Origin of the sequence: Pseudoalteromonas sp. 5Ae-yellow (assembly GCF_014077565.1) — a bacterium.
Lineage (GTDB): Bacteria > Pseudomonadota > Gammaproteobacteria > Enterobacterales > Alteromonadaceae > Pseudoalteromonas.
Window position 1 is genome coordinate 1 of sequence record NZ_JACGWD010000002.1, and the last position, 57,671, is coordinate 57,671.

Sequence of the window (57,671 nt, forward strand, 5' to 3'; positions counted from 1 at the left end):
TATATCTGTATCAAGTAACCAATGACTAAGCATAAAAATACCCTCATAATCAAAAGATGATAAGGGTATTGTGAAGCAACCAAAAGATCGGTCAACCGATCAAAAATACCTTAACTGATCGGTGTTATCACAAAGTGAGGCTTTTCGATAAACAGCTTAAAAAAGAGGTTTAAGCGTTTTCTAACATAGACAGTGCGACCGCTTCAGCCGCTTTAATGCCATCAATACCCGCTGATAAAATACCGCCAGCGTAGCCTGCGCCTTCGCCTGCTGGGTAAAGCCCTTTAGTGTTAATACTTTGGAATGTTTTATCACGCTTAATACTGATAGGCGACGAAGTACGTGTTTCAACGCCGGTTAATAAACCGTCGTTAGTAGAAAAACCACGAATTTGTTTATTAAACGCAGGTATCGCTTCGCGAAGAGCATCAATAGCAAATTGTGGTAGTACTTTACTCAAGTCAGTTAACTTAATACCGGGTGTGTAAGAAGGTTGTACTTCACCTAAGTTTTCTGATGATTTACCTTTTAAAAAGTCTCCAATTAACTGTGCTGGTGCATCGTAGTTGCTACCACCAAGCTCATACGCTTGTTCTTCAAGTTTGCGCTGTAAGTCTATACCTGCAAGAGGATTACCCGGGAAATCTTGCTCGGGAGAAATACCTACCACAATAGCGCTGTTAGCGTTGCGCTCACTTCGTGAATATTGGCTCATACCGTTGGTAACAACGCGGCCCTCTTCAGATGTTGCCGCTACAACAGTACCGCCTGGGCACATACAAAAGCTGTAAACGGTACGACCATTGTCACAGTGGTGAACAAGTTTATAATCGGCAGAGCCTAAAATAGGGTTACCGGCATTTGTACCAAAACGGCATTCATCGATCATTGATTGTTTATGTTCGATTCTAAAACCGACTGAGAAAGGTTTTGCTTCAACATAAATGCCTTTTTTGTGGATCATGTCAAACGTGTCACGAGCACTATGACCTACAGCTAATACAACATGGCGAGTATTTAACTGCTCGCCATTTGAAAGCGTTAAGCCAGTTACTTGCCCATCATCTAAATGAATATCGTCAACACGTGTGCTAAAGCGAATTTCGCCGCCAAGTTCAATTATACGAGCACGCATTTTTTCAATCATGGTAACAAGTTTAAACGTACCAATGTGTGGCTTACTTACGTATAAAATTTCATCGGGGGCGCCTGCTTCTACAAATTCAGTAATGACTTTACGGCCGTAATGTTTTGGATCTTTTACTTGGCTGTATAACTTACCGTCTGAAAACGTACCTGCGCCGCCTTCACCAAATTGTACGTTTGATTCTGTGTTAAGTGTGCGTTTACGCCAAAAACCAAACGTGTCTTTTGTACGTTCACGTACTTCTTTACCGCGCTCTAATATAATGGGATTAAAACCCATTTGAGCAAGTAATAAGCCTGCAAATAAACCACAAGGGCCAAAACCAATAACGACAGGGCGCTCTGTTATATTTTCGCTGGCTTGAGCTACAAATTTATAGTTTGTGTCTGGCGCAACTTTTACATGTTGGTCTTTTTCAAATGCTGCGAGTAGCTTGGCTTCGTTATCAACTTCTATATCGAGTGTATAAATAAGTAAAATAGCTGATTTTTTACGTGCGTCATAACCACGTTTGAACACATTAAAACTGTGCAATTGTTCTGGTTGGATTTTTAGTTTATTTACAATTGCTTGACCAATTGCATCTTCGTCATGATCAAGTGGCAGCTTTATTTCGGTTAAACGTATCATTTATATCTCTTTTAGGTGTCATAGCGGGGTATTATTACCGCTCACAATAAGGGAATGCAGGGCACAATGGGTGTGCAAACATAAGGCGCGTATTTTACGTTAAAATAGGGTGATATGGCACTTATTTATTGTATTTTTGGGGTGGATGGGTATGATCCACAACTGTTGTTTAAAATCTTAGGTATTAAAATAGTATGGCGTTTGTAGTCACCGAAAATTGTATAAAATGCAAGTACACCGATTGCGTGTCAGTGTGCCCAGCAGATGCATTTTTTGAAGGCCCTAATTTTTTAGCTATTAGCCCGATTGATTGTATCGATTGCGGTTTATGTGTCCCTGAATGTTCAGCTGATGCAATATACCAAGAAGATGAGCTACCAGAATCTCAAAAAGAGTTCACAGAATTAAATGCTGAACTCGCATTGGTCTGGCCGCGCATTACAGAGGTTAAACCTGCACCAGAGGACGCTGATGTATGGAATGGCATAGACAATAAGCTTAAACTACTCGAAACTTGATGGGTAACATTAGTTACTCCTTTATCATTAAATAGTTAATTTTTCATTTCAAAGTATTAACAAATGTACCTGGATAAATTACAATCCCCAGCTTAAGTTACTCCCTATGAGTAATTACAGTCTAAATGGATGTTTATGCAGTACTTTATAACTATAATAAAAAAGTTTACCTTCCTATTTTTAAGTTTCGTTTTATTACTCTCAAGCCTTGATGTAGCGGCTAGTAAACAGCAAGTACCCTTATCTCGTATTGATTCAAATATCACTATTGATGGTGTTATGGATGAAGCGCACTGGAAAAACGCTACACGTATACCTCTACTCTACCAAGATGAGCCTAACGAAAAAGGCACACCTCCTATAAAAACTGATGCTTTTATTTACGAAGATGGCACAAACTTATATGTTGCCTTTATTGCAGAGGATCCAAACCCTGAGCAAATTCGTGCATCACTTCGTGACCGCGATACGCTGTGGGAAGACGACGTAGTTATTCTTGTTATTGATACATTTAATGATGAACGCAGTGGTTATGAATTTCATGTGAATCCCCTTGGTGCACAAGGCGATATAAGAATGACCGACACCGATGGGTGGAGTTCAGATATCTCATGGAATGCTATTTGGGATAGCGCAGGGCAAATTAACGAGAAAGGTTACGTTGTTGAAATGCGTATTCCTTTTAAGGCACTGCGCTTTCCTGAAAATGAAAAAGAGCTAACGTGGGGTTTTTCAGTCATGAGAAACTATCAACGTGATGTTTTATATCAGCTATCAAATATGGGGTTTGATAGAAATATAAAATGTAGCCTTTGTCAGTTTGATAAGTTAGTGGGTTTTAGCGATATTGAATCGAGTAAAAATATTCAATTAACACCTACATTGACCGCACTTCGTAACGATAATAAATCTGAATTACCGGGCAACTGGGATAACGGCGATATTGATACCGAAGTGGGCTTAGATTTGCGTTGGGGTTTAACCAAGGACGCTGTTTTAAATGCGACGATCAATCCAGATTTTTCGCAAGTAGAAACAGACTCTTTAGAGCTCGATGTAAATACAACATTTTCTATTTATTACGCCGAAAAACGACCTTTCTTTTTAGATGGTGCTTCTTACTTTAAAAGCAGCTTATTTGAGCTTTTATACACGCGTACAATTGCAGAGCCTACCTTAGGTGCAAAGCTGACGGGTAAAACGGGTGATCATAGTTATGCTTTGATGCTCGCTGATGACGACAATAGTAATATTTTACTGCCTACGAATCAGGGCTCTGGCTTTGCAAGCTTAAATGAAAAAACGAATGCGGCCGCTGGGCGTTATCAATATGACTTAGGTCAGCAAGGTACTATTGGTATTTCAAGCACGCACAGAGAAAGTGATGACTATCACAACACTGTATTATCAGTGGACGGTAGCTACTGGTTTAATCAATCGGACACTCTTTTGTATCAAGTATCATCTGCTGATACACGTAACTCTGAATTTTTAATTCAAAATTATAATCTATCTGAAACTCAGTCAGATGAAGCATATGCCCTGGAACTTACGCGCGATAAACGTGATTACAAATTGTTTGCATCGTATGAAAATATTGGGCAGGACTATCGCACTGATTTAGGTTATCAAGCTAAAGTAGATTATGAAAAAGTAGGCTTTGGTGGTGGACAAACATGGTACAGAGATGAGTCTGATTTACTTACCTCATGGTCATACGAAGCTGACTGGGATAAAACGTGGGCGCAAAACGGCGACTTACTTGAAGAAGAATACGAAGGCTTTTTAAGCTTCAAAGGCCAAAAGCAATCTATTTTTGAAATTGGTTTAGTGCACCGTTATGAAAACTATAACGATAATTTTTATAATCAAAATATTGGTTTTATTTACACCGGTTTTAAACCCACTAAAGATTTAAAGCTTTCGTTATATATTGAATACGCTAGCCGCATTGATTATGCAAATGAGCAACTAGGCGATGCGTTTGACACTCAAACCCAAGTGGTGTGGGACATTAACGACCATTGGCAACTCGATGTAAAACATAACTACAGCCAATTAGATAATCCGCAAGGGGATCGTGTATTTACTGCTAACCTAGTCGATTTTAGACTTCATTATAAATTTAGTATGCGTTCAATTCTTAAATTAATTTTACAATTTGAAGACATTGATAGAGACGAAAACGCCTACTTTTATCAAGTTAGCCAAATCAATAAAGACTACGGTAGTCAGCTTGTTTACTCATATAAAATTAATGCACAAACGTTGTTTTATTTGGGTTACTCAGATAGAGGTTACCAAGACGATTCTCTTAAAAATATTGAGCGAGATCAACGTACATTTTTTACAAAAGTTAGCTATGCATGGCAGCTTTAAATATTAAAAATAAAAAAGGAATAGATATGAAAACCTTGAAAATAACGGTTACAGCAATAATGGTTGCTACCTTGGCAGGTTGTGCGGCCAAGCAAGATATTACTCGCTTTGAAACAAATAAGCCCAAAACAGTGTGTATCGCTGAGCATAAGGCTGTTAAAGAAGGTGTTTTAGATGCAATGAAAAAAGGTTTTGCAAAGCATGATGTTCAAACCCGAGTTATTCCTGCTAATTATGTATTGCAGCATCAAGACTACCAGACTGAGTTACCAGATGCAGATATTACTGGTTGTAATGCCGTGGCTTACTATGTAGCAAATTGGCGTTGGGATTTGGCGCTCTATATGGCATACGCAAATATATGGGTGAAAGATGTTGAAACGAATGAGAAAATAGCACAAGCATCTTATCGTACGGGTGGTGGATTGGATAAATTTATAAATGCGGAAGAAAAAATTATAGAGCTTATTGACGGTATGTATTAAATTTTAAACAATTAGAACCTTTTTGTTTATTTTTGTTTATTTTTGTTTATCCCACCTATACTATATGCAAGATATAGTTAGGTAATCCATTGTTGTTACGATTTTTTGTTATGCTAATGGCTTAGGACTATATCAATACTTGCGTAGTACTAAATGCAAGCGATATATTCCGCTTTTGGAAATGGGTTGAAGGGAGAGATAAGATAGATGGATTTTTTTATGAATAAATTTAAACCACTTGGTTTTATTTTCTTAATAATAATTCTATTTTGTTTTTGCATAAATATAGGGTTAACGAATCAGATTAACCGTATAAATCTATTTCACACCAGTATTGATATACGAAGCTTCGAAATAACGAATACCTCTCTTGATATGGCTCCTTGGTATAATCCGATATTAAATGGCCACTATATAATCCAACAGCCCACAGCTGATTTATTGCTTATTAAAACCACTGACACTCAGTTTGTAGCCGCTGATTCAAGTAAGTTAATTATAATGACACTTACATCACCTATTAATTTTTTACTTTTATGTATCTTAATATTTGGTTCTGGCCTGTACTTACGCAGAGAGCGTAGAAAACGTCATTATAAGAATCAAATAGCTGAGCTTAACGGTCAAGCTAATAGATTACTAACAGCATTTAATTTGCAAGTAAAACCAGCAGAGAACCCCTTAGGTGTAAGCAGCTTAAGCCAATCAATAAATAGTTTAAATACACATGTTGATAATTATGTAAAGCAAACACAAACAAGTATATGCCAAGACAAACTGACGTTATTAATTGACCGCCATGCTTATATTGAGCATATCGACAGGCAAATTAATCACGCAAACCAAGAAGAGCTGAAGTGCGCACTCCTGTTTATAGATCTTGATGGTTTTAAACAAGTAAATGACTCGTTTGGCCACAGCTTTGGTGATGAAATATTAGTTCAGGTTGCGAGTCGACTCACAAACGTTTTGCGCCACCATAAGTTAAGTAATATAAATAGTGCTAACCAATTAGAGCAAAACTTATCGAGATTGGGAGGAGATGAGTTTTCTATTTTTATAGAGTTACTTGATGATAGCGATAGAGTTATTGAAATTGCAAAGCACGTGCTAAGTGAACTTGAAAAAGACTTTGTGCTAGGCAATAAAATAGTAAAAATTAGTGCCAGCATTGGTATTGCGGCTTATCCAGAAAGTGCATCAACGCCCCAAGCGCTTTTACAATTAGCCGATGTAGCTATGTACAGAGCTAAAAGCGATGGTAAGGGAATATTTAAAGTTTACTCGCCAGAAATGGGTAACAAAATGCGCCGTTACCATTATTTACTCGAAGAGCTACGCATAGCAGTCGCTTGTAAAGATTTGTACTTATCTTTTCAGCCAATTGTGCATGTTGAAGATTGTATGATTGATTACTTCGAAGCGCTTACACGCTGGGACCACCCAGTTGAGGGTATGATCCCCCCTTCAGAGTTTATACCAATAGCAGAGGAGTCTAATTTAATATTAGAGCTTGGCGATTGGATTATGCTTGAATCGTGTCGGCAAATGGCTGCTTGGTACAATGCAGGTATGCGCAAAGTAAAAATATCTGTTAATGTTTCGGGCATTCAACTAAAGCATCGTGATGTTTATGATTGGGTAATGAAAAAACTTAAAAAAACCGGCTTACCCGCTACGTCCTTAATGCTGGAAATTACCGAATCAACTTTCATTAAAGCCAGTCCAAGAATTATTAAAGAGCTAAGTAGGCTAAGAGAAGAGGGTATCACTATTGCTATTGATGACTTTGGTACAGGTTTTAGTTCTTTAAGTACATTAGCGGATTTACCAATAGATGTTATTAAAATTGATCGCTCGTTTATAGCACAAGCCAATAAAAGCCAAAAATATAACGATATATTAAATACAATTAGTGATCTTGGGAAAAAGCTAGGTCTTAAAATTGTTGCAGAAGGCGTTGAAGAAATAGGGCAGTTTGAACTCGTTAAACAAATGGGTGTGAGCTCTGTTCAGGGATATTTAGTTAGCCGCCCTGAGTCATCGGTTAATGTAGGTAATAAAGTATTACGCAATAACACCAGTAACCTTTCAGCATCGGGTACAAGTACTTGGGATATTGTTAGTTAGTTACACATAAAAATGCCACTCTAAATAGAGTGGCATTCTTTGTGCAATCAGTAATTATTGTATTAAAAATCAAATGTGCGTGAAATAGCAAGTACAATACGCTCATCAGACGCATCATTATCTAAGCTTGTGTTTTCAGCGGCCACTTCAATACCAAAACCTTCGTAGCTTGTTTGGTATGCTAAGCGGTAGTGGTGGTATGATTTATCACCCTTGTTCTCATCCCACTCAAACTTATCACCATCAAGTGAGTTTGAAATATCAAAGCTGGCACGTAGTGCATGGTTTGGAGCCAGCTCATACGTGTGAGCAATCATCGAAATAACATGCCCTGTATCGTAACCAAAGTAGTCCCAGCTGTACCAAAAGTTAAGTTCAGTTTGGCCGTACTCACTTGCATAACCAAACTTAGTGTAAGCCTCAGCGTAGTTACCATCGCTGTTATTACCTTGATAAGTGTAATAAGCAATACCGTAATCAACACTAAATTGCTCATCAAGTTGTACATATTTACCTACATAAGCATCAAGCTCAAAGTCAGTGTCGTCACCAAAATCTACATTTGAAGCCCATACACCGGCGTAAACACCGCTATCAAAGGCATAGTCTAAGCTGCCTTGAATTGCAGGATCGCTATCTGTTTGTGTTACACCATTAAAAGTGTAGTCAGACGCTGCAGTGATTGTTGTTGACCAATCAGCTGCTGCAGTGGTTGATAAAAGTGCTAATGGTAGTGCTACTACAAGTTGTTTTAGTTTGTTATTCATTATTAATCCCTAGTGTACTGTGTCTATTTTTGTGTAATCAATTTCGTTTGCTTTTGGTGAGCTGTCTATGTTTGTAACTGTTTTAAACTTGCTGTATCCGATAAAACCAGCACAGATAAAGAACAATCCAATAACTAATGCGCCTACCCACTGAATTTGTAAAAATTCTAATTTAAACAATAGTGTAAGTAGTGATAGAGCAACAACATTTCCGATCATGTATTTCATTTTACCAAAACGCTTTACAGTAAAGTTTAGGTTATCTGTATATAAACGCACTAACGAATCGAGTGAGTTAATTACAAATACAATACCTACAAATACCATTGCAAAGTTTTTAATGCCTTGTGTTGGAATGCCCGCTTCATGGTAGTGATAAAGTACACTAAACCAAATCGCAATCGGAATTGATGGAAATATTAACATTGCACCTAATACTTGGTATGTTTTAAGTCCACCAACAAAGCGTGATGTAAATTGACCAATCATTATGCTCCACGCAAACCACCAGAATAAGTAGAACTCATGGTAATCATTAAGCGGTAAAACAAATTCATTAATGTTTGCAAAGTAAGTACCAATAGAGCCTAAGTTATCTGTAAATGCTGACATTTGACTATCACCAATCACAAATGCGCCAGCCCACATAAAGGCGATTAAAGCTAAAAATAACCACGTAGTAGAAATACTTAAAATACGTACATATTTAATATCAGTACTTGAGTACACAGCAAAACAGATAGCCGCAAACACAATTAAGTAAAATTCAGAAACTATACTTGTTCCATCACCTAGTCCGGGTAAATACCACGGTAGGTTTGTAAGCAGCAAATAAGCGGTAAATGCACATGTACCAATAATTACAACGTTATTGATAAATTTAACCCAAGGAATTTCGAAAAATTTCACTTTAGGTTCTATTACACAGAAATAAAAGCACGTAAGAAAGTAAAATCCCCAGATCAAAAATCCCCAGTAGCCAAACTCAATAGCCAGTGGATTTGCAAACGCGTATTCTGGGCTTGCTTTTATGTCTGCATAACCTGCAAACTCAGTTAAAGGAAACATGATAAGGCCAACATCTAGGCCAGAAGTAAATAGTATTGCTATAAACGTAAAGGTTCGAACTGGTGTTACACCTACTACGCGAACATTACCCCATTTAATTAAAATAGTGATAATGGCAAGTAAGGTAAAAATGATCCCTGCATTAAGCCAAATAGTCATTGTTATCCTCCAGTAATGAATAAAAATAATTCATAAGCACTCCGTATTTTATTGTTTTATTCTCGCATTAACACAACGTAACCTATTTACATCGTGTGCCACTGCAAGGCACGCATTGGCTTAGCCCGACGAGACTAAACCTAAGCATGTGGCTAAAGTTAGATCTCCGTACTACGTTGTGTTTCTTGCCAGTTTGTTGTTATGGCAACATTCACATCCGATTTCTGTAATGGGTCTTTACCTAAAATTATGTCAGCTGCTTTTTCGGCAACCATAATAGTAGGTGCATTTAAGTTTCCATTAGGAACTGTTGGGAATATAGATGAGTCAACAACACGTAGTCCTTCAATACCATGTACTTGCGTATTTGAATTAACAACGGCCATATCATCTTCACCCATTTTGCATGAGCAAGAAGGGTGGTAGGCACTTTCTACGGCTTGGCGTACAAAGGCATCTATTTCTTCATCTGTTTGAATATGTTTACCAGGTTGAATTTCTTCATCGCGATATTCATCAAAGGCACTTTGTTCGATTATGTCGCGTGTTAAGCGAACGCACGCTCTAAAGCCTTCAATATCGTCTTGGTGTTCAAGGTAATTAAATAAAATGGTTGGTGGTTGCTCAGGGTTCGCAGAAGCAATAGTGACACTACCGCGACTTTTTGGTTTGTTATGCCCCACATGTACCTGAAAACCATGACCTGCAAATGCACTTCTACCATCGTAACGCATAGCCGCTGGTAAAAAGTGATATTGAATATCTGGCCATTCAACACCTGGTTTTGAGCGAATAAACGCACACGATTCAAAATGATTCGTTGCACCTAAACCCGAACGCGTTAATAACCAGCGCGCACCAATCAACCCTTTTGAAACAATGCCTAGTTTGCCGTTAAGCGTGATAGGTTGCTTACACTTGTATTGAAAGTAAAACTCAAGATGATCTTGTAAGTTTTGACCTACACCTGGTAGATGATGCTGTACTTCAACGCCTGCTTTTTCAAGCGATTGAGTATCACCAATACCAGAGAGTTGTAAAATATGTGGAGAGCCGATTGGGCCTGCACTTAATATTACGTCTTTTGCAGCATGTGCTGTTTTAACGTCGCCATTTACTTTGTATTCAATGCCTGTGGCTTTTTTACCATCTAAAATCACGCGCTGTGCTAGTGCACCTGTAATAATTGTTAAATTACTACGCGATTTAACAGGGTCTAAATACTCACGCGAAGCAGAGCTGCGCACGCCGTCTTTTACAGTCATGTGCATTGGGCCAAAACCCTCTTGCTGCGATGCATTATAATCATCTGTAGACGCGTAACCAGCTTCAACACCTGCTTTGATAAAGGTGCGGTAAAGCGGGTTTTTCATTTCGTTGCCGTTATTAACGCCAAGCGGGCCTTTGCCACCACGGTAAGTATTTTCACCAAGATAAAAGCTTTCTGCTTTTTGAAAATACGGTAAACACGATTGGTAATCCCAGCCGTTTGCACCGTGTTGCTGCCATTCGTCAAAATCTTTTGCATGGCCACGTACGTATACCATGCCGTTGATAGATGACGAGCCGCCTAATACTTTGCCTCGAGGACAATGCATCTCACGGTTATCTATATGAGGCTCAGGCTGCGTATGAAACTGCCATGCATATTTGTCACTATTCATAGGAATAGATAACGCGGTTGGCATTTTTATAAAAATACTTTTATCACTACCGCCAGTTTCAAGTAGTAACACGCGGTTACTTGAATCTTCAGATAAACGGTTTGCTAAAACACAACCCGCCGAACCCGCGCCAACAATAATATAGTCGTAATGATTACTCATAGTAGAGCGCCTTAAAATGGGCTTTCTATGTCGGCCATACCAACATAAATAGACTTAGTTTGCGTGTATTGATCAAGAGTTTGTATACCATTTTCACGGCCAATACCCGATTGCTTATAACCGCCAACAGGCATTTCAGCAGGTGAGTTACCGTATGCATTAATCCAACAAATACCAGCTTGTAACTTATGAATCACGCGGTGCGCACGTTTAATATCGCTAGTAAATACGCCTGCGGCTAAGCCTAGGTGAGTTGCGTTAGCGCGTGCAATAACATCGTCTTCGTCGTCAAAAACAAGCACGCTCATTACAGGGCCAAATATTTCTTCTTTAACGATAGTCATGTCGTCATTGCAATCGATAAACACAGTCGGTGCTACAAAATAGCCATTAGGTGCAGATTTAGGTGAAAGCGTTGTACCACCGGTCAACAGCGTTGCGCCTTCTTCGATGCCTTTATTCACGTAGCTCATTACTAGTTCTTGGTGCTTTTTAGAAATAAGTGCGCCAAAGTTTGTATTTAAATCTTGTGGGTCGCCAGCAATAATGTTTTTCTCAGTGCGCGCTTTAAGTTCATCAATAAACTGCTGATATACATTTTTATGAACGTAAATACGTGTACAGTTAGTACAAATTTCGCCTTGCGTATAAAAGTTACCTAACATAGCAGCGCTAACCGCTTGCTCTATGTTGGCATCATCAAATACTAATAGTGGAGATTTACCACCAAGTTCCATCGTGACATCTTTTAACGTACCGGCAGCACTCGCTACTACTTTTTTACCTGTGCCTACTTCACCCGTAAACGATACTTTATCAATATCGCTATGCTGCGTTAGCCACTGGCCTACATCGCCTGCGCCTTGAACAACATTAAACACACCTGCAGGTACGCCAGCTTCAACAAATACTTCTGCAAGTTTAATTGCGCCAAGTGGTGTTTCTTCAGATGGTTTGAATATAAATGCATTACCAGCAGCAAGGGCAGGGCCCGACTTCCAACATGCAATTTGTAGTGGGTAGTTCCATGCACCTATACCCGCACAGATACCTAATGGCTCTTTACGTGTGTAGTAAAAGTCATCACCAACCATTTGTTGTTGGCCTACTTGTGCTGGCGCAAGGCCTGCAAAGTATTCAATTACATCAGCGCCGGTTTCAATATCAACACAATTTGCTTCTTGCATTGGTTTGCCGGTGTCGAGTACTTCTACAAGTGCCAGCTCATCATTGCGCTCGCGTAAAATAGCCACTGCTTTTAATAAAATACGACTACGTTCAATAGGTGTCATTGCTGACCACTGCGCAAAACCTTGCTTTGCACTGGCAATGGCTGCGTTTTGAATAAATTCGTCGGCAATTTCTACTGCGTAAATAACCTCACCCGTTGCTGGGTTTGTTACATCAAATGTTTTGCCGCTCTGGTTTGCTAGAAAATGGCCGTTAATAAAATTTTGATAGACAGGTGTAGTCACGCTAGGCTCCATATTGCTTGATAAGTGAAAGTACATAGCTTTTTGCTAACTTTTCACTGTGTTTAAACTGATTATTGTCTGATTTACTCAGTACTGCTCTTAACCATAGGCCATCGATCATTGCGGCGCTAAGTTCTGCAGCTTGCTTTGCTTGCTCAATAGGCATTAATTGCTTAAAAGAAAATGCTAAATTACTTTGCAAGCGTTTACTGTTTACGTTTTGTAGTCTGTGTAATTCTTCATCATGCATCGATTGCGCCCAAAAACTTAACCACGTTCGGGTTGTATCATTACGCTGTTGTACAAGCGCAAAGTTGGCTTCGATAATAAACATTAAACGTTCAATGGCATTCGTTTGGTTATTTACTTTACTTATCAAGCCTTGTTTTAAGCTTGTTAGTAAGTATCTAACAGTGGCTTCAATTAACCCCTGCTTACCACCAAAATAATGACTAATAATGCCTGACGATAAACCGGCATTTTTACTAATGCTGTTTATAGTTGTGCCTTGTAGTCCATTAGTTGCAACTGACTCTATAGTCGCGTCAATTAGCTGCTGACGTCTGACAGGTTCCATTCCGACTTTAGGCATAATTTTTATTAATTGAACGTTCAATAAAGATAAGCTTAAGGTAATAGCTCTAACAATTCAAGGCTGAAGTAAATATCTAGATGCCAAAATGTAGATTAATCATTAATAAAAGCGAAACTAATGCGATAAAGAAGATAAGGTTTTACTTTGTTTTATTTTATTTAAAACAAAGGCTTGTGAATTTAATTTTGAAATTAAATAATAGTAATGATTTGTTTACAGCAATAAATGAATAAAATGTGTAAAAATCGTTAGTGCAATAATAGTTAGAGTACTAATAGTATTATTTTGATACAAAAGCGCACTAAACCTGCAATTGCTTAGTGCTCTAATAAATTTATATAGAGAGTAAAATTTGTGGTTTTATCGTTTTAAAGCGGTTGGTATTGAAGGTCAGGCATTATTAATAACGCCTTTAAAAAGTAGGGGGTAACGTCTTAGTCTATTGCCAATGTAGTCATCAGCTAAAATTTGCTGGCAAATGAAATCAATATCTTTGCTTGCTTCAAATACCCAATCAAAGCGCTCTATAGCCAGTAAAAAACCACGCTTTAAATGAGTTTGAGAACGGTACTGTTCTAGGTTGTCTTGAATAATAGAGACTTTACTTGGATTAGCTTTAAGCTCTTCTACTACTTGATTAATAAAAGTAGTATTGAGCTTACTGGTCGGGCGGTGTCTTAGTTTTCGTGGGTGCATTAGCTCTCGTTTGCAATGTTATATAATTTTTTCAAAAAGTCGTCTTTATGCTTTTCATGTTCGTAGTCAAGGTGGTAAGTATTATGAAAACCAAAACGCAGTTCTACGCCGCTACCTTGTAGATATACGGTGTAACCGTCTACGTCTGAATATGCAGTAACTCCCTGATAATGTTTGCCTTCATCAGTCATTTCACCTTTTTGAATTATGCGTTCATATACGGCTAAAATCTGTTTATTGTCGAGTTCGTTTTTCATGTTTTATACCTTTTATTAAAAAGCTAATACGATATAGATATGAGGGTCGATCATCTTAAAAACAATAGCTAAAAAAGTGTGATATTACTTTGTAATTTCGCTTTTTTAAATTATGCTCAAAACTCATTTATTGTTGAGCTTAGAGCATGATAGACAAGGCGTTACTACTAAAAACTCGTGAGTTATCGGATCAATTAATTGCATTGCAAACGCCAATTAGGATACTCGATGCTATTAATTGGGATAAACAAACTAAAGAGGAGTTTTTTAGACAAAAATGTCAAAAAAATCCACTGATCGATCGTGCATACTATCAACAGCGCGATCTTGGTTTTGTACCTAGCGAGTTACGCCAAGCGTTTTCTACTTTGCACCGTAACATTATTAACCAATTGGGGCAGTTAAATCCCATAGCTCAATACATGGGAAAAATGTGCACAGAGTATAAAACAGTATTAAGTATGCTTGAGTATCGTGGAACGCCAGAGTTTCATGACTTATCGGTGGAGTTATTTGGTCACCCTAAAGATTTATTTCATGCCGGTGAGCCCTCACTTTCTGAGCTAGCTAATATGCTAGATAAACCGCTGCAAAATTTACTTATAGCCGACATACTGCCTGACGACCCTAAAAATATTGATGCTGTTGATGCAGTGCGTATTTTGTCTGAGCAAGTAAATGCCAGTATGGCAGGCATAAATGTAGAGGTAATGCTTAGCGATGGTATTGTCAGTGATGCAGCCGCAGGTGCTAATAATATAAAGCTTAATCAAGATGTTAAGTTTTCGCAGCGTGAACTTGATATCTTAGAAGTTCACGAAGGGTGGATACACGTAGGTACCACTCAAAATGGTTTAGCACAGCCGTATTTAACATGTTTAAGTAAAGGCACACCTAGCTCCACTATTACCCAAGAAGGCTTAGCGGTCCTTACCGAAATTATTACATTAAAATCGACCCCAAGGCGTTTATCTAAATTAGTAAATCGTATTCAAGCTGTTACAAAGGTAATTGATGGTGCTGAGTTTGTAGATATTTACCGTGACTATGTAGCGCAAGGTTTATCAAAAGATGACAGCTACACACTCGCGCAGCGTGTATTTAGAGGCAGTACGCCAACAGGTTTGCCTTTTACAAAAGATATTGCCTACATTAAAGGCTTTGTATTGGTTTATAACTTAATACGCGTTGCAATACAGCTTGGTCGAATAGATAGACTCCCTTTATTACTGGTAGGTAAAATATCAATAGATGATTTTAGATTAATATCGCAGCTTCATGATTTAGGTGTAATAGAGAGTCCACAATTTGTGCCACCACACTTTAAAGATTTACGCGGTTTGGCAACTTGGTTGAGCTTTGGTCGTTTTATTGGCGACTTGTCGTTTGAAAAGTTAGAAAACGATTATAAACCGTTATTTTTATAATTAATCAACATAACTTACCGACATAAAAAAAGCCCATAACGGGCTTTTTAAATAAAGTACTTTAGGTTTTGCTATCGAGCGTTGGTGCTTTCAAATATTTTGTCAGCTGAGGCTGCAACAAAACCAGTATAAAGCTCACCGTCGGCTTTAGGGTAACGAATAGCAAACTCATAAAAACAGCTAGGGATGCTCATATCACCGTCACTAAAGGTAACAGAGTATTCATCAGCAAGTGTTGACGATTGCTCTAGTAACACCTCTGGTGAGCCTTTAACTTCGCCGCCTGACGTATTAAGCGAAAAGCCAGCATCTTTTAGGGCTTGGTTAACATCATGAATGTTATCAAACTTAGCAAGCGTATTAATATTTACGGTAAAGTGATTGGCGCGGTAGCCCCACGCCGACATCCACGCTGCATATTCGCTTTCAGCTAGCAGTTGTTTGTAAGTATCGGTGCTTACTTGCCAATGCGTGCCTGAATATAAAAAGTTGTCTGCTGTAACTGCACTTTCGTCAATTTGACTTACCATATCTGTCACGATGGCTTGTAACTCTGGCGAGCATTTTTCTACTAATAGTTCAGAGATAAATACTTTTGGCTGATTAGGATCGCTATGCTCATAGTGTTTTGCGTAAAGTTTTTTAGCTTCAAAGTGGTACTCACTACATTCTTTGTAACCAATTGCTAAAAAGTGAGCGGCGAGCTTTTCAAGACTCACTTTTTCTATATTAAATGTACGCAGCGCAATATGATCGTTAATGATGTCATCTTTTTGCGTTGAACCTAAAAGGTCATGAATTTTATCTGCCGATGGAGTTACGTTTAAATAGTTTTCCCAAAGGTTCTCAAATAATGTATTTACATCAGTATGCATGTTAAGTCCTTAAATCTAAAATTTGGTTTTATTGCTTATTCAATTACTAAGCCCGGCGCTAGGGTTTGCGGTAAGCTCACTTTGTCTGACTCCACAGATGCTACAGGATATGCGCAATAATCGGCGGCATAGTATGCACTTGCTCTGTGATTACCACTGGCGCCAATACCGCCAAATGGAGCTGCACTAGAGGCACCCGTAATAGGGCGGTTCCAGTTAACAATACCGGCACGAATGCGCTTTAAAAAGTGAGTGTAGTCATCTTCACTGTCGCTAAGTAAACCTGCAGATAAACCAAAGCTTGTGTTGTTAGCTTCAATAATTGCGCTGTCAAAGTCGGTATAACGATACACTTTAATTAGCGGTCCAAAATGCTCTTCATCTGGCATGTCAGTAATGCTTGTTACATCAATAATACCCGGGCTTACAAAACCTGTGCCTGGTTTTAATTGCTTAAGTTCAACAAGGATTTGTGCACCTTTTGAGACTAATTCACTTTGCGCGGCAACCATACCCAGTGCTGCTTTTTCGCTTATCATTGCACCCATAAAAGGCTGCTCTGTAGCAAAACTGTCGTCTACAACTATGTTTTTAGTTGCGCTTATTAGCTTTTCTAAAATAGCATCGCCGTTAGCTGATTTTTCAATAAATAAGCGACGTGCACACGTACAACGTTGGCCTGAGGTAATAAAGCCTGATTGAATAATATCGTGCACAGAAGCGCTTACATCACTCACATCTTTTACAATAAGAGGATTATTGCCGCCCATTTCAAGTGCTAAAATTTTGCCAGGGTGTCCTGCAAACTGTTTATGTAATAAGTGGCCTGTGTTTGAGCTACCGGTAAAAAACAAGCCATCTATATCTTTATGAGAAGCAAGCGCTTTACCTGTTTCAATCTCACCTTGGACAAGGTTAATAACACCCGCTGGCAAACCTGCTTTTAACCAAAGTGAGAGGGTAAATTCTGCAACGTGCGGAGTCAATTCTGATGGCTTAAATACCACGGTGTTGCCTGCTAAAATTGCAGGAACAATATGCCCGTTTGGTAAATGCCCCGGAAAGTTATACGGGCCAAAAATAGCCACAACGCCATGCGGTTTGTGTCTAATAAACGCTTTAGCACCGGGCATTGGGTTTTCGGTTGTACCTGTACGCTCATGGTACGCTTTTACAGATATAGCTACTTTGCCTGTCATTGCGCCCACTTCGGTGCGGGTTTCCCATAATGGCTTACCCGTTTCGCGTGCAATAATAGTAGCAAATTCTTCGCTGTGTTCTTTTAATTGTGCTGCGAACTTTTCTAAAATGGCGATACGCTCTTCAAGCGGTTTGTCTGCCCATTGTAATTGCGCAGCTCTGGCTGCTTTTATAGCAGAATCTACTTGCTGGGCGTTTGCGCCATTACCTTGCCATACAACATCGCCATTACTTGGATTGATTGACTCAAATGCTGGACCAAGTCCCACATGCCACTGATTATTAATTAGGTGTGTATTCATAAATTATTTACAGGCGGAAAAATCGCGCTGCATCTCCTTGGCTTAAATTAAGCGCCTTAGCCACATCTTGGCTAATGACGAGGGTATGTTTTGCATGATTGTAATGTGCTTCTTTGGTAAATGTTGCTCTAAAGCCACTTACGCCTTGATTACATACAGCCAGCGTATCAGAGCTATTTTGTGATATGTGATCAAGCTCGCCAATCGTAACAGGGCAAACTTGAGAGTCGCGAATGCTGCGAATATTACCAAGCTTTGCTTCAACTGTTGGGCCTGCATCAAATAAGTCAACGTAGCCTCTGTGCTCAAAACCTTCTTTTTCTAATAGTTTTAGCGCAGGTTTTGTTTTTTCATGCACATGCCCAATCACTGCTTGGGCTTTTTTACTAAGCAAGTTCACATAAATAGGGTATTTAGGCATTAACTCGCTAATAAATACCTTATCGCCTAAGCCAACTAAGTGGTCCGCTTGTGGAAATTCGATACAAAAAAAGTGCTCTTGTAGCCATTGCCAAAAAGGAGAATGACCGTCTTCGTCGCTAACACCGCGCATTTCTGCGATAACAGTATCGGCAAAACGCTCGCTATGTTGAGCCATAAACAAAAAGCGTGAACGTGATAAAAATCGACCCGTTAGGCCTTTACGGCTATTTTCGCGCAAAAATAATGTGCATATTTCTGAGCAACCAGTGTAGTCGTTACACATGCTTAAAATATCAACGGTGTTATATACATTTAAAGTAGGCGAGTGGTGTACTGTTTTACCCAAATGATAATGATATAAAGGCACCGATAAACCTACCGCAGCTTCTATAGCGGTTGTGCCAATAACGTCACCTGTTTCACTGTCTTCTAAAACAAATAAATAGCTTTCATCAAGTGGCTGGTTAATGTTTTTGGCAAAGCTTTTTTCAGCACGTTCAATTTTTTCTTTAAGCTGTGTATCGTCCACAGGTAAAGAGGTAAACCCATGACCGGATTCAATCGCTATTTGTTTAAGAGCGTCAAAATCATTGGCAGTAATAGGACGTAATACTTGCATTTATTGCTTGCTCCAATAGCACGCCTGTAGGCGTGCTAATTTAAACTATATTAACCGTTTACTACGTCGCTAACTGCTTTTTCAAAGCGCGCTAAGCCTTCTTTAATATCTTCAAACGGAATAATTAAAGACGGTGTAAAACGAATTACATTCATGCCAGCTACAAGGTTCATTAAACCATTATTAGCACTGGCTACTAAAAAGTCGCGTGCACGTCCTTCAAATTTGTCATTTAGTACTGCGCCAATTAATAAGCCTTTACCACGTACTTCGCTAAATACGTTGTATTTTTCGTTGATTGCGTTTAATCCGTCACGGAATAATTGCTCCCGCTCTTTAACACCGTTTAGTACGTCAGGTGTATTTACTGTATCAAATGCCGCTTCGGCCACAGCACAAGCAAGTGCGTTTCCGCCATAAGTAGAACCGTGAGTACCAATTTTTAAATGCTCAGCAATAGGTGTACGAGTGATCATAGCGCCAATAGGAAAACCACCACCCAATGCTTTTGCCGTTGTTAAAATGTCAGGAACAACCCCTAAACCTTCATAAGCGTATAAATCGCCTGTGCGACCAACACCCGTTTGTACTTCATCAAAAATAAGTAACGCATTATGTTTAGTACAAAGTTCACGTACTTTTTTAGCAAATTCATCTGTTGGTGAAATAATACCGCCTTCACCTTGTAATGGTTCCATCATAACAGCACATGTTTTATCGCTGATCAGCGCTTCAAATGCCGCTATATCGTTAAAATCACAATGTACTATGTCAGCTGGTTTTGGACCAAAGCCATCTGAATAAGCCGCTTGCCCGCCCACAGTTACTGTAAAGAATGTGCGACCATGAAAACCTTTATTAAATGCAATAATTTGCGTTTTTTCAGCGCCATATACGTCCAATGCATAACGACGAGCTAATTTAAGCGCGGCTTCGTTTGCTTCTGCGCCTGAATTTGCAAAGTAAACTTTATCAGCAAATGTTGCTTCAACTATTTTTTGAGCTAAACGAAGTGCTGGCTCATTGGTCATAACATTTGATAAATGCCAAATTTTTTCGCCTTGCTCTTTTAATGCTTTAACTAATGCAGGATGACAGTGACCCAAACAGTTAACGGCAATACCACCTGCAAAATCAATGAACTCATTATTATTTTGATCCCAAACGCGTGAACCTTCACCACGAACTGGGATAATTGCTGATGGGTTATAGTTTGGTACCATTACGTCGTTAAATAAGTCTCTTGTTACTTGCATTTTTACACCTAAATTTAATGGGCTTAGATAAAAGATTAGTTGCTAACTCAAAGAAGAATATAGCCTTTATTCTTCAGCAAACACGTTATTATTTCTGTTATGTGCCATTATCGAAGGTTGACAGTGAAAATTGCAGTGCTATTTTGTGGAAAATGATTAAAATAAAAGTCAAAATAACGAAGAAAATTACCATTATGATAACTCCACAAGATGAAAAGCTACTTTCTGTACTAAAAACAAATGCAAGAGCGAGTATTTCTGATCTTGCACGAATGCTTGACTTGTCTCGTTCAACAGTACAGAGCCGAATGCTCAAATTAGAAGAAACCGGTGTAATTAAAGGCTATAGCGTTGATTACGGTGACGACTACCTCAGTAAAATGGTATCAGCTCATGTGTCTATAAAAGTAAGACAAAAATTAACGACTAAAACAAACATTGAGCTTAAGCAAATTGATGCTATTTCACAGCTATATGCCATAAGTGGTGAGTTTGATTTAATTGCGGTGGTCCAAGCTCAAAATTTAGAACAGCTTAGTCATTTGTTGGACGATATAGGAAATCTTGATGGGGTGGAGCGAACAACATCTTCTGTAATTTTAGAAACTAAATTTAAGCGCTAGGGTTGGTTAGTTCCTTTGTTTTTAGTCGTTAAGTGAAGACTCGGTATACTTTAGGTCAATAATAAAAAGGCTAGGGTCTGTTGAACCTTCAAGGTTAAATTAACAGCCCCCAAAAGATTCTTCCTAGGCGCTATTTTCTCTTGGTTGCCTACATAGATGCAGGGTAGGGGGCGTGAGCAGGGCGCGGAAGCTTTGCTCGGTTTTTACTTATTCTTACATGGATGTAAGCAATTAGAATAACGCAGGAGCAGTTATCGAGCACACTAGCTTATAAATCTTGCGCCGCAATTAAATAGCACCTAGTTTAAACAAATTTTTATCCACAAAGATAAACAGACCCTAGATATAAATGCATTAATTTAAATATTTAAGCGTGCTTTTTATAAGTTAATAGCAATAAATCATAGATTTAAATATTGAAGCCATTGATAATGTACAAAATTTTGTAAAAAAATTTATGCTTTTTTAATATGCGTGACTATACTTGTTTTAATTTGTACATTATTTAGCAATGGATTATGCCCGCATATCTTTTCACTCTTTTGTTAGGTTTAACTGAGCCTCTCCAGTTTGGGACAAACTTACCCACCACAGCTCCTAATAATGCAGTCAACCAAGTCGAGTGTATTTTATTTGAAATGGGAGCGCCTTTTCAGCTACAAACCTTGCCATGGTTACGTGCACGTCGAGAAGTAAAGTTAGAGCGCTTAGATGGATATTTCACAACCCATTTAATGCCTGAAATGAAAGCTTATGGACGTATATCATCCCCTATTTTTTTAGAAAGCTGGTACTGGTTTACTCATCCAGAGAGCATTAATAAACCAAAAAATAAAATGCGTTATGGTGCAGTAAGAGGGAGTTATCAAGCAAATTGGTTTAAAACTCAGAATATTATTGCTGAGGTAGAAGTAAATTCATTAGAAGAAATAGTAAATGTAATGCACCATAAACGGATTGATAGAATCCTACTTGATTTAGACGATTTTGAATTAGCAGCCTCTAAGCTAGGCATTAATAAAGACGGGTACCAAAAAGAATTTTTTAGATATGTACCTTTGGGATTATTTGCTTCGCATTCACTTATCAAACGCCTTCCTGAATTTATGCAGCAGTTCGATGAAAATATAAATACTTGTGCGCAAGCTCCATTTTCACTATCAAAAAGTGAAGAAAAGCAAATACTTGATAGGCTCTACAGTAGCGCTAAAACCTTATTAAACTTACCTAGTTTAGTCGAAGAAGTTCAAATAAGTAATGAGTCTCCTTTGAGTGAGCCTGAAATTATGAAACGAGACCAGCTATGGATAAAAGAAAGTAAACACGTTGGGCATGCTGATGCGTTAACTATGCTTGATTTACCGTTATCTAAGGTATTTAAAAAATGGCAATCGCAGTTTAAAGGTGTTGTTACTGAGCTTATATTGACTGATAGCCAAGGAAAAAATATAGCAATAAGTAAGTTAACCAGTGATTACTGGCAAGGGGATGAGAATAAGTTTACTAAAATATTTAAACAGTCAAAGGACTATAACTTTGATAGCGTTACATATGATGCATCAACCCATCATTTTCAAGTACAGCTAAGTTTTCCTGTTTTAGATAATAATAATAGTCATATTGGAGTGTTGATTTTAGGTGTTGATGTAGAAAAAGCACTCCATTCGTCAAACGAAAAGAGTAACTAACTCGATACCTTTCATAAGTTAGCTAAGCTTTGGAACTTTTGCTTAGCTAACATTATATTATGGATGTACTTTTTCTGAGGTCGGCTTTTTTCTTATAATTTCTTTTTTGGCTTCATCAAGCTTTATAAAATAAGCATTACCGCCAATACCTTTAAACTCTTCATCTGTAAATACAATAGTATTGTCATCAAAAAAAGTGACAGCCTCTTTTTGAGTTACTATTCCTAAGTCAATTTTTGATACATCGCCAGAAAAAAACTTATCACCCTCAAAATTTTCGAATAACCAAATACTGGTTGAATCAAGTAATATCAGCTTTTTACGATCAGGGCTTAAAGCAGCCGATGTTATCCAGCATAGCTTTTCTAAAGTGGTACATGTTTTAAATGAATCTATTAACTCGGCTTTAAAATTAGCGGCATGATCGCCCACTTTATAAACCTTAGTAATACCATCAAATGGTTCTGTGCGGTTTTTAGTAAATAAATATAAGTGACGTCCTAGAGCTACAAATGCCTCTAAATCAAAATTACGGTTATTAGGCTTTATAGGAGTGCCATCCATTTCGGGGTAGGTAAACTTAATTATTTCTGCTTGAGTCGTATCTGTTTTTATATCTATCGGGTTTTCTATTTTATAAATAGTGAGCCATCTACGATCGTTTTTGTTATTACCAAAATCGCCTAAAAAGAAATGCCCAAATTTGTTTTGGGTCATGTCTTCCCAATCAATGTTTTTAGCGTTTTCAACTAAAATTTCTTTAGCAATAGAACCGTCTTTATTGAGTCTATATAGCTTTGGTTCGTTGCCTCCGTCGTTAATAGCCCATAAACGTTGCTGTTTATCAAATTCTATTCCTGATATTTCTTTTAATTTAGGATCAACTGAGATTTCTTTTTTACTGTATAGGGTATAAATTGAGGTACCAATAAATGCAGCTACAACTAAAAAAATGATGGTGGTAGTTATTAAAATGGTTTTTTTCAACATGAAATTAATGATATTTCAGAGTATTAGAATGATGTGTATTATCCATGATGAAGTAATATAAAAAAAGTAATTTAGGATTTTAAATTTTCTTCGGATATTTGCAGCTATAAATATTTATATATTGAACTAATGAGGTTTTTAATAGTTTGTTGGTTTGAATATTGCTCTGTATGTTAAGTATCATTTAAAGCGTATTGTATATAAGGTTAATGCACCTTTTTGGTGTAATTGAAATATTATTTGCACTGTAATAAAGCGTAAATAAAGTTTTGTTTAACTAATAACACGTTTAATGATTTTTAGATGGTTACCACATCGCCTTTTTGTTTAGTTGTATGGCCTGTGGCAAAGATTAAGTACCCTTTTTGGTTTAGTTGGAGCCTGCTATGTTGAATAAACGTTTTTTTAAAACAAAAGATGAAGCTGAAGTTACTTTTGAATTTTCTCATCCAGAGGCAGAAGAAGTTTGCTTATTAGGTGAATTTAATGATTGGCAACCAGTGCCAATGAAGCTTTATAAAAAACAAGGTGTGTTTAAATTTAAGCAACGCTTACCTATCGATCAACAATTTCACTTTCGTTATCTGATTAATGGAGACATTTGGGATAACGACCATCAAGCTGACGGTTATATCGGCAATACATTTGGCACAGAAAACAGCATAGTAAATACTCAACGCACTAATTAAGGCGATTCAATGGATGCTCTTTCGCAGTTGTTTTACCTGCATGGTATTGGCTTTGAATTCACTAAGTATACAGGTGAACAGGTATTTTTTAGCGAAGAAACGCGTAAACGTGCTTTGCAATGTTGTGGTGTTGATACAAATAATGAAGCAGGAATAGCTCAACTAACTTATGATTTAGATGCATCGCTTTGGCTTGATTTAGTACCTAGTGTGAGTTTAGTTGAGCAAACTGCATGTTTGTTAAAGCTTCGTATAGATGAACGTCAGCAATATTTAGCCGCTAACATTGATGTCCCTTCACTTGGAATGCATTTAGCATTTGATAACCTTTATAACTTGGCTGTCACTGGTGAATATTACATGCATGGCGTTCGCTATATTGAGCTGGCACTACCCATTGATAATATGCCAATTGGCTATCATGACGCTAATGTTCAGGTAGGTGAGCAACACGCTATTACACAAATTTGGTGCGTGCCTGAGCAAGTCTATCAAGTGGAAGACACAAAGCGCACGGGATTATCTATTCAGCTTTACACATTAAAAAATAGAGCGAATTTGGGTATTGGCGACTTTGACGATTTATTAGCGCTTACAAAACTATGCAGCTCCCAAAACATGGATTACATATTACTTAATCCACTGCATTTGCTATTCGCTGATATGCCAGAGCGAGCCAGTCCTTATAGCCCTAATAGTCGCGCTTTATTAAATCCTCTTTATATTTCTATCGTACTAAGCGAAGACGCAATAAATAACGAAAACCTTGACGCCATTATGCAGCAAGATGATGTCGCTGCACTTATTAAAAGTAATGATCAGTTTATAGATTATGAAAATGTAAGTCGTATAAAGTATACGTTATTTGAAGCGCTTTATAATCAGTTTGAATTAACGGCAAGTGATGAGCGTCGCCAAGCGTTTACTGATTTTTGTAATACTCATTCTACTACGTTAAATACCCTCGAATCAGATAACCTAACATTTGCTTATTACCTGCAATGGCAAGCGCATATGCAACTGGCACTGTGTCAAAAAAGTTGCGCAGAGAGAGGCATGGCTATTGGCTTAATAAACGACTTAGCTGTTGGTTGTGCTGGCGATGGGGCTGAATTTAAAAATCAGCAATCGTTGTTTAGCCAAGGTGCAAGTGTAGGCGCTCCACCCGATCCATGGGCTGAAGCAGGTCAAAATTGGGGCCTCCCAGCCCTCAATCCCCAAAGCCTTAGCAATAATCACTACCAATTTTACCGCTCGCTCATTCGCGCAAACATGCAAAACGTAGGTGGACTTCGAATTGACCACGTAATGGCTATTAGGCGCCTATGGTGGTGCTTTGAAAGCAATGGCGAACAAGGCGGCTGTTATGTTTATTATCCGTTTGAGCATTTACTTGCCATTTTAAAAATTGAATCGCATATTAATCAGAGTATTGTTATTGGTGAAGATTTAGGCATCGTACCGCCAGAGGTTAGGGAAGCTTTGGCATATAGCGGTATTTTTTCCAACAGCTTATTTTATTTTGAGAAACAACACAGTGGAGAGTTTTTATCGGTAGATGAGCTAGCAACACATTGTTTGTTAATGATAGCCAATCACGATGTCCCTCCATTTACAGGCTGGTGGCAACATGATGATTTAGATATTAAGCAACAATATAAGCTTATAACTTGCAATGAATACGAGCAACAAAAGCAACAGCGAATAGAAGAGCAACAAAGGTTACTACGTTTTATTAATCACCATGGCAATACAACTGAGCTTTTATTACATAGTGAAGCAGTGACTGTTTATAGCGCACTTGCATTGTGTTTAGCAGGCTCTCAATCGCGTTTATTTGCAATACAAATAGATGACTTAGATGAGCAGAAGTATCCGGTCAATATCCCCGGAACAGATAAAGAATATCCTAATTGGCGACGTGTATTAACGCATACCAGTGAAGAAATTTTTACCAAAAATGCCTCACTTTTAGCTGCTATCGATTCAATAAGGAAAGGTTAAATGAGCAGTACAACTAATGAAAATAGTTACGATGCACAAGTACACGCATTAAATACAGGGCGATTTAAAGACCCATTTAGCTTCTTAGGGGCACATAAAACGGATGCTGAGGTTGAAGTTCGTTTTTATCTACCTTGTGCAATAAGCGTAAGTGTTACATTAAATAATAAAACTATTAAGGCGAAACGCTACCAACAAAGTGACTTATTTATAGCCAAAGTTGATGCTTTGCCCACTGCGCCATATGAATGCATTGCTCAGTACACAGATAGCAGCGTTACCTTTTATGATGAATACAGCTTTGAAAGCACACTTGATGCAGAGGCAATGTATTTATTTAACGAAGGCAGCCTTGAACATGCTTACTCGCATTTTGGTGCACATTTTAGTACTCAACAAAACGTAGACGGTGTGCGTTTTTGTGTATGGGCGCCTAATGCGGCAAGTGTCTCTATTATTGGTGAGTTTAACTTTTGGCAAGCGAATCGCCACTTTATGCGCTTTCATCCTGCAAGTGGTGTATGGGAGTTATTTGTACCAGGCCTTAAAGCTGACATGTGCTACAAATTTGCAATTACCGCGCAAAGTGGAGAGGTGCTCGAAAAAGCCGACCCCTATGCATTTAAAATGCAACAAGCACCTGGCACTGCAAGTGTACTGCAGTATAAACCAGAACCTATAAAGCTTGGCGAGCAGGCACTTCAAAACAGACAAAAGCGTAACCATATTGATGCACCAATTAGTATTTACGAAGTGCACTTAGGCTCATGGCAACGCGCTGAAAACAACCGTTATTTAAGTTACACAGAGCTTGCCGACAAACTCGTTAGCTACGCTCTTGAAATGAATTTTACTCACCTGCAACTTATGCCAATAAGTGAATACCCGTTTGATGGTTCGTGGGGGTATCAGCCTGTTGGATTATTTGCACCTACCAGCCGCTTTGGCGACTACAACAGCTTTAAATACTTTGTAGAGCAGTGCCACAAAGCTAATTTAGGTATTTTACTTGATTGGGTACCAGGGCATTTTCCCAGCGATCCGCATGGCTTACATCGATTTGATGGCACCCATTTATATGAGCATGCTGATAAGCGCCAAGGGTTTCATCCTGATTGGAATACCTACATTTATAACTACGACCGTCCTGAAGTTAAAAGCTTTTTAATATCAAATGCTATGTATTGGCTACATCAATTTGGTTTAGATGGCCTGCGTGTAGATGCCGTAGCCTCTATGTTGTATTTAGATTACAGCCGAAAAGAAGGCGAGTGGGTTGCTAATTGTTACGGTGGGCGTGAAAACTTAGGTGCAATTGAGTGCCTAAAGCAAGTCAATATGCGCAGCTATAAAAACAACCCAGGCATTATGATGGTGGCTGAGGAGTCAACAGCATGGCCGGGTGTCACCCAAAGTGTTGAGCACAACGGTTTAGGCTTTGGTTATAAGTGGAATATGGGTTGGATGAACGATAGTTTGCATTACATGCAGCACGACCCGCTTTATCGTCAGCATCATCATCACGAAATGACTTTTTCGATGGTATACGCGTTTAGCGAAAACTATATATTGCCATTAAGCCACGATGAGGTAGTACATGGTAAAGGCTCGTTAATTGAAAAAATGCCAGGCGATGATTGGCAGAAATTTGCAAATTTACGCGCTTATTACGCATTTATGTGGGCACACCCGGGTAAAAAACTCTTATTTATGGGCGGTGAAATTGCACAGCGAAAAGAGTGGGGGCACGATCATTCTATCGATTGGCATTTACTTGAGCACCAAAGCCACAGCGGTATAAAGCACACCGTAAAAGCGCTCAATACCGTTTATAAAAACCAACCCGCGTTGTATGAGCTTGATTCGAGCGCGGCTGGTTTTACCTGGATAGATAACAATAATAATCAGCAGAGCATTTTAAGCTTTGTTCGCTATGCTAAAAACGCAAAAAACTTTGTGGTTGTTATTGCTAATTTTACCCCCGCGTCATATGAAAACTACGTTATTGGCGTACCGAGTAAAGGGCGTTATAAAGTTGTTTTAAATACAGACGATACTCAGTTTTTTGGCTCTGGCGTTGAAGTAACTAAAGATTCATCGCAGATAGTTCAAGCAATAAACGAATCAAATCATGGTTTTAAACACAGTATTTCAATTGCCATTGGTGGCTTAACTACTATTTATTTACAAAAGGTTGATGATGAGTAACCGATTTGATGTAGCACCCGGTAATGTAGAACCACTTGGCTCTAGTGTTATTGATAATGGGGTCAACTTCGCGCTTTATGCGCCTGGGGCGAGCCAAGCTTATGTATGCCTGTTTGATAAAAGTGGCCATTCAGAAATACTAAAAATGGCGATGAATATCAACGAAGGGGGTATTTGGAGTATTCATATTTCGCCATTAAACGCCGGTGCGCTTTATGGTTTTAGAGTTGAGGGTGAATATAACCCTAAAAATGGTCAACTGTTTAACGAAAATAAGCTGCTGATAGACCCATATGCAAAAGACTTGTTTGGCGAGTTTACTTGGAGTGAACGCCACTACGGGCAAATGCCAATCGGTACTAAAAGCACTGTAAATAATGCGATTGATATACCTAAATCAAAAGTAGCGGCTCCTACGTTGTATACGCATAAAAAGCCTAACCACCGTTGGTCAAACACGGTTATTTATGAGTGCCATGTGAAAGGTACAACGTGTCGTCATCCTAAAATACCTAAACCTCTACAAGGAAAGTTTTTAGGGTTAAGCCACCCAAGCTTTATTGAACACTTACAAAGCTTTGGTGTTACAGCCGTTGAGCTTTTGCCTGTTCATTCTTTTATTAGTGAGCAATTTTTAACAGGGAAAGGTTTGCAAAACTACTGGGGTTACAACACGCTTAACTTTTTTACGCCCCATAAAGACTATTTGGTAAACGACGATATAAACGAGTTTAAGCAAATGGTGCAAGAGTTCCATGCTGCAGACATAGAAGTCATATTAGATGTTGTTTACAACCATACAGCTGAAGCAGGGGCGGATGGCCCTATACTATCGCTTAGAGGCTTTGATAACTTAGCCTATTACCGCACAGTAGATGGCCAGCCTGACGTATATATAAACGATACCGGCTGTGGTAATACCATAAATATTGACCACCCTAAAACACTGCAACTTGTACTTGATAGCCTTCGTTATTGGGTTGAAGTAATGGGAGTTGATGGTTTTAGGTTTGATTTAGCGACCATTTTAGGCCGCTCAAAAGCAGGCTTTAGCTCCGCACATACTTTTTTACAAGTAGTTGCCCAAGACCCTGTGCTTAACAAAGTTAAGTTAATAAGTGAGCCTTGGGATATAGGCCCAGGTGGTTATCAGCTTGGTGCATTTCCGCCGCCATGGCGAGAATGGAACGATCAATATCGCGATGTAATTAGACGTTTTTGGCAAAGTGAAACAGGCATTATTGCAAGCGTTGCAAAACGTTTGCATGGATCGTTTGATATTTTTGAGCACAGCCAACGTGGGCCGCTCAATAGTATTAATTTTATAACGAGTCATGATGGTTTTACCCTTGCTGATTTAGTGAGTTATGAGCATAAACATAACGAAGCTAATGGCGAGCAAAATCGAGATGGGCACAGTGCAAATCATTCGTTTAACTGTGGGGTAGAAGGTTTTACCAGCGACTCTAAAATAAACGCACTGCGCTTACAGCAACAAAAGAACTTTTTACTTACTTTAATTCTCTCAAAAGGTGTTCCCATGATTGCTGCTGGCAGCGAGATGGCGCACTCGCAAGGGGGGAATAACAATGCTTATTGCCAAAATAATCGCACTAGTTGGCTTGCCTGGAAAGATTCTCAACTTAATCATTCGTTAACACGATTTATTGATGATGCATTAAAAATTAGACGTGCGCACAGTGCGTTTAAACACAGTGTATTTTTAGATGATATAGACGAGCGTTTTACCGTTAAGTGGTTTACCGAACAAGGTAAAACCATGACTGATGCTCACTGGCATGAAGATACCAGGCAGTTTTTAATGTATAGCTTACTTGATAAGCAAAACAATCATGCATTGCTGATTGTATTTAATGCCAGTGAAAAAACAATTTTTTGTCAAATGCCCCCATCGCCAATTAATGCGCCGTGGCAAATGATTCTATCAAGTGTACATAATGCATCTGTGAGCAGTAATGAAGATGCGATGGTTGAAATTTCAGCACAAAGTAGTTGGGTTTTTAGTGCCAATTTAGAGGATGTTAGTCATGGTTAAACAAAGTGATCAAGTGTGTGTAGTAAAGGGCTGGCAAGAAGGGCCCGTTATTGATGAAAGTACGCTTAAAGATGACTTAACACGGCATTTTTATTATACCCTCGGCCGAGATAAGGTGGGTGAATCGCAGCATTATTTGTATCACGCATTAGCGCTTACTATTCGCGACAGACTTGTGGCTCGCTGCAGAGAAACGAATCAACAAATTAAGCAAGAGAAACGCCGCAAAACGGCTTACCTTTCTCTTGAGTTTTTGATGGGGCGTGCGCTAGGTAATGCTGTTTTAAATCTAGATTTAGATGAACAAGTAAGCTCAGCACTACAAGAGTACTGCACAACAATAGAAACAATTGAAGACGCCGAGCATGACGCTGGCTTAGGAAATGGCGGGCTAGGACGCCTTGCAGCCTGCTTTTTAGATAGCTGTGCTAGTTTAGCGTTGCCTGTTATTGGCTATGGCCTACGATACGAATACGGCATGTTTAATCAATCGATTAAAGATGGTAACCAAATTGAGCAACCAGATAACTGGCTACGTGAAGGACATCCATGGGAGCTAAGCGCACCAGAGCATGCAAAACGTGTGAAGTTTGGTGGCTATGTGCAAAGTTACACAGATAAATTTGGTAGAGAGCACCGTCAATGGATGGGCTCACAAGATGTATTAGCTGTACCGTACGATGTACCTGTCCCTGGTTATAAAAACAATATCGTAAATACACTACGTCTGTGGAAATCAGAGGCAACAGATGAATTTAATTTAACCGAATTTAATGCGGGCAGTTATTCAGAAGCCGTCGCACAAAAAAATCTAGCCGAACAGATCACCATGGTGCTGTATCCAAATGACAGCAGCGAAAATGGTAAGGAGCTTAGGTTACGCCAACAATACTTTTTATCATCGGCGAGTATTCAAGACGTAGTAGACCAATGGGTTTCCCAACATGGCGAGAACTTTAGTGACTTTGCTGATTTTCATGTTTTTCAGTTAAACGACACGCATCCAAGCATTGCTGTTGCAGAGCTAATGCGTATTTTAATTGATGATTACGAATTAGATTGGAACGATGCGTGGCAAATCACAACTAAAACCATGGCCTATACAAATCATACGCTACTTCCTGAAGCGCTTGAAAAATGGTCTGTTTCGTTGTTTTCAAAATTATTACCACGCATTTTAGAAATAGTTTACGAGATAAATGCACGCTTTTTAGCACAAGTTGCACAGCAATGGCCGGGAGATGTTGAAAAGCAACGTGCATTGTCACTGATTGAAGAGGGTGATGAGCCGCAAATTCGTATGGCTTATTTAGCTATTGTAGGTAGTTACTCTGTAAATGGCGTAGCAGCACTTCATACCGAACTGTTAAAAGCGGGATTATTTAAAGAATTTTATGCACTGTGGCCAGATAAGTTTAATAACAAAACAAATGGTGTAACGCCTCGTCGATGGCTTGCGCATTGTAATCCAGTATTAAGTGAATTAATTGGTGAAAAAATTGGTCATGACTGGGTTAAAAACTTCTCAAAAATTAGTGACCTACGTCGTTTTTATGACGACAAGGCATTTCATGAGCAGTGGCAAAATGCTAAACGTGAAAACAAACAACGTTTAGTTGATTTAGTTAAGGCGCGCTGCGATATCGATTTTGATGTATCAATGATGTTTGACGTACAAGTAAAACGTATCCACGAATACAAACGTCAGCTATTAAACATACTTCATGTGATTCATTTATATGACCGTATTCGCCGTGGGGATACCCAAGGACTTGTTCCTCGTTGTGTTCTATTAGGTGGTAAAGCAGCGCCAGGTTATTACATGGCTAAAAAAATTATTAAGCTTATTAATAACGTGGCAGAGGTTATAAATAAAGATCCTCAAGCTGCGCCATATTTACGCGTCGCATTTTTACCTAATTACAACGTAACCGCAATGGAAGTTATTTGTCCTGCAACCGACCTCTCAGAGCAAGTATCTACCGCAGGCAAAGAAGCGTCTGGTACTGGCAACATGAAATTTATGATGAATGGTGCATTGACAATAGGCACGCTGGATGGCGCAAACATTGAAATTAGAGATGCTGTTGGTGCTGATAACTTCTTTTTGTTTGGCGCACAAGCGCACGAAATTGACGATATTAAATCACGTTATAATCCACAGCATTTAATATCGCAAAATAGCGATTTAAAGAATGTGATGCAATTACTCGAGAGCGGGCATTTTAATTTATTTGAGCCATGCTTATTTGACGACATAACAAATGCAATTAAGAGCCCGCACGATCCATGGCTTGTTGCTCACGATTTTGAAAGTTATGTAGCAGCTCAAAAAGAAGTTGATAAAGCTTACGCAGATCAGACCTACTGGACACAAATGAGTATTTTAAATACAGCAGCCAGTGGTATGTTTTCAAGTGACAGAACCATAAGCCAATACAGTGAAGATATTTGGCATTTAGAACCCCTCAATATTAGTGAAACAGACTTAACGACAACTAAAAGCCATGCCACTAACAGCCTAGACTAAATGGAGAGAGTATTATGCCTAATTATGCAAATCGCTACATAAGTAGCCTAACCAGAGAAACTTACGCGTTAATACTGGCAGGCGGTCGCGGTTCTCGCCTGCATGAGTTAACCGATTGGCGAGCAAAGCCAGCAGTTTACTTTGGTGGTAAACATCGAATTATCGATTTTCCACTATCAAACTGCATTAACTCGGGTGTGAGACGTGTTGGTATTGCTACACAATATAAATCACATTCATTAATACGCCATGTAAACCGCGCATGGGGGCACTTTAAAAAAGAGCTAGGAGAGTCGGTTGAAATACTACCTGCATCTCAGCGCCAAGGTGATGATTGGTATTGTGGAACCGCTGATGCTGTTTTTCAAAACATAGATATTATTCGTCACGAGCTTCCTAAATATGTGATGATTTTGTCTGGAGATCATGTGTACCGTATGGACTATGGTGCTTTATTGGCTGAACATGTGCAAAAAGGCGCAGATATGACTGTGTGTTGTATTGAAGTCCCAGTAGAGGAAGCCGCAGACACGTTTGGTGTAATGACCGTTGATGAGCAAAATAGAGTGTGTCGTTTTGATGAAAAACCAGCAATGCCGAGCTCCGTACCCGGCAAGCCAGGTACATGTTTAGCATCAATGGGGAACTACATATTTAATACTGAATTTTTGTTTGAGCAACTTAAAAAAGATTCTGAGAATGAAGGCTCTGGACGCGATTTTGGTCATGATATTATTCCAGCGATTATAGAAGAGCATAATGTGTTTGCTTTCCCATTTAGAGATCCAAACCAAGAAGGGCAACCTTATTGGCGCGATGTAGGTACGCTTGATTCGTTCTGGGAAGCTAATATGGAATTGGTAATGCCAGAGCCGCAACTTGATTTATACGATCCAACGTGGCCAATATGGACTTATCAAGAGCAACTACCACCTGCTAAGTTTATTTTTGATGATGAAGATAGACGTGGTATGGCTTTAGACTCAACAGTCTCGGGTGGGTGTATTATTTCGGGCTCTGCGGTTAGAAAATCCCTGTTGTTTTCTAACGTTCACGTTCGCTCATTTTGTACCATTGAGCAGTCGGTTATTTTACCCGGTGCGGTTATAAACCGAGGTTGTAAAATTAAACGCGCAATAATAGATAGAAGCTGTGAAATACCGGCGGGTCTTGAAATCGGTTTTGACAAAAAAACAGATGAAGAAAACGGCTTTAGGGTATCTAAAAAAGGTATCGTTCTTGTTACACGTGATATGCTCACTGAGCTTGCAAAAAAGTTAGAACGCCAAGCGCGAGAAAATAAAAAGCTAGCGTAACAACAAGTTAGATAAGCACGACAACATAGCTTGCTCATTTGTGAGCAAGCTCACACAGGTTTAAAGGAAATAATAAATTAATGCATGTATTAATGGTTGCAGCAGAAAATGACGCGTTACCAGGCGCAAAAGTAGGCGGTGTGGCAGATGTAGTACGCGATGCACCTAAGGCTCTCGCAAAGCAAGGTATAACGGTTGATGTTGTTATTCCTGATTACGGGTTTGAGCCGCTTGAGCGTATTTATGTAGGTGAAGTAACTGTTGCATTTAATGCTCAACCCCATGTATTAACCATTTTTAAAGTACAACAAGCCGAAAATAATGTAAGCCAAATTGTTATTAGCCACCCGTTATTTAGTGAATCAGGCAGTGTATATTGTAATGATGCACCCGGGAGGCCTTTTGCAACTGATGCGACTAAATTTGCTCTATTTAACGCAGCCGTCTGCGAAGCGTTATTACAAGGTGTATTAAAGCGCCCTACAGCGCTGCATTTACATGATTGGCACAGTGCCTGCGTTGCAGTTTTACTTAAGTTTGAGCCACGTTATAGCTCACTTAATACCTTACCTATTGCCTTCACAGTGCATAATATTGCACTGCAAGGGATAAGGCCTTTCAAACATGATGATTCAAGCTTAGAGGCTTGGTTTCCATCACTTAGTTATAATGGCCAGCAATTATGCGACCCGCGTTACCCTCATTGTTTTAATCCTATGCGCAGTGCAATAAATCTATGCGATAAAATACATGTTGTATCGCCAACTTACAGCCAAGAGGTTCTTGAACCTAGCAATTACGCACATGGTTTTTTTGGTGGCGAAGGGCTTGAGCAAGATCTGCAAAATGCATCAAGCCAAGGCAAGCTTGTTGGTATTTTAAATGGCTGCGAATATCCAATCAATGCACTTGAAGGAGCAACTCTCGCTGATTTTTATAGCCAAGCAGAGAGCACTTTATTTACTTGGATGGCAAATAGCGAGCAGTTACAAAGTGGCTATTATATTGCCCACCAACGACTACAGCAATTTAAAGCAACGGTTAATAACGGTCCATTAGTTACAAGCGTTGGCCGACTTACCGAACAAAAAGTGTTGTTATTGTGCCAGCAGGTTAATGGGGTTTTAGCTATTGATAAAGTGTGCCAATTAATTAATGAACATAACGGTAGACTTATTATTCTCGGCTCGGGTGACAAAGAGCTCGAAAGCATATTTACCAAAGCAATGGCGCGTAATTCCAATCTTTTATTTTTGAAGGGATATGGGCAAGGTGTTGGCGATTTAATGTATCAATTAGGTGACTTATTTTTAATGCCAAGCTCGTTTGAACCGTGTGGTATTAGCCAAATGCTAGCAATGCGAGCGGGGCAACCGTGTTTAGTACACAGTGTTGGCGGATTAAAAGATACTGTTAAACACCACGAAAATGGTTTTAGCTTTAATGGAGACACGTTGGCAACGCAAACGCGTAATTTAATTAGCTGTTTAGACGAAACTCTCTTAATTAAAAAGCAAAATCCTAAAAGATGGCATAAAATTAAGCACAGCGCAGAGCAAATGCGTTTTTCGTGGCCACAAGTGGCAACTGATTATATAACAACCTTATACCGGTAAAACGTTTGTGTACTTTAAAGTTTAGTGACAAATCTACCTGCTTAGGGTTTAATTACTTAGTATTATATAAAAGCTAAGAAGTAGGTAATGTGTCTGTATTTGTTGCAAGGCAAGCAATATTCAATCGAAGTAAAAAAGTAGTAGCCTATGAGCTACTTTTTCGTGATAGTCCAAAAAATTATTTTCCAGATATTGCAGAAGGCCAAGCAACAGCAAGGCTTATTATGGAAAATCAATTAAATTTAGGTACACGCCATATTACATCAGGCAAAAAAGCGCTTATTAATATAGGACCAGAATCACTAAAACTCGATTTATGTGCTTTCTTACCATGCCAAGACGTTGTGATTGAGTTGCTCGAAACCATAGAACCTACCGACGATAACTATGAGCTATGCCGAGGTTTATTTCATAGTAACTACAAACTCGCGCTCGATGATTTTGTATATAAACCACAATGGGATCGTTTTTTAAAGCTTGTGAAGCTCATTAAATTTGATATTGCAATTACACCTCTTAGCGAAATACAGCCCATAGTTACTAAGTTACAAGCGCATAAACAAATAAAAATACTAGCCGAAAAAATAGAAACACAAGAAGACTATGAGCTTGCCTTTGATATGGGTTTTGATTATTTTCAAGGCTATTTTTTTGCAAAGCCTACCATGATCAAGCAAAACGACATTGATTATAATTATGGTTTAGTCGTCGCTATTTACGCAGAAATAATGAAGCAAAGCCCTGACATTAAAACCATCGCAAGCCTGTTTGAGCTAGATGCTGCACTCGCATATAAGTTACTAAGATTAATAAACAGCGGTGTGTTTCCTATACAAAGCCAAATATCGTCATTAAAGCAAGCGCTTGTGTATTTAGGACACGAACGCCTGAAAAAGTTTGTGAGCCTTATTGTTACTGCTCATACAGCGGGTAAAAAACCTGCAGAGCTAATGCAAGTGTGTGTTGTACGCGCTCGCTTTTGTGAGCTGGTGGCAAAAAAGGTTAATAAGAGTCAGTCAGGCGAAGCATTTTTAACAGGATTATTCTCGTTACTGGATGCAATCCTTGATCAACCAATGAGCTTGCTTGTTGAAAAGCTACCTTTCCCTGATGAAATAAAAACGGCATTATTAGGGGACAAAAACACACTTTATTATATTTTAAACGTTGTTAAAGCATATGAAACAGGAAGCTGGTGGGCACTTGAACAAGCTGTACTTTTGTTGAATATTGACAGTGCTATACTACCTCCACTTTACCAGCAGTCAGTCGATTGGGCTGACAGTTATAAGAATAATATTTAACGGATAATAGCTTTAATGCGCAATTATAATATGGACTTTATTCGCGGCGTTGCCGTGCTTGGCCTCGTTTACATGAATGGTTACGCCTTCGGCATTTTTGAATATGGGTATTCCTACTTAACTAATCCTCCTGTTAGCGACTCAATTATTCACACCCTTAGCAGTGTGTTTGTAGACGGGCGTTTTAGAACGCTGTTTAGTTTGCTTTTCGGTGCTGGGCTTTATATTCAGTGGCAACGTTACAAGTCTGAAGTGCAGATAAAAAGCAGGCTCTATTGGTTAATCCTCTTTGGTTTAGCGCATGGTTTTTTACTTTGGGCCGGTGATATTTTATTTGTTTACGGTGTATCTGGCTGGTTTGTTATTAAATATTTAGAAAGTGATAGCAACGTACTTTTAAAAAGAGGGTTTGCATTTACCTTGTTGTCGGGTGTAGTTACCTTACTTGTTATATCTAGTGTACCCGATGAAGTGATTTACCGCGATACAGCACAGTTTATTGAATTATATAACCCACACTATATTGATTACTTTATTAGTAACCTTGCTATGAACACGTTAATGCTTGTTATGGTGCCAATAATGACAATGTGGATGTGCGTGGGCCTTATGCTTATTGGCATTTATTTATATAAACAAGACGTTTTTAGTAAAGGCTTAACGACTCAGCAATTAATAGTTTGCGGTGCAATGACCTTTGTTTTTTGTGGGATCAGGCTTTATGCATCACAGCTTAATGGCAGCTTAGGATATGGGGTGCAAGAATTTGTAAATATTTTTGCGGCGCTAGGTATGGCTACGCTGTATATTCATTTAATTGTTAAATTTTGCAATAACAGCGCACACGTTGGCACGCTTATTCAACAAGCGGGGCGCTTAGCATTTACTTTATATATTAGCCAAACACTCATACAACTGTTGTTATATAAAGTGCTATTTACGCACTGGGTGCTCAATTTTGATCGTATTGACTACTGGTTAGTTGCAACGGCATTAGTTGCGCTGCAGCTTATATTTACCTTTATATACAGCCGCTATTTTAACCAAGGCCCGCTTGAATTTGTATGGCGTAAATTAACGAAAGCAAAAATTAATGCTTAAACACCTATAAATTCTAAATTAGGGGCGAAAAAATAGTGTGGGTGGTTTACACTACTCGCCTTAAAAATTACTACGCTATAAGTGCCATGACCGAATTAAAACGTTTAAATAAATTTATTAGTGAAACAGGATTTTGTTCACGCCGCGAAGCCGATAAATATATTGAGCAAGGTCGTGTCAGCGTTAATGGCTACTCGCCTGAAATGGGCGTAAAAGTTGCTGCTACCGATGTTGTATTGGTTGATGGCAAGCCACTTAAAGCCACACCAAAGCGCGTTTATATTGCTTACAATAAACCCGTTGGTATTACGTGTACTACCGAAAGTAAAATTCAAAGTAATATTATTCGCGCGGTAAATTATCCTACGCGTATATTTCCAATAGGGCGTTTAGATAGACCGTCTGAAGGGCTTATATTTTTAACTAACGAAGGCGACATCGTTAATAAAATTTTGCGTGCGGGTAATAACCACGAAAAAGAATATGTTGTTACGGTTGATAAACCGCTTAATCGTCAGTTTGTTACAAAAATGGCCAATGGCGTGCCTATTTTAGATACCGTGACTAAAAAGTGTAAAGTGACACAAACTGCCCCTAAAGAATTTAAAATAGTACTTACCCAAGGTTTAAACCGCCAAATACGCCGTATGTGTGAATATTTAGGTTACGAAGTGGTGACGTTAAAGCGCACTCGTATAATGAACGTAACACTAAAAGGTTTAAAGGTAGGGCAGTGGCGTCATTTGTCTGATACTGAAATGGCGCAAATAAACGACTCGATTTCTGACTCAGGTAAAACTCAAGAACATTCGCTTGATGCTAATAAACAATCAGAAAATAATACGCCGTCGGCTCCTAAAAAGCGTGATTTTCAGGGTGAAAATCCTCGCCGTTTTAATAAAGGCGAACAAAGTGGCGAGCGAAGTACTGAGCGAAATTCAAGTCGCAACTCTGATCGCAGTAATGCTAATGGCGAGCGCAAAAATGAGCGCAGTAAAGCACCTTATCAAAAGCGTTCTACCACGTATGTTGGTAAGCCAAAAAGTATTAAAGAGAACAAGTCGTCACAGTCAAAACCTAGCTCGGGGCGTACCCTTAGCTTAAAAAAATAATCTGCAGCTAAGTGGTATTCTACTACCACTGTATTTCTTGTACTATATTACCAAGTGGGCTTGTAACGCCCACTAAATTTATATTGTTATTTTGCAAAGTCACCAATTTATTCTTATCTAAATACCATCTAAAAGTGTATTTTCTGTAGTTATGTAAACTAAGCACAGTTAGCGTTGCACAACTGTACTCATAATCAGTTGGGCAACTACCTACTTCAAGTAATTGATGCTCTTGCTGCCATATATTATTGCTGTGTTTATTGGCCCATAATTTCACAGAAATACAAACTGACGTCCATAACCATAAGTAAATTAAAATAGGCAAAAACATTGGTATAAATGCGCTGCGGAACTTCCCATGCTCAGCAATATAATTTTTAACTGTATGTTTAAATTCAAAGTTATTATTGTATTTTTTGTATAGGTGCCTTAATAAAACAATCGACAACACTATCGCCGTTATTGGAAATAACGTAAATGTTAAGGTGTTATATATACCGTTGGGAATAAATGCGGGATCGGCTTGTTCATCCCATGCAAGTAGAACCAGTGGAGGAGCCGTTGCTAAAAGTAATAGGGCGCTGTTGAAGAGTTGCTTAAAGGTCAAAGGGTATTCACTTATAAAATGCTAAAGCCAATATAAAATAAGAGTATACCTAAATAAACTGCAATCGCCGATAACGAGTTTTTAGAGCGCAGGCGCTTAACAAGGTCGCGTGTGCCATCAACCATGCCTGAAATCACAAGCAGTAAACCACCTGTAAAACGGTAGTTGTTTAAGTTCACGTTACCATTCTCGTCAGTTATAAAGCGTAAATAACCAAAAAGTATAAAAACGCTGCCCGCTATTAGTATCGCGGTTTTAAAATTTTCCAAGGTTTTTCCATGATATTTAGTTAGATACTAAAATGCCACTGAGTTTAGTCAGTGGCACTTAACTATATTACGAATTTAGTATTTATCCATATTTACTTTGCAAAACCACCTAGAGGCTTTAATAGAAGTGGTGACAGTGCAGCATGTTTATCGGTTAGTTCTTTAGGTAAATCACCCAAATGAACCATGCGTGTTGGTGTTGCTGCAGCAATCCAACGCTCTGCATGATCATCCCAGTTTTGGATGTGTATGTGCGATGCTTCTAAATCTCTAAAGCGCTCATAAACCATAATATCGCCATCGTCAGACATGTAATATTGGTAATTTAGTGTACCAGGCTCTGTTTTTGCACGTTCTACTTGTGAGTTCATTACTTCACGAAAGGCATCTAATTGGCCTGGGTTTAGCTTGGCCTCAACAATCCAGCCAAAATTATCAAATGTCGTATCACCGTTTTTGTTAATTTGACTCGTTTGTTCTTCTTCGCGAGAAAAGCCACCAAATGGTTTTAGCCAAAGAGGGCTTAAGGCCGCATGACGCTCACGAACATCGTCAGGTAATTCACCTAAATGCACCATGCGTGTAGGTGCAGCAGCTGCCATCCAACGTGCTGAATGGTCGTCCCAATTTTCAATATGTTCGTGTGAAGAGTCTGCATCAACAAAGCGTTCGTAAACTAAAACATCGCCAGCATCAGACATATAGTATTGATAATTTTTAGTGCCAACTTCATTAAGTGCGCGATTAACTTGTGAATTCATCACCGCTTTAAAGTTTTCAAGTTCACCAGCATTAAGTTTAGCTTCTACTATCCATCCAAAATTTTTAAACATGACTTTCTCTACTTAAATAAATTGCCTCTGTATAAGTGAGGCTAAAAAGTTAAAGGCAATTTCTATCGCCCTAGTTAGCATACCTATCGCTTAATTGGTAAGTGCTTAGATAACGAAGCTAAGTGTACAGAGTATTTAAATATTGATAATAACCGCATTTATTTAATCAGTTTATAGTAAATGTATATAATAATAGTTAGCCTATTTTGCAGGCCATTTAAATTTTTAAGTTAAAATTGCTATATAGACGTGTTGTTAAGCTATTTACGAGTACACTTAGTTATATGAAGGGTAAGCTGTTAAGATGCGCCGTCTTAATAATGTAGAAAGGTTATAGAAGTAACATGTCAAAATTTTTCTTTATGGGTAAGCCCGATATAATGGGTAAAAATAACAGTAATGGATTTGCACCAAAACGTACTGCAAAGCCAGGCACAGAGTCACACCCGCTCACGTTAATTGTAAACTCAGTTGCACGACAATCAGAAATAGAAGAAATACTAGAAGAGCATTCGCTGTTTGCTTCAATTGAAGTTAAAGCTGAAGTACCAGAAGATATTCGCGAACTAGACTTTGCGCTTAGCAAGTCAAAACCACAAGTATTTGATAAATTACCAGAGCGTAACGCACCTTGTGTATGTGGTAGCGGCAAAAAATATAAGAAGTGTTGCGGTTAGTTTCTTAACAACTAAATATGTAGCCTTTCTTTTTTCATCGGTATTAAATAAAAATGCCACTGACCTTGAGCCAGTGGCATTTTTTAATGTTAACCGATTATATGCTTAACTACTTACGCGGTTCGTAATCAATTCTAAATATAACCGTGTAAAGTACCGGTACCACAATTAGCGTTAGTATGGTGGCAAAGCCTAAACCAAACATTATAGTTACCGCCATTGACTGGAAGAACACGTCAAATAACAGTGGGATCATACCTAAAATAGTGGTTATTGCTGCCATTGCTACAGGGCGCACACGGCTAACACCAGACTCAAACACAGCTTGATAAGGCGATTTACCATCGCGAAGCTCAAGGTTAATTTGATCGACCAACACAATGCCGTTTTTGATTAACATGCCGCTTAAGCTTAATAAGCCAAGCAATGCCATAAAGCTAAACGGCGCATTCATTATCAACATACCCGCACTTACACCAATAATTGCAAGTGGCACTGTAGCCCAAATAACTAAAGGTTGTTTAAGCGAGTTGAATAACAGTACGGTTACCGCAAACATAGCTAAATAGCCTAATGGCAATGAGCCAAAAATAGCCGATTGCGCATCAGATGACGATTCATATTCGCCGCCCCATTCTAATTTATAACCACGCGGTAGCTCTATTGCTTCTACAGGCCCTCGTATGCGGGCAAATAATTTAGCAGCGGTTTCGTCACCTAAAACGTTTTGATCGGCCATTACCGTTATTGTACGTTTACGGTCGCGGCGCATAATTAGGCTGTCTTCCCATTCAACCACAAATTCGTCAACCACTTGCGTTACTGGCACAAACACACCAAGTACTGGGCTATAAATTTGTAAATCGTGAACGCTTTCTACATTTAAACGTTCATTAGCAGGAGAGCGGGCAATAATAGGTAACAGTTGCGTACCATCTCTGTATACGCCTACTTGTTTACCAGAGAGGCTAGTAAGCAGCACATCATCAAGGTCAGATTTACTAATACCTAAACGGCGCGCTTTTTGTTCGTTAAACTGCGGGCGAATCATTTTAGTACGCGCACGCCAGTCATCACGAATATTATAAGCCCCTTCATCCTTTGCTATAACGTCTTCTGCTTTAGCTGCAAGTTTTCTAAGAACTACTGGGTCTGGGCCTGTAAAGCGTGCTTCAATTTTAGCATCGGTAGATGGGCCAATTTCCATCGGCTTAATTTTAAGCTCGGCTGAAAGTGGCGTACTTTGTGAGTATTCACGCACCTTTTGCATTACTATAGCAACCGCCTCGCGGTTTTTTACTCTAATAATAAGCTGCCCATAAGAAGAGTACGATTTTTGAGGAGCATAAGTAAGCATAAAGCGCGGCGCACCTTGGCCTGTTGTACTTGTTATTTCCTCAACGAGCTCTTCATTTTGTAAGTAGTTTTCTAGCTTTTTAATGCCATCAAGGGTTGCACGTATATCTGAGCCTTGCTGCTGCCAATAATCTACATAAAACATTGGCGTGTTAGACGCAGGGAAAAACGACTGCTTAACCGCACCAAAGCCAATTACTGCAGAGCAAAGTAATACAACCATAAGAACAAGAGTTGTTTTACGATAATGCATAGACACATCTAAAAGTGCTTTATAGCCTGTAAAAATAAAGCCTTTGTACGGGTCGTCGTCTTCCTCTTCGCCCTCAGCATTCTTACCTTTTTTAAACTCATCTTGTTTAAACATTAAGTTTGCAAAAAATGGCGTAAGGGTGATGGCGGTGATCCAGCTTAATAAAAGCGATATAAATAACACCCAAAATAAGCTGCCAGCAAATTCACCCGTGGCATCAGAGCTTAATCCAATGGGAGCAAATGCAGTAATACCAATAACTGTCGCGCCTAGTAGTGGCCATTTAGTTTGCTCAACAATATTAACTGCCGCTTTTAACTTAGTTTGGCCACGTTTTAAATTTATTAATATGCCTTCGGTTACTACTATGGCGTTATCTACCAGCATACCTAGGGCAATAATAAGTGCTCCCAGAGAAATACGTTGCAGGTCTATGGCAAACAACTTCATAAATATAAAAGTGCCTAAAACGGTCAGTAATAAAATACCGCCAATTAAAATACCGCTTTTTAAACCCATAAATATAAGCAGTACCACAATTACAATGGCAATAGCCTCTACAAGGCTTACAATAAAGCCATCTACCGATTTTTCTACTTCTTTAGGTTGGTTATATACCGATTCAACATGTATGCCGTGCGGACGCTGGTATTCAAGCTCTGCTAAGTGTTCGTCAATACGTTTACCTACATCAACTACGTTAACCCCGTTCATAAACGACACACCAATTAACAGTGCTTGCTCTGAGTTGTAACGAATAACATTAGTAGGTACTTCGGCGTATTCTCTAAATACTTTTGCTACATCGCCTAAATAAATAAGCTCACTTGCACCAGGTTTTGAAATAAGCAGAGTTTCAAGCTCACTTACATCTTTAAATTCCCCGGTTGGGTGAAAGCGAATAGACTCATCGCCAACACGTATTTTGCCCGCATTAGACACCGTATTTTGCGATTGCAGCAAGCCAAAAATATGGCTTGGGGCTATACCTAGTTGAGCCAATTTACGTGTAGATACTTCAACCATAACTTGTGGTTGTTGCTCACCAGCAATAGTTACTTTACTTACACCTTTAACCAAGACTAGCTCGCGCTTTAAAAAGTCTACGTAGTCTTTAAGCTCGTCATATGAGTAGCCGTCGCCAGTAACCGAATATAAAACGCCGTATACATCGCCAAAGTCATCTAAAATAGTGCTTGGGTAAACGCCGCTTGGCAGCGAAGGAGAAAGGTCATTAATTTTACGACGCATTTCATCCCAAATTTGGCGAAGTTGCTCTTTTCGATAAGTGCTTTTCATTTCTACCGAAATTTGAGATTTACCATTTGATGAAATAGAGGTCACGTAATCAACATAAGGGAGTTGCTGAATCGCATTTTCAATAGGGAAGGTGACTTCCTCCTCTACTTGCTGCGGCGATGCACCCGGGTACATGGTAATAACCATGGCAGTTTTAAGAGTAAACTCAGGGTCTTCTAGTTGGCCTAGGTCAAAATACGACACACTACCGCCAATTAACAGCAGCAGTGCAAACATCCAACTAATTACTTTTTTCTCTATGGAGAGTTGCGCAAAGCTCATAATTATAAGCCTCGCTCTTTATTCCATGGACGTACTTTCATGCCTTCATCTAATGAATGTACACCGGCAGATACAACCATTTGGCCTTCTTTTATGCCGCTAAGTACTTCAATACCATCACGGTGAACTTGCCCTACTTTTACAGCCTGCTTATTAACAACACCTGTTTCTGGGTTGTATAACCACACATACGCGTTATCAGACACGCTTTCTTTTGCTTCTGAAAAAACCGACTCAACAGGTAAAATTGTATACGCTACTTGCGAGCTAGTAACTTTAGATAAATCAATAAATACACGCCCAGTCATACCGGCAAGTAAATTAAAGTCATCAGGTACTGGCAGCGAAAAAACAACTTGGTAGGTCAGGGTGGTTGGATCAGCCTGTGTATCCCACTCTTTTAAATCAAGGGTGTATTCTTTTTTTGCAAAGCCATCAAACACAACGGTAGGGTGGTAATCGGTACCTTTTTTAATGCGCGCTATTATTTTTTCAGGAACTTGGATTTCTACATCCATTAAGTCGCGTGTTTCTAAGCGTAAAATGTTTTGCTTGGCTTGAATGTTTTCAAAGTTTTTAACAAATACTTTAGCCACAGTGCCTGCAAATGGTGCGCGTAATTCACTGTATTCTAGGTTTGTTTCGGCAATTTTAAAGGCAGACTCTGCCACCTGCATATTGGCTAATGCTTCATCGTATTCAGATTGGCTTGCGATTCTTTTTTCAAGTAATTGCTCAATACGACCAAGTTGCGACTTAGCAAGCTCAAAGCGGGCTTTTCTATCATCGTATTGTAATTGAAAGTCTTCTGGGTCGAGCTTTGCCAGTAGCTGACCTTTTTTAACTTCTTCACCTGCTAAAACCGGAAACTCAACAAGCTCACCATTTACTCTAAACGCCAAGTAAGAGCCTTGGTTTGCAACAACCTCAGCAGGAAAGCTGCGAATGTTAATTTGAGAATCATGACCTATGTTGAATAATTTAACAGGGCGAATGGGCTCTTCTTTAACTTGTTGTTCTGGCTCAGAACAGGCTATTAAGCTAAGTAAGGTCGTTGTTAATAAACATAGACGAAAGAGTTTCATGTCTTCTCCGTTGCAGTGATGGCAAAATAATTAAGTGCAGCATACGCTGCAAACATATAAAATAAAAATCATTAAATTTTAGAAACTCAATAAGTTTTACTTATAATGTTGCAGAGCGGTATATGAAGCTGAATCAATTAATAATTTTAGATGCCATAGTGCAAAGCGCAAGCTTAAGTGGGGCAGCACTAAAGTTACATAAAACGCAGCCCGCGCTTACACTTGCTATTAAAAAACTAGAAGAAAAAATAGGATTTGAGTTACTAGATAGAAGTAAGTACCGATTACAGCTTACTGAAAAAGGGCGTATTTTTCACCGCGAGGCGCAACAACTCCTGCATGCGAACGGCGAGTTAGCACAGCTTGCTAAAGAATTAGCACTCGGGAATGAGCCCCAATTTAGAATTTGTTACGAACAACTTTGCCATATGCAAAGTTACAACGAGATCATAAGTAATACTTTTAGGTTGTTTACCAGCACGGAATTTAGCTTAACAAGCGGGAAGCGCTTTATTTCGTTAGAGCAAGTAAATAATGGGCAAGCCGAATTAGGTATTGGCCCGTGGTTTGATTTATTCCATGCGACAGGCGATTTAGAAAGTGTACCCATAGGCAGGCTCGATATTGGCATTGTCAGCGCTAAAGGCGTACTTCCTCAAAAGCTAACCTATAGCGAACTGCAAACGTATCCGTGTTTAGCCATGTTTGAAAGTGACTTGAGTATCGACAGTGACAGACTATCGTACTCAAAAGGCTCCGCCATGATGAAAATTGATGATGTATCGACCTTAAAATCGTTTTTACTTTCAGGCGCAGGTTGGGCAATGATGAGCCTAGAGCACTGCGCTCCTGAAATAAAAGCAGGCTCACTTCAAGAAATACACATAACTGACCGCGAGCATAAATTTAGCGCACAAATTAGAGCCTTTAGACAACATGCAGTGCACCACGGCCCTGTAGCGCGTACTATTTGGGAGCAATTTAAAGTACTTAGTGAGGCGTATTTAAATGAACGCTGATATTGATAAAGAAACACTTATTTATACTGTTATCGCAGGCATACCAGTAGGAAAAGTAGCAAGTTACGGGCAAGTTGCAGCTCTTGCGGGCTACCCGCAAAATTCACGGTTGGTCGGGCGCTTATTAAAAGTGATGCCAAACGACTCGGTTATACCTTGGCACAGGGTAGTGAATAGCCAAGGTAAAATATCATTCCCTGCAGGTAGCAAAAAATACCAAGAACAGCGCGAAAAGCTACTATCAGAAGGTGTGCTATTTAAAAACGACAAAGTGAATATGCGCGAGTGCCGGTGGGAGTGATGTGACTATTATTGGCGGATAAATACCAGCAGCTGTCCTTCAAGGCGTGAATCTAAAACTTTGTTGGGTGGCGCCTTCGGCTTAACCAACCTGCATTTTGACGTAGGTCGGATAAGTGGCGAAGCCACGCCATCCGACACAGTAAAATACCTTGCCAATTATTATCAATATTTTATGTTGTCGACAGGCTGGAGAGTGCCATAAGCGAACTGTCATAGCCTTAGTCTCTTGTTATGAGCCTTCCATTTTACCTATAGATACAAACTCTTGCCCTACGGTCTCTTGAAGTTCGTTAATAATATTTAAAATGGCCACGTTATCTATAGTTGGCCTTAGCATTATTAAACACCCTGTTATTTGACATAAGCTTAAAGCAGTCATGTGAGCAGGCATGACCATGCCTGAATTGCTCTGCCCAACTAATAAAATATCTTCATTCGACTCTTCAAGTCCAAGTCTATTCCGTGAGCCTTTTGAGCCAGCATGGATATTTTGACTAGCCCACTTGTAATAAGGACGCATGTGATCAAGTTCTACATTTTTTTCTAGTGAACCAAACCCTACTCTATTAATGTGAGGGAATACCTCGGCAGCCCAACCATAATGATCTTTAAACTTTTTGCCAAATTCTTTTACAGCTTCATCATATTGAACTTTGCAATTAGCAATTTGTTCAGGTGTACAACCTTTTTCTCTAAGTCTATGTTCATACTTATTGTGCTCTTTCATTCCGTCGTACGAATCAACGATATCGTGAAAGTAAAATCTCCTTGCGCATTCATAACCATGCTTTGCTATGAACATTGCTGTAACATTTACCTCATGTAAGGCTCTCCACCTTGCGTGAGCAGCATCAGCAAAGCCATTTTTTAGTAAACATAAAATTTCTTGAGCAATATGAGATGCTCTTGCATGGAAACGCACAACTAAATCAAAAACAATATCTTCATTTTCTACAGCTTCAGCTCGACATTCGTTATTTATACTTTCTCCAGCTTCAGTACAGATTACAATATGTGTTTCTAGAGAATCAAAACCTTTTTGCCAGCGCTTTAGATTATTCAGAGTAAATTGATCAAACTGTGCTCTTTTCTCATGTAACATTTTAGGAGCTTCTTTCAGCAATGATTCTTTAACAATACCAGAAACTTTAGGAATGAATTTAGCAAGTTTTTCTTCTACTTCGCTTTCACTTTGTACATCTTGAAGTTTCTGCAATATCGAATCATGTAATGATCTCAACGAAGCCTCCTAGGCTCATAACGCCGCAATAAGCGGACTAAAATTGTGGGTTATAATGTGTAACGAAGCGAAACGTAACTCACTGTTTTAGTTCCGTTTAATTGCCTTGTTAGGTGATTTAGACTTTTTTTAAGATAATAAATTCATGTGTACTATTCCACTCAATATCACCAATTTTTGCCATATGTAACAAATAGGAAACTCTATGAGTCCCTTCAACTAAATGAAAAGGACTACCTAATGCCTTTCCATCATTATTTGAGAATGTTGACTCTTGAATTATTACTGGCGGAAATGGTGGAGTTTTGTTCTCACTCATTTTTTCAAAAATAATATAAGGGTAATTTGTTTCTTTAAATTCTTCATATTGCTCCCCCCACCAATCAACTTGCTCATTTCTAAAATAACGAACTGAATTTTTTATTTCTTTAACGCTAAGATAAATTGACTCAAACTCAAAGTCATTAATATCGAATTCAGGATAAAGAGAATTATGAAGATTAAAATGATCATAAACAACTTGCCTGACAAACTCTCGATAAGCTCTAGAGCCCGAGAGTCCAATTCGACCACAATAGTCTTCCCACTTTTCTACACCTAGCCCACCAAAATTTTGGGGCTTCATATTCATGGGTAACATTGAACCTCCAACAGGCACCTAACGAGCCTGTAGATTAACTCGTTTTTTATTTATTTTTATTGATAAACAAACCATAGCTGAGTTCCTATTTTGGTTCAATCGATTACTGTATTTTATGCAGAATATAAAGTGGGAGTTTGGTGTTGTTTTAATTGGCGTTTTGGACGGGATTACGGGTACTTGAGTGGCTTTTATTTAGGGTAAAAGCGCTTACCCTTCTTAATGCATCGTGTTTTGCAGCTTTTCTATATTATGAACAAGATAATACGGTTGCCATTTTTTAATAAACAGCTGTCGTCGCCTTATTGGGCTGTCTATTGTTACTTTCATTTTGTCTACATAGCTCGGCTTTTTGCGTGATTAATTATTTATAAAAATGCACTCTTCATACTGTTTTTGTTGGCTTTTTTCGTAATAATTAGGATGGCTGTCATCCTAATTATGTGCTTTGTCCGACTTGAAAACCCTTGTTAGGCGCTACTCTTCAATCAGTTCCATAGATTGAGGGTTTACTCGCTCTTCATCGAAGCAAATGACATTTCCATCAATATCATAGACAATGCCGTCTTTTTGTTTGTTCCTTAACCCTTCTTCTATTAAAATTTTAACAGCGGAAAAATACTCTTTAACTGTGCACTCTAAAATTTCAGTTACATAGCGGTGCACTCCGGGTTTCCATGGCTGTTCGGGTAAAACTTCGTTGACTTTATGTGCAAACTCTAAGCTAACTCTCTTCGCGGGTTTATGTACTTTATCTGATTTTGATTTAGTAGACTTATTCAGAGGTTTCTTCGGTGGATTAGGTTGAAAATCGTTCGCCCTCTCAACTCGCTCAGGATTCGATATTGAAAACTCAGTAGCCGCTTCCCTACAGATATCAATATGAAAACTCTTTTTTCGCCAGTTATTAGCGAGTAAAGCATTAGGTCGATTGGATATTAAAAATTCCCAAATGGTTTTCACCTCTTGCACATTAATAGATGCAATATCTAACTTAGCAAGATCGGTAGGACTAAAATCAAATTTACCCAAAACTTTAGAAACAACAAGTAAACTTGTTAATTGACGCCACCTCTTCAAAAACCTTTCATTTACATTTGAGCCTGTAGGACGTAATTCGTCCAACGCCTCATCTACGATTTTTAAGACCGCAGTAATTTTTGGCCAAACTTCAATATTAGTTTTTTCTGAAAAAACCATTTCATATGCTTCATCAGAACGCATAAATTTTTGCTTTAGACCAGTTGCTTTATGTGGCGACTTTAATATTAAGCTTACAAAGCCAGAGGCAATATAAAGAGGATTAATTATTTGTGACTGAGAATGTCCCATATTAATATAATGATTTTTTCGCCTTTCATAATAAAAACCACTGCGCTCTAATACATCTTCAATATCCCGTTGTATTTTATCTGTAGCATGAAGTGAAGCCGTTTCTACATCTGTTTGGTTATTTGTAGCTCTTATAATTGAATCTCTTACAGAGTCTTCACTCGACACTATAATTTTTACTAATACAGATCTGTCATTAATATCTTCTCCACCCGCTTCAAAGTGACGAAATATAGACTCTGTTGTCTGTAGACCGTTTACAATTTGGATATCTTGGAGCTGAATAGATTTTCCAATCACACTTGCTGAAGTTGTTAAAATAGTAACGCCATTGTTCATGGACCAAAAGTCTGGTGAATTATCATCCTTCAACGTTAATTTAATATCTTCATTAACTCTATTTAACCCCATGAAATCTCTAACGTTTGAATCAAATAAATAACGCCTAAGTTTTCCATTATCAGATATAAAGTTATAGTAATCTGATAAATTAGCTAAAAGGACATACTTCTCCCCTCTGGATAGCACTTCATAGAATGGGAGCTCAAGTGAATAATTGGGGACTTTCCTGTGGAGGTTTATAAGTTCTGTGCTTCCAAAGAAATTAAATGAGGCTGTGCATGCACCAAAAGACTCCTGTGCTATTGCTACAATTTGCTCTCCCCTAGAGACTATTGACTCTCCAACGTCTTTGGAGTCACCTCTAGAAGCATATGAAAAGTTTAAATTAAAACTACTAAGTCTTGGCGATAACTTACGGTAAGCTAATTTTAGATTTTCTCGAGTATTAAGGATTAATTCTGAGTAATCACCTCTTAAGTCATTATTCTCTATACCTAAATCAAAGAGTTCACTTAAACTCGCAACAAGATTATCTAAAGGTGCTTGCTTAAAGGTATCATGTAACTTACAAGTTATAATCCAAACTTCTAATTGAGACCCAGCTCTCGGCCAAGAAAAAGACTCAGGGTCTACTAACGGATGTCCATTAACTAATATAAAAAATCCATCTATACCACCATCATTGCGGCCATCCACAGAACCATGTTCAATTTCTTCCTTTGATAAATCATAATCTTTAAGGATTTGTTCAAATGCTAAATATTCAAAGACTTCATCACGCTTAGTTGATGGCAGTTTAATTTCGACTCTATCATCAATAATCCCATCAATTAATATTTTGTCATTTTTGGCCATGAAAACTTCCTTATTTAGTGAATGAGGCTGGATTGCGTAACTGTGCGCCTAGTAATTTAGTAGTACGCTCATCGCACATATTTCTGCTGACGCCATGCTCATTTATCTACCTTATATAGTTTTAAAAAATAACCTAACGTATTACTATAACTTTAAGTAAAGTTAAATGAAACAAAATGCTCGTGTAGCTCGTTTGCTTGAATATGACACAGTTAGGAAATCAACTAACTGTTTCAATGACCGCTCCTCGCTCAAACCAGACCATATTAATTGGCTATACCAGCTCAATAAACATAATTACTAATTGAAATATAATGGCAAACACACCCAGCAATAACAAATAAGTGCCAAATTGCGTGGCTAAATTGGGTGCTTTTAGCGCTGTAAAAAAAAGTGCCTAAACTATAAAAAATACCGCCGGCAAGTAGCCAGTAAAGTGCTTTTACATCAACACTTGAATAAAGCGGATATACAATAGCCAGTGCAAACCAACCCATGAGTAAGTAGGTGGCGAGTGATATTTTTTTATTACCGTTTTTTACAAATACTTTGTACGCAACGCCCGCCAGTGCCACAGTCCATATAAATGTAAGTGTTGCCCATGACCAAGCACCAGTTAATGAGATTAATAAAAAGGGAGTGTAGGTGCCGGCAATTAATAAGTATATGGCGCAGTGATCGCACTTTTTATAAAAAGCTCTTAAGCGTGGTTGAATACTGGCGTGGTACAAAGTGGACGACAAAAACAGTACAAATAGACTGCTGCCATAAATTACAGTACTAATATACGCTTTAGTGCTGGTGGCTTGGCTAAATAAATCCCACATAACAAATGCGGCAAATACAATACCAAGTGCATGGCTAATTACGTTTAGTTGTTCTTCTTTTTTAGAATAGGGCGCTTCTAACGACATAACAGATCCTACCACTATTTGAATGAATTTTAGTGTACAAGTGTACGCTGAGTTTTTCAATATTATAATTTTTATATGAATACAATAATTTATTGTTTTTCATAAAGTTGAAACATCAATTTAACCAATGCGTAATTAATAAGACGTAAAAAAGTCGTAATAGTTCGTTAGATTACCGGTAATTCCTAAAAACAATTAACCGGACGAACAGTGAAAAACATGAAAAATAAATTAACAACACGGCCTTTTCTTAAACTTACTAAATTGTCTGTGGCGATGATTTGCGTTACATCAACAAATAGTTTTGCAGATCAAACCATAAATAAAGAACTTGATGAAATAGTGGTTGTTGCTCAAAAGCGTGCGCAATCAATACAAGATGTGCCTGTAACAATAAGTGCCTACGATGGCGACTTTTTAGAAAGCTTAGGTATTGGCGAACTCGACACTTTATCTGAAATAACACCGGGGCTTGTTATTCAAGAGCAAAGCCCTAACAACCCAGGCTTTGTAATTCGTGGTATTACGTCTGATAGTGGGTCGTCTCAATCATCCCCTCGTGTGTCTATTTATTATAACGGAGCAGATGTATCGCGCTCTCGTGGTTCATACTTTGAGCTTTTTGATGTAGAAGGAATTGAAGTTGTTAAGGGACCACAAGCGACACTGTTTGGAACAGCAGCTTCTGTGGGGGCTATTAGTGTAGCAACACGTAAACCAGAAAAAGATTTTTCGGCTCAATTAAAAGCATCCGTTGGTAATTACTCGTCCAAAGGTGTTAGTGGTTTTGTAACGGGTGGTAATGATTTAATGCAAGGCCGTGTTGCTTTTACATATCGTGAACGTGATGGGTTTATAAAAAATATTGCAGGAGATAGTAACTCCCAAAACCCGGCTGGGTTTAAGCAAGATGATATGCATGCTATTGAGCGTTTTTCTTATCGTCCGTCTTTACGTATTACACCTAGTGATGATGTAACGATTGACTTGGTGTATACGTATGAAAAAAATGATGACTCGGGTACATCTTTTAAAAATGGGATTTATGCACCAACCGGCGGTGATACAAGTCCATATAGCTTTGTTGAAATGCCAGGTAGTCCGTATGCAGAGTCTGTGTTTGAAAAAAAAGACTTAGGTGTAGAGCGCACAGTTAACGATTTAAATTTGACAGTAAATTGGGATGTAAGTAACGATTTAACAATCACCTCAATTACCGCAGGGCGTAACTTTGATTCTTTAGAAGTGTTTGATGCTGATGGTACGCAGGCATGGTTTTTAGAATTTGCAGAAGCTGCTGAGGGCGACCAATTTAGCCAAGAATTACGCGCTGTTTATACGCAGAATAAGTTTACTAGTATTTTTGGTGTGAGTTACTTTGAAGAAGATGGTAGCCAGCGTGTCCCATTTAGTACAGAGGAGTCTATATTCTTAAATTGCTTAGGCGTATTGGGTTCAGGTGTTCCTTGTATTAATAATGATGGTAGCGTTAATATTTTAACACCAGCATTAACAGGTGGTGCAATAAGCGAGTTGCCATATTCACTAGAGTTTACAAACTATGGTGAAAACAAAGCGTATTCAGCGTTTGCTGATGTAACTTATGCTGCAACTGAGGCACTGGAGTTAACAGCGGGTCTTCGTTATATAAAAGAAGAAAAGCGCAGTGGTTATAGCTCTGCAGCACCCAATAGTGTTTTAACACAAGCGCCATTGTTTACGGTTGATACAAATGGTGAAACATTCTATGGCGATGCTGATTATGATGATTGGCTGCCACGTTTTAATGCGCTTTATATAATAAACCCTACTACAAATATGTATGCGACTGTTTCAAAAGGGCGTCGTTCGGAAGTACTTGAAGTAAGTTCGGCTAACGACGAACAAGGGAATGTTGAAGCCTCTATATCAGAAGTACCAGCGGAAATTATTTGGAACTACGAAACCGGTATTAAAGGCAAAGCGCTTGACGGACGTTTAGATTACTCTGTCGCTGTATTTTATCAAGATTACTCTAACTTTCAGGTTACGTTACAGGATGATGAAGGCGTTGCGTTTTCTGCTGATGCGGGCTCTGCCACTAATGTTGGCGCAGAGGCTGAAGTAAGGGTGTTAATTAATAATGAGTTTGAGATATTTGCCAATGCGGCTTACCTTGATGCTGAAATAGATGATGACAGCAATAACGGTAACCTCGCAGGCAATAAATTTAGATTACAACCAGAGTGGACATTTAGTACGGGGCTGTTTTATTCAACAGAATTGTCGAACTCACTTAATTTAACGAGCTCTTTAATATATAGCTACCGCTCTGAAGTGTATTTTGAGCCAGCAAATGCGCCAATATCAGGCTTAGATATTAGCCAACCTGGGCTTGGATTAGTCAGTGCGCGCTTAGGAATTGCAAGTGGTGATGATTGGGCCGTTAGTGTATTTGCTAGTAACTTATTAGATAAAGAGTATTTAGTTGATGCAGGTAATACTGGAGGGGGATTTGGCAATCCAACATTTGTTGCAGGGGCACCTCGTTTTGTTGGTATTGAGTTAACTCTCGGGTTTGGCGGACAATAATACATTTAACTACTTGATATTTTAATTGAGCCACTGCAAAGTGGCTTTTTTATGTGATCACGTTAAAGTGAATTTATATTAGGTAAAAATGAAACAAGATCTAAAAGCTGCTTTACTTACCGCCATTGTTTATCCTGGAGCGGGGCATTTTTCTTTAAAAAAACACCTTATAGGCGCTATTTTTGCGGGTGTATTCTCTGTTCTTTTAATTTTAACCTTTCAAGATATATTTGCGATTGCACAGTGTACTGCAAATGAAATTGTAAACGGAAAAATCCCCATGTCGGTTACGGCCATTTTAAAAGCCGCGCAACAACCATCTGACGCCTGCGCTCAACTCGCTGAATATAAGTATGTGCCTTTAATGATTATAATTTGGGTGCTGAGCATGATGGATGCATACCGTTTGGGCAGAAAAGCGCTGCCTACTAAAAAATAAGCCAGTTAATCAGAACTCGGTTTGGTTGGCTTATTAATTTTTTTCCCGCATATTTATCCCTGATATTTAGCTATTATTGATGGCGGTAATAATTATTATTACCGCTTTTTCCATTTTTATACATATTTTTTGTAACCGAGATTTTTGCCTGCACCATGTAAACATCGTGTAAATACCTGTATATACCCAGTAAAATCCTCAAACCTCGTTAAATCGCTCACTTGTTGATATTTAGTTAATTAAAATCGTTCTCCTTGTACCTTTTTATTCATTTAATGTTAATAAGTAAATGGTACTTTCTGCTCGCCAAATTAACTTTGTTTAACTATTAAGTATTGCTTTGGTGTCAATTTATTACGTCAAACGATGACGACTGATAATTTCAATTTAAGGAAATACGATGAATAACAGTTCAAATAATCACAAAAGAAAGGATTTTAAAGTGACGAGCTTATGGTTAGCTTTATTATTAGGATGCTCAACAATGGCCAATGCCGCTGTTGAAAAGTTAACGGTGAGTGGGAATCAAATTCTTGCGGGTGGAGAAAACACAAGCTTTGCAGGACCTAGCCTATTTTGGAGTAACACCGGTTGGGGCGCTGAAAAGTTTTATACAGCACAAACAGTAGCAAAGGCAAAAACTGAATTTAATGCAACATTAATTCGTGCAGCTATTGGTCATGGTACGAGTACTGGTGGTAGTTTGAACTTTGATTGGGAGGGCAATATGAGCCGTCTTGATACTGTTGTAAACGCAGCTATTAGCGAAGATATGTACGTTATTATTGATTTTCATAGCCATGAAGCACATACCGATCAGGCGACTGCAGTTCGCTTTTTTGAAGACGTAGCTACCAAATATGGGCAGTACGACAATGTTATTTATGAAATTTATAACGAGCCGTTACAAATTTCATGGGCTAACGATATTAAGCCTTACGCAGAAACAGTTATTGATAAAATTAGAGCAATCGATCCTGATAACTTAATTGTGGTTGGTACGCCTACGTGGTCGCAAGATGTTGATGTGGCATCACAAAACCCGATAGATCGCGCCAATATTGCTTACACTCTGCATTTTTATGCTGGCACGCATGGTCAATCGTATCGAAATAAAGCACAAACAGCACTCGATAACGGCATTGCACTATTTGCTACAGAGTGGGGAACAGTTAATGCTGATGGCAATGGTGGTGTTAATGCTAATGAAACTGATGCATGGATGGCATTTTTTAAAACAAACAATATTAGCCACGCTAACTGGGCTTTAAACGATAAAAACGAAGGTGCCTCGTTATTTACTCCAGGCGGTAGTTGGAATTCATTAACCGCGTCAGGCACTAAAGTTAAAGAGATCATTCAAGGTTGGGGTGGTAGTACGGTTGCTTTAGACTCTGATGGCGATGGTATAAGTGACAGCCTTGATCAGTGCGATAATACTCCCGCAGGTACAACGGTTGATAGTATTGGTTGTGAGGTAACTGACAGCGATGGCGATGGTATTAGCGATAGTGTTGATCAATGCCCTAATACACCTGTAGGTGAAACTGTTAATAATGTAGGTTGCGTTGTTGAAGTAGTTGAACCACAAAGCGATGCGGATAACGATGGAGTGAATGATGATATTGATCAGTGCCCAGATACACCCGCTGGTACAAGTGTTGATACAAACGGATGCAGTGTTGTAAGTTCAACAGATTGTAATGGTATTAATGCATACCCAAATTGGGTAAAAAAAGATTACTCGGCCGGTCCGTTTACTCACAATAACACCGACGATAAAATGCAATATCAAGGTAATGCATACAGCGCAAATTGGTATACAAACAGCATTCCCGGAAGTGATGCTTCGTGGACGCTTATCTATAGCTGTAGTTAAGCGCG

Annotated in this window: 45 protein-coding genes; 23 read left to right on the forward strand and 22 right to left on the reverse strand. The window is 38.8% G+C overall.

The genetic code is table 11. From position 1 onward, the window contains the following. Window positions 1–169: 169 nt before the first annotated feature. Window positions 170–1,777, reverse strand: a complete 1,608-nt coding sequence (locus H4J63_RS00595; protein ID WP_182193779.1) for an NAD(P)/FAD-dependent oxidoreductase — start codon at window positions 1,775–1,777, stop codon at window positions 170–172. A gap of 194 nt (window positions 1,778–1,971) precedes the next feature. On the opposite strand from H4J63_RS00595, the gene fdxA reads away from it, so the two are divergent. From fdxA to H4J63_RS00615, 4 genes are all read left to right on the forward strand, one after another. Next, window positions 1,972–2,295 (forward strand): ferredoxin FdxA, encoded by a 324-nt coding sequence (fdxA, locus tag H4J63_RS00600; RefSeq protein ID WP_024599924.1) that lies wholly within the window; start codon window positions 1,972–1,974, stop codon window positions 2,293–2,295. A gap of 135 nt (window positions 2,296–2,430) precedes the next feature. Then, window positions 2,431–4,674 (forward strand): carbohydrate binding family 9 domain-containing protein, encoded by a 2,244-nt coding sequence (locus tag H4J63_RS00605; RefSeq protein WP_182193781.1) that lies wholly within the window; start codon window positions 2,431–2,433, stop codon window positions 4,672–4,674. Continuing rightward, complete coding sequence (locus H4J63_RS00610) at window positions 4,662–5,159, forward strand: Sbal_3080 family lipoprotein (protein ID WP_259365456.1); 498 nt, start codon at window positions 4,662–4,664, stop codon at window positions 5,157–5,159. Before H4J63_RS00605 ends, H4J63_RS00610 begins: the two co-directional genes overlap by 13 nt. A 219-nt stretch (window positions 5,160–5,378) precedes the next feature. Beyond that, complete coding sequence (locus H4J63_RS00615) at window positions 5,379–7,289, forward strand: bifunctional diguanylate cyclase/phosphodiesterase (protein ID WP_182193783.1); 1,911 nt, start codon at window positions 5,379–5,381, stop codon at window positions 7,287–7,289. Between the two features lie 62 nt (window positions 7,290–7,351). On the opposite strand, the gene H4J63_RS00620 is transcribed toward H4J63_RS00615, so the two are convergent. The 7 genes from H4J63_RS00620 to H4J63_RS00650 form a co-directional block, all read right to left on the reverse strand. Continuing rightward, complete coding sequence (locus tag H4J63_RS00620) at window positions 7,352–8,056, reverse strand: TorF family putative porin (RefSeq protein WP_182193785.1); 705 nt, start codon at window positions 8,054–8,056, stop codon at window positions 7,352–7,354. Between the two features lie 9 nt (window positions 8,057–8,065). Further along, the gene (locus H4J63_RS00625) at window positions 8,066–9,283 is read right to left on the reverse strand and encodes a BCCT family transporter (protein WP_182193787.1); all 1,218 of its coding nucleotides are present in this window, start codon (window positions 9,281–9,283) and stop codon (window positions 8,066–8,068) included. Window positions 9,284–9,441: 158 nt separating this feature from the next. Continuing rightward, entirely contained in the window at window positions 9,442–11,109 is a 1,668-nt protein-coding gene (gene betA / locus H4J63_RS00630) for a choline dehydrogenase (protein WP_182193789.1), read from the reverse strand. Window positions 11,110–11,120: 11 nt separating this feature from the next. Next, window positions 11,121–12,584 carry a betaine-aldehyde dehydrogenase gene (gene betB / locus H4J63_RS00635; RefSeq protein ID WP_182193791.1) on the reverse strand — a complete coding sequence of 488 codons (1,464 nt, stop codon included), beginning with the start codon at window positions 12,582–12,584 and terminating at the stop codon, window positions 11,121–11,123. A 1-nt stretch (window position 12,585) separates the two neighbouring features. Next, on the reverse strand, window positions 12,586–13,161 hold the full coding sequence (gene betI, locus H4J63_RS00640; RefSeq protein WP_182193890.1) for a transcriptional regulator BetI: 576 nt from the start codon (window positions 13,159–13,161) through the stop codon (window positions 12,586–12,588). A gap of 408 nt (window positions 13,162–13,569) precedes the next feature. Next, window positions 13,570–13,875 (reverse strand): hypothetical protein, encoded by a 306-nt coding sequence (locus tag H4J63_RS00645; RefSeq protein ID WP_002958617.1) that lies wholly within the window; start codon window positions 13,873–13,875, stop codon window positions 13,570–13,572. Next, window positions 13,875–14,132 carry a DUF3081 domain-containing protein gene (locus H4J63_RS00650; protein WP_008169639.1) on the reverse strand — a complete coding sequence of 86 codons (258 nt, stop codon included), beginning with the start codon at window positions 14,130–14,132 and terminating at the stop codon, window positions 13,875–13,877. The genes H4J63_RS00645 and H4J63_RS00650 overlap by 1 nt, the downstream gene beginning before the upstream one ends. Window positions 14,133–14,278: 146 nt before the next feature. On the opposite strand from H4J63_RS00650, the gene H4J63_RS00655 reads away from it, so the two are divergent. Further along, window positions 14,279–15,559, forward strand: a complete 1,281-nt coding sequence (locus tag H4J63_RS00655) for a flavohemoglobin expression-modulating QEGLA motif protein (protein WP_008169642.1) — start codon at window positions 14,279–14,281, stop codon at window positions 15,557–15,559. 71 nt (window positions 15,560–15,630) lie between these two features. Here H4J63_RS00655 and H4J63_RS00660 read toward each other — a convergent pair whose 3' ends face one another. Genes H4J63_RS00660 through H4J63_RS00675 form a run of 4 tightly spaced genes read right to left on the reverse strand, consistent with a single transcriptional unit; the run spans window position 15,631 to window position 20,234 of the window. Further along, window positions 15,631–16,434 (reverse strand): DUF1338 domain-containing protein, encoded by an 804-nt coding sequence (locus H4J63_RS00660; RefSeq protein WP_165744721.1) that lies wholly within the window; start codon window positions 16,432–16,434, stop codon window positions 15,631–15,633. A 35-nt stretch (window positions 16,435–16,469) separates the two neighbouring features. Further along, on the reverse strand, window positions 16,470–17,936 hold the full coding sequence (astD, locus tag H4J63_RS00665; protein WP_182193793.1) for a succinylglutamate-semialdehyde dehydrogenase: 1,467 nt from the start codon (window positions 17,934–17,936) through the stop codon (window positions 16,470–16,472). A 7-nt stretch (window positions 17,937–17,943) separates the two neighbouring features. Beyond that, window positions 17,944–18,978, reverse strand: coding sequence for an arginine N-succinyltransferase (gene astA / locus H4J63_RS00670; protein ID WP_182193795.1), 1,035 nt, complete (start codon window positions 18,976–18,978; stop codon window positions 17,944–17,946). Between the two features lie 50 nt (window positions 18,979–19,028). Continuing rightward, the gene (locus H4J63_RS00675; RefSeq protein WP_182193797.1) at window positions 19,029–20,234 is read right to left on the reverse strand and encodes an aspartate aminotransferase family protein; all 1,206 of its coding nucleotides are present in this window, start codon (window positions 20,232–20,234) and stop codon (window positions 19,029–19,031) included. Between the two features lie 194 nt (window positions 20,235–20,428). Here H4J63_RS00675 and H4J63_RS00680 point away from each other — a divergent pair, with 194 nt between their 5' ends. Beyond that, a complete protein-coding gene (locus tag H4J63_RS00680; protein WP_002958609.1) occupies window positions 20,429–20,857 on the forward strand; it encodes an Lrp/AsnC family transcriptional regulator in 429 nt (142 codons plus the stop codon). A gap of 518 nt (window positions 20,858–21,375) precedes the next feature. Continuing rightward, window positions 21,376–22,545, forward strand: coding sequence for a cache domain-containing protein (locus H4J63_RS00685; protein WP_182193799.1), 1,170 nt, complete (start codon window positions 21,376–21,378; stop codon window positions 22,543–22,545). Window positions 22,546–22,602: 57 nt separating this feature from the next. Here the strand turns inward: H4J63_RS00685 and H4J63_RS00690 are convergent, their stop codons facing one another. Further along, complete coding sequence (locus tag H4J63_RS00690; RefSeq protein WP_039487606.1) at window positions 22,603–23,535, reverse strand: hypothetical protein; 933 nt, start codon at window positions 23,533–23,535, stop codon at window positions 22,603–22,605. A 386-nt stretch (window positions 23,536–23,921) separates the two neighbouring features. On the opposite strand from H4J63_RS00690, the gene H4J63_RS00695 reads away from it, so the two are divergent. The 10 genes from H4J63_RS00695 to rluF all read left to right on the forward strand — a co-directional run bounded on the left by H4J63_RS00695 (window position 23,922) and on the right by rluF (window position 39,471). Beyond that, window positions 23,922–24,224: an isoamylase early set domain-containing protein gene (locus H4J63_RS00695; RefSeq protein WP_002958606.1), complete on the forward strand. Its 303-nt coding sequence runs from the start codon at window positions 23,922–23,924 to the stop codon at window positions 24,222–24,224. 9 nt (window positions 24,225–24,233) lie between these two features. Continuing rightward, window positions 24,234–26,228, forward strand: coding sequence for a 4-alpha-glucanotransferase (gene malQ / locus H4J63_RS00700; RefSeq protein ID WP_182193801.1), 1,995 nt, complete (start codon window positions 24,234–24,236; stop codon window positions 26,226–26,228). Continuing rightward, complete coding sequence (gene glgB / locus H4J63_RS00705; RefSeq protein ID WP_182193803.1) at window positions 26,229–28,436, forward strand: 1,4-alpha-glucan branching protein GlgB; 2,208 nt, start codon at window positions 26,229–26,231, stop codon at window positions 28,434–28,436. It abuts the gene before it with no gap. After that, window positions 28,429–30,492 carry a glycogen debranching protein GlgX gene (gene glgX / locus H4J63_RS00710; RefSeq protein WP_182193805.1) on the forward strand — a complete coding sequence of 688 codons (2,064 nt, stop codon included), beginning with the start codon at window positions 28,429–28,431 and terminating at the stop codon, window positions 30,490–30,492. Before glgB ends, glgX begins: the two co-directional genes overlap by 8 nt. Further along, window positions 30,485–33,022: a glycogen/starch/alpha-glucan phosphorylase gene (locus H4J63_RS00715; RefSeq protein ID WP_182193807.1), complete on the forward strand. Its 2,538-nt coding sequence runs from the start codon at window positions 30,485–30,487 to the stop codon at window positions 33,020–33,022. The genes glgX and H4J63_RS00715 overlap by 8 nt, the downstream gene beginning before the upstream one ends. A 14-nt stretch (window positions 33,023–33,036) precedes the next feature. After that, window positions 33,037–34,338, forward strand: a complete 1,302-nt coding sequence (gene glgC / locus H4J63_RS00720; protein ID WP_182193809.1) for a glucose-1-phosphate adenylyltransferase — start codon at window positions 33,037–33,039, stop codon at window positions 34,336–34,338. Between the two features lie 80 nt (window positions 34,339–34,418). Continuing rightward, on the forward strand, window positions 34,419–35,954 hold the full coding sequence (locus H4J63_RS00725) for a glycogen synthase (RefSeq protein WP_182193811.1): 1,536 nt from the start codon (window positions 34,419–34,421) through the stop codon (window positions 35,952–35,954). An 89-nt stretch (window positions 35,955–36,043) separates the two neighbouring features. Then, window positions 36,044–37,258: an EAL and HDOD domain-containing protein gene (locus tag H4J63_RS00730; protein ID WP_149603661.1), complete on the forward strand. Its 1,215-nt coding sequence runs from the start codon at window positions 36,044–36,046 to the stop codon at window positions 37,256–37,258. Between the two features lie 30 nt (window positions 37,259–37,288). After that, the gene (locus H4J63_RS00735; RefSeq protein WP_182193892.1) at window positions 37,289–38,359 is read left to right on the forward strand and encodes a DUF418 domain-containing protein; all 1,071 of its coding nucleotides are present in this window, start codon (window positions 37,289–37,291) and stop codon (window positions 38,357–38,359) included. Window positions 38,360–38,445: 86 nt separating this feature from the next. After that, window positions 38,446–39,471, forward strand: coding sequence for a 23S rRNA pseudouridine(2604) synthase RluF (gene rluF, locus H4J63_RS00740; protein ID WP_033020665.1), 1,026 nt, complete (start codon window positions 38,446–38,448; stop codon window positions 39,469–39,471). Between the two features lie 22 nt (window positions 39,472–39,493). Here rluF and H4J63_RS00745 read toward each other — a convergent pair whose 3' ends face one another. From H4J63_RS00745 to H4J63_RS00755, 3 genes are all read right to left on the reverse strand, one after another. Beyond that, on the reverse strand, window positions 39,494–40,078 hold the full coding sequence (locus H4J63_RS00745) for a hypothetical protein (RefSeq protein WP_182193813.1): 585 nt from the start codon (window positions 40,076–40,078) through the stop codon (window positions 39,494–39,496). 11 nt (window positions 40,079–40,089) lie between these two features. Further along, window positions 40,090–40,347: a hypothetical protein gene (locus H4J63_RS00750; RefSeq protein ID WP_039487621.1), complete on the reverse strand. Its 258-nt coding sequence runs from the start codon at window positions 40,345–40,347 to the stop codon at window positions 40,090–40,092. Between the two features lie 92 nt (window positions 40,348–40,439). Continuing rightward, window positions 40,440–41,180: a putative quinol monooxygenase gene (locus tag H4J63_RS00755; protein WP_182193815.1), complete on the reverse strand. Its 741-nt coding sequence runs from the start codon at window positions 41,178–41,180 to the stop codon at window positions 40,440–40,442. Between the two features lie 344 nt (window positions 41,181–41,524). Here H4J63_RS00755 and H4J63_RS00760 point away from each other — a divergent pair, with 344 nt between their 5' ends. Then, a complete protein-coding gene (locus H4J63_RS00760) occupies window positions 41,525–41,857 on the forward strand; it encodes a PBPRA1643 family SWIM/SEC-C metal-binding motif protein (protein ID WP_182193817.1) in 333 nt (110 codons plus the stop codon). A gap of 109 nt (window positions 41,858–41,966) precedes the next feature. Here the strand turns inward: H4J63_RS00760 and H4J63_RS00765 are convergent, their stop codons facing one another. Together H4J63_RS00765 and H4J63_RS00770 are read right to left on the reverse strand one after the other, a co-directional pair. Then, on the reverse strand, window positions 41,967–45,047 hold the full coding sequence (locus tag H4J63_RS00765; protein ID WP_039487627.1) for an efflux RND transporter permease subunit: 3,081 nt from the start codon (window positions 45,045–45,047) through the stop codon (window positions 41,967–41,969). A gap of 2 nt (window positions 45,048–45,049) precedes the next feature. After that, the gene (locus H4J63_RS00770; protein ID WP_182193819.1) at window positions 45,050–46,132 is read right to left on the reverse strand and encodes an efflux RND transporter periplasmic adaptor subunit; all 1,083 of its coding nucleotides are present in this window, start codon (window positions 46,130–46,132) and stop codon (window positions 45,050–45,052) included. Between the two features lie 122 nt (window positions 46,133–46,254). On the opposite strand from H4J63_RS00770, the gene H4J63_RS00775 reads away from it, so the two are divergent. Together H4J63_RS00775 and H4J63_RS00780 are read left to right on the forward strand one after the other, a co-directional pair. Next, on the forward strand, window positions 46,255–47,151 hold the full coding sequence (locus H4J63_RS00775; protein WP_182193821.1) for a LysR family transcriptional regulator: 897 nt from the start codon (window positions 46,255–46,257) through the stop codon (window positions 47,149–47,151). Further along, window positions 47,141–47,452: an MGMT family protein gene (locus H4J63_RS00780; protein WP_182193823.1), complete on the forward strand. Its 312-nt coding sequence runs from the start codon at window positions 47,141–47,143 to the stop codon at window positions 47,450–47,452. Before H4J63_RS00775 ends, H4J63_RS00780 begins: the two co-directional genes overlap by 11 nt. A 231-nt stretch (window positions 47,453–47,683) precedes the next feature. On the opposite strand, the gene H4J63_RS00785 is transcribed toward H4J63_RS00780, so the two are convergent. The 4 genes from H4J63_RS00785 to trhA form a co-directional block, all read right to left on the reverse strand. Further along, window positions 47,684–48,694 carry a DUF5677 domain-containing protein gene (locus tag H4J63_RS00785; RefSeq protein ID WP_182193825.1) on the reverse strand — a complete coding sequence of 337 codons (1,011 nt, stop codon included), beginning with the start codon at window positions 48,692–48,694 and terminating at the stop codon, window positions 47,684–47,686. 118 nt (window positions 48,695–48,812) lie between these two features. Continuing rightward, window positions 48,813–49,334, reverse strand: coding sequence for a hypothetical protein (locus H4J63_RS00790; protein ID WP_182193827.1), 522 nt, complete (start codon window positions 49,332–49,334; stop codon window positions 48,813–48,815). A gap of 477 nt (window positions 49,335–49,811) precedes the next feature. Continuing rightward, on the reverse strand, window positions 49,812–51,863 hold the full coding sequence (locus tag H4J63_RS00795; RefSeq protein ID WP_182193829.1) for an AIPR family protein: 2,052 nt from the start codon (window positions 51,861–51,863) through the stop codon (window positions 49,812–49,814). A 284-nt stretch (window positions 51,864–52,147) separates the two neighbouring features. Then, the gene (gene trhA / locus H4J63_RS00800; protein ID WP_033038839.1) at window positions 52,148–52,777 is read right to left on the reverse strand and encodes a PAQR family membrane homeostasis protein TrhA; all 630 of its coding nucleotides are present in this window, start codon (window positions 52,775–52,777) and stop codon (window positions 52,148–52,150) included. Window positions 52,778–52,996: 219 nt separating this feature from the next. Between trhA and H4J63_RS00805 the strand changes: the two genes are divergently transcribed. The 3 genes from H4J63_RS00805 to H4J63_RS00815 all read left to right on the forward strand — a co-directional run bounded on the left by H4J63_RS00805 (window position 52,997) and on the right by H4J63_RS00815 (window position 57,666). Beyond that, window positions 52,997–55,348 (forward strand): TonB-dependent receptor, encoded by a 2,352-nt coding sequence (locus tag H4J63_RS00805; RefSeq protein WP_182193831.1) that lies wholly within the window; start codon window positions 52,997–52,999, stop codon window positions 55,346–55,348. A gap of 88 nt (window positions 55,349–55,436) precedes the next feature. After that, window positions 55,437–55,787, forward strand: a complete 351-nt coding sequence (locus H4J63_RS00810; RefSeq protein WP_121955585.1) for a hypothetical protein — start codon at window positions 55,437–55,439, stop codon at window positions 55,785–55,787. Window positions 55,788–56,187: 400 nt separating this feature from the next. Next, window positions 56,188–57,666, forward strand: a complete 1,479-nt coding sequence (locus H4J63_RS00815) for a cellulase family glycosylhydrolase (RefSeq protein WP_182193833.1) — start codon at window positions 56,188–56,190, stop codon at window positions 57,664–57,666. Window positions 57,667–57,671 lie beyond the last annotated feature (5 nt).

Coding starts and splice junctions, on each gene's coding strand:
- H4J63_RS00610 (WP_259365456.1), top strand. CDS start 4,662: ATGGCAGCTTTAAATATTAAAAATAAAAAAGGAATAGATATGAAAACC.
- H4J63_RS00810 (WP_121955585.1), top strand. CDS start 55,437: ATGAAACAAGATCTAAAAGCTGCTTTACTTACCGCCATTGTTTATCCT.
- betA (WP_182193789.1), bottom strand. CDS start 11,109: ATGAGTAATCATTACGACTATATTATTGTTGGCGCGGGTTCGGCGGGT.
- H4J63_RS00755 (WP_182193815.1), bottom strand. CDS start 41,180: ATGTTTAAAAATTTTGGATGGATAGTAGAAGCTAAACTTAATGCTGGT.
- glgC (WP_182193809.1), top strand. CDS start 33,037: ATGCCTAATTATGCAAATCGCTACATAAGTAGCCTAACCAGAGAAACT.
- H4J63_RS00715 (WP_182193807.1), top strand. CDS start 30,485: ATGGTTAAACAAAGTGATCAAGTGTGTGTAGTAAAGGGCTGGCAAGAA.
- H4J63_RS00805 (WP_182193831.1), top strand. CDS start 52,997: ATGAAAAATAAATTAACAACACGGCCTTTTCTTAAACTTACTAAATTG.
- glgX (WP_182193805.1), top strand. CDS start 28,429: ATGAGTAACCGATTTGATGTAGCACCCGGTAATGTAGAACCACTTGGC.
- H4J63_RS00760 (WP_182193817.1), top strand. CDS start 41,525: ATGTCAAAATTTTTCTTTATGGGTAAGCCCGATATAATGGGTAAAAAT.
- H4J63_RS00595 (WP_182193779.1), bottom strand. CDS start 1,777: ATGATACGTTTAACCGAAATAAAGCTGCCACTTGATCATGACGAAGAT.
- H4J63_RS00815 (WP_182193833.1), top strand. CDS start 56,188: ATGAATAACAGTTCAAATAATCACAAAAGAAAGGATTTTAAAGTGACG.
- trhA (WP_033038839.1), bottom strand. CDS start 52,777: ATGTCGTTAGAAGCGCCCTATTCTAAAAAAGAAGAACAACTAAACGTA.
- H4J63_RS00620 (WP_182193785.1), bottom strand. CDS start 8,056: ATGAATAACAAACTAAAACAACTTGTAGTAGCACTACCATTAGCACTT.
- H4J63_RS00725 (WP_182193811.1), top strand. CDS start 34,419: ATGCATGTATTAATGGTTGCAGCAGAAAATGACGCGTTACCAGGCGCA.
- H4J63_RS00695 (WP_002958606.1), top strand. CDS start 23,922: ATGTTGAATAAACGTTTTTTTAAAACAAAAGATGAAGCTGAAGTTACT.
- H4J63_RS00765 (WP_039487627.1), bottom strand. CDS start 45,047: ATGAGCTTTGCGCAACTCTCCATAGAGAAAAAAGTAATTAGTTGGATG.
- H4J63_RS00780 (WP_182193823.1), top strand. CDS start 47,141: ATGAACGCTGATATTGATAAAGAAACACTTATTTATACTGTTATCGCA.
- fdxA (WP_024599924.1), top strand. CDS start 1,972: ATGGCGTTTGTAGTCACCGAAAATTGTATAAAATGCAAGTACACCGAT.
- H4J63_RS00685 (WP_182193799.1), top strand. CDS start 21,376: ATGCCCGCATATCTTTTCACTCTTTTGTTAGGTTTAACTGAGCCTCTC.
- H4J63_RS00615 (WP_182193783.1), top strand. CDS start 5,379: ATGAATAAATTTAAACCACTTGGTTTTATTTTCTTAATAATAATTCTA.
- H4J63_RS00675 (WP_182193797.1), bottom strand. CDS start 20,234: ATGCAAGTAACAAGAGACTTATTTAACGACGTAATGGTACCAAACTAT.
- H4J63_RS00735 (WP_182193892.1), top strand. CDS start 37,289: ATGGACTTTATTCGCGGCGTTGCCGTGCTTGGCCTCGTTTACATGAAT.
- H4J63_RS00655 (WP_008169642.1), top strand. CDS start 14,279: ATGATAGACAAGGCGTTACTACTAAAAACTCGTGAGTTATCGGATCAA.
- H4J63_RS00680 (WP_002958609.1), top strand. CDS start 20,429: ATGATAACTCCACAAGATGAAAAGCTACTTTCTGTACTAAAAACAAAT.
- H4J63_RS00770 (WP_182193819.1), bottom strand. CDS start 46,132: ATGAAACTCTTTCGTCTATGTTTATTAACAACGACCTTACTTAGCTTA.
- H4J63_RS00605 (WP_182193781.1), top strand. CDS start 2,431: ATGCAGTACTTTATAACTATAATAAAAAAGTTTACCTTCCTATTTTTA.
- malQ (WP_182193801.1), top strand. CDS start 24,234: ATGGATGCTCTTTCGCAGTTGTTTTACCTGCATGGTATTGGCTTTGAA.
- H4J63_RS00660 (WP_165744721.1), bottom strand. CDS start 16,434: ATGCATACTGATGTAAATACATTATTTGAGAACCTTTGGGAAAACTAT.
- astA (WP_182193795.1), bottom strand. CDS start 18,978: ATGCAAGTATTACGTCCTATTACTGCCAATGATTTTGACGCTCTTAAA.
- H4J63_RS00625 (WP_182193787.1), bottom strand. CDS start 9,283: ATGACTATTTGGCTTAATGCAGGGATCATTTTTACCTTACTTGCCATT.
- H4J63_RS00690 (WP_039487606.1), bottom strand. CDS start 23,535: ATGTTGAAAAAAACCATTTTAATAACTACCACCATCATTTTTTTAGTT.
- H4J63_RS00775 (WP_182193821.1), top strand. CDS start 46,255: ATGAAGCTGAATCAATTAATAATTTTAGATGCCATAGTGCAAAGCGCA.
- astD (WP_182193793.1), bottom strand. CDS start 17,936: ATGAATACACACCTAATTAATAATCAGTGGCATGTGGGACTTGGTCCA.
- H4J63_RS00795 (WP_182193829.1), bottom strand. CDS start 51,863: ATGGCCAAAAATGACAAAATATTAATTGATGGGATTATTGATGATAGA.
- betI (WP_182193890.1), bottom strand. CDS start 13,161: ATGGAACCTGTCAGACGTCAGCAGCTAATTGACGCGACTATAGAGTCA.
- H4J63_RS00790 (WP_182193827.1), bottom strand. CDS start 49,334: ATGTTACCCATGAATATGAAGCCCCAAAATTTTGGTGGGCTAGGTGTA.
- H4J63_RS00650 (WP_008169639.1), bottom strand. CDS start 14,132: ATGAAAAACGAACTCGACAATAAACAGATTTTAGCCGTATATGAACGC.
- H4J63_RS00645 (WP_002958617.1), bottom strand. CDS start 13,875: ATGCACCCACGAAAACTAAGACACCGCCCGACCAGTAAGCTCAATACT.
- rluF (WP_033020665.1), top strand. CDS start 38,446: ATGACCGAATTAAAACGTTTAAATAAATTTATTAGTGAAACAGGATTT.
- glgB (WP_182193803.1), top strand. CDS start 26,229: ATGAGCAGTACAACTAATGAAAATAGTTACGATGCACAAGTACACGCA.